This window comes from Dongia sp. (genome assembly GCF_041905885.1).
Lineage (GTDB): Bacteria > Pseudomonadota > Alphaproteobacteria > Dongiales > Dongiaceae > Dongia.
Map to the genome: position 1 here is coordinate 1 of NZ_JAYRKD010000018.1, position 55,275 is coordinate 55,275.

A 55,275-nucleotide genomic window follows, 5' to 3' on the forward strand; every position below is an offset into this window, starting at 1 on the left:
CAAACACTTCAGGCGCATCGCCACTCGCTTCGACAAGCTCGCCAGGAACTTCCTCGCAGCCGTCGCTCTCGCCTCAACCCGCCTCTGGACCCGGTATTTATGAGTCCACTACCTAGATCAGTCTTCCTTCTTCTTGTTGTCCTGGTGGCAGGCGCCGCACATCTTCGCGGTCTTGTCGAACTGGGCGCGCACGGTGGCGAGATCGCCCGACTGGCCGGCCGAGGCCAGCATGGTGGCTTCGGCCTTCAGGTCGTCGGCATGCTTGGTGAACGCGTCCCAGTTTTCCCAGATGTTCGGCAGGGCCGCGGTCTTGCCCTGATCGGAGCCCTTGGGGAACAGCGAGGGGATGAGGCCGGCGACCTCGACGATCTTGTTGGCCGGCGCCACCACGTCCGCGGCGTTGCCGCCGGCGTCGATGATGCCTTTGATCGCCTTCAGGCTCTTGCCCATTTCCTTCATATCGGCCTGGCGCGTCTTGATGACGTCGTCCGCTGCCCAGGCGGCAACCCCGCCCACCGTTAGGGCAGCAACAGCGCACACGGCCTTGGCCCAGGCCGTTTTCTTCAACCTTGTCATTGCGACTCCCTTGCTGACGGGTGATTGGAGGCGCGATTATGCGGTCTCCGTTAACCGGCCGCATTGGTCTTAGGACCCTGTTCACGGCCTTGTGAGAAATGGTTAGGCTGAAACAATAGCGTCACGGAACGGTCACTTTTTCGAACTGGGGCATGACCATAAGGTCGCGCCGGGGAAATCAGGCTCGTTGATTTCATGGCGGTGGAAACAGAACTTAAGTTGCTCCTGCCGCCGGACACGGCTGCCGGAATCCTCCGCCGACCGGCGCTGCGGAGCCTGCTCGCACCCGCCGAGGCGGTCGCGACAGCCGAACCCGCCGCGAACGCGGGCGTCGAGCCGGAGCCCGAACCCAGTCTCGCCGGCCTGCATCGCGCGCGGCTGGAATCCACCTATTACGACACCGCCGATCAATGGCTGTCCGGCCAGCGCATGGCCTTGCGCGTCCGCAAAATCGGCCGCAAAAGGATCCAGACCCTGAAAGCCCCGGCCCCGGGTCCCGGCGGCCTGCAGAATTTCCAGGAGATCGAGGCCGAGATCGACAGCGACCGGCCGCAGCTCTCGGCCGTCACCGACCCGAAGCTCGCCCGCAAGCTCGAGCGCGAGAACATCTGGCGGCGGCTGCGCCCGATCTTCGAGACGCGGTTTCAGCGTTCGGCCTTCCTGACCGAGCGCGGCAGCTCGATGATCGAGGTGGCGGTTGACCTCGGCACCATCACCGCCGGCGGGCGGCGCCTGCCGATCGCGGAAATCGAGCTCGAGCTGAAATCCGGCGACCCCGCCGCGCTCTACGACCTCGCCGAGCAGCTGGCGCTGCAACTGGCCGAGGAGGTGCCGGTCCGGCTCGGCGCCGAGACCAAGGCGGCCCGCGGCTATGCCCTGGCGGATGGCCGCGATCCGGAGCCGCACAAGGCGCAGCCGATCACCCTCTCGCCCGAGCTTTCGACCGAAGAGGCCTTCGTCGCCATCGTCAACAACTGCCTCGACCAGCTCCGCGCCAACGAGGAGGCGGTGCTCTCGACCGAGGATGACGAGGCGATCCACCAGTTCCGCGTGGCGCTGCGCCGCCTTCGCGCAATCGTCAGCGCCTTTCGCGACCTGGTGGACGACGACGTCCAGGCCATGATCTCGATCGACCTCCGGTGGATGCAGCGCCAGTTCGGTCCGGCCCGCGATCTCGACGTGCTGATCGCCGAGACGCTGCAGCCGATCCATAACCGGCTCCGTGCGCAACCGGCGTTCGAGCAGCTGATGGAGACCGCCGAGACCGCGCGGGCCGAGGCGCGGCGGGCGGCGCATCTCGCGATCGAGAACCCGCGCTATGTCGCGATGCTGATCCAGCTCTATCGCCAGCTCCATTCCGGCGACTGGCGCCGCGCCTCGGCGCGGGCGCGGCTGGGCGCCCCGGTCGGCGATTTCGCACGGCCTTTGCTGCAATCGCGGCACAAGCGGCTGATGCGGCTCGGCGGCCGCTACGATCTGCTGCCGGAGCCCGAGCTGCATCGGCTGCGGATCCTGGCGAAGAAGATGCGCTACGCCGCCGAGGCCTTTCACTCGCTGTTCAAGCCCAAGCCGACCAAGAAATACATCGCGTCGCTGACCGCGATCCAGGACAGCCTCGGTTCCTTGAACGATGCCTTCGTCAGCCGCCAGGTCCTGAGTGCACTGGCGCAACGCCTGATGGTCGACCGCGGCATGGCGGCGGCTGACGCCAATCTGCTGCAAGGCCTGGTGCTCGGCTGGCAGACCGCGCGAATCGACCGCGACCTCGCTGGCTTCGAGGGTGTGTGGAAGAGCTTCGCCGATGAAAAACGCTTCTGGAATGACGCGAAGGGCTAGATGCCTCTAGTCCAGATCGCGCGGCCGCATGAAGGCGAGCAGCTTCCCGCTGCCCGTCGGCAGATCGCTCCACCGCGCGACGTCGAAGCCCAGCACTGCTATCGCCGCGGTCGGAAACTTGCCGTGCATATTGGCCAAGGCCTTGGCATCGCCGCTGCCGGCGAGCAGGGCGGCAAGACTGCCGATGCCGGGATTGTGGCCGAGCAGCAGGACCGTCGCCGCCGTTGCCGGCACCTTGTTGATCTCGGTCAGCATCTCCCGGGGCGGCGCCAGATAGAGCGCCCGCGCATACTCGATCACCGCGTCGGCCGGCAGGCTCGGCTTCATCAGATCCAGCGTCTCGCGGGTCCGCTGCGCGGTCGAGCAAAGCACGACATCGGGCCGATAGCCCTGGCCTGCCAGCCAGGCACCCATCTGCGGTGCCGCCTTGCGGCCGCGGCCACTCAATGGCCGGTCGGCATCCTTCTGGTGCGGATCGCCCCAGGCCGACTTGGCATGGCGCATCAGAATCAGCGTCTTCATGGCCGCGAGACTAGCACAGTGACGCGGAGGGGCTACTCCGCGCTCACCATGTTGCGCTCATGTGTCACGCCGGACGGCCGGCGCAGGGCCGGGCGGGCGCGCCGCTTCCGGAGCCAGATCACCCCTCCCGGTGAGCGAAAGCATGGCGACGCCGAGGCCCATGGCGGAGATCAGGATGCGGCCGGGGATACTGAAGATGCGGCCCGAATGCACCGGGAACTGCATCTGGATGAAGAGATCGCCGGCGGTGCCGCGCCAGGGAATCCAGTCGCCGATATAGCGCCCGTCGGCGCTGTCGAAATAGAGGATGTCGGAGCCGAGGCCGGGATCATGCTCGCCGCCGGGACGGTCACCGGATCGAAGAAGACGTGGTTGTAGCCGGTCTCGTAGAGGTCCTGGGTCTCCGGGTTGAAGCGCGGCTCGACCCCCAAGGGCAGGCTGTGGCCGGCCTCGGGATGCAGCGGCACATAGGTGACGTAAGATTGGGGCTCGTCCGCCGCCAGCTTCTCGGCCAGGACCAGCGGGTCGAGGAAGGGGCCGCGGCCCCCGTTGGACCACCGGCGCCTCGACCAGATGCGGGTTGATGAGCTCGGCGAACTCGTGATCCCATGAGATTACCGCGCCGGTCAGGCCGGAGACGAAGAGAAAGGCGGCGATCGTCAGCCCGACCCAGCGATGGAGGATGACGAAGATCCGCCACAGCATGGCCATGGCCTCCTGCGATGCTGATAACCGTCTGATTTCAAGCCCATATTCTCGCTTCCGTTCGGTCGGTAATCGGGTGCGATTTTAGAGCAATTAAGAATCATTCGTAATCTGAAGGAACGATAAGTCCCGAAGGTGACAGTTTTGTTGAGGCCGGGCGGAAATTAACGATGCGGGATGAATTGACCAATTAAATGTCTTAGCTTCGACAGGACCATAGGGCCGGGGCGCGAGACCGGCGGAGGAGCAGCAGTGGCCGATACGGCGATCAAGGAATTGGACGAGCAGAAGCAGCCGGCGAACGATGCGGGTGCCTATCAGGGCGAGCTCAGCCGCTTCGTGAACCGGGAGCTTTCCTGGCTCGCCTTCAACGAGCGGGTCCTGGAAGAAGCGGGGAACAAGAACCACCCGCTGCTGGAACGCCTGCGCTTCCTCTCGATCTCGGCCAACAACCTCGACGAGTTCTTCATGGTGCGCGTCGCCGGCCTGCGCGGCCAGGTGCGCGCCAACGTCTCCGCGGTCAGCGCCGACGGGTTGACCCCGCGCCAGCAGCTGGCGGCGATCAACCAGCGCAGCGGCGAGCTGATGCGCGACCAGCAGACTCATTGGCGCACGCTCCGCCAGGAGCTGCGCGACAACGGACTCTATGTGGTCGATGTCGCCGAAATCTCGGCGGCGGAGAAGGAATGGCTCGACAGCTATTTCCTCGACCAGATCTTCCCGGTGCTGACGCCGATGGCGATCGACCCGGCGCATCCCTTCCCGTTCATCCCGAACCAGGGATTTGCGATGGTGATGCAGCTGAAGAACACCTCCGACGGCAAGATGATGAAGGCGCTGATCCCGGTGCCGAACCAGCTGCCGCGCTTCATCCGCTTTCCCGGCATCGATCCAAAGAATGTCCGCTTCCTCACCCTGGAAGCCCTGGTGGGCCTCTATCTCCACCGCTTGTTCCCCGGTTACGAGCTGGTCGACCACGGCTATTTCCGGCTGATCCGCGACAGCGAGATCGAGGTGATGGAAGAGGCGGAAGACCTGGTCCGCCTGTTCGAGACCGCGCTCAAAGCCAGGCGCCTCGGCTCGGTCATCCGCCTCGAAGTCAATGCCGAGATGCCGGAGGACCTGCTGGCCGAGATCATCGACGAGCTCGATGCCAGCCGCGAGGACGTGTTCCTGCTGGACGGCATCATCGGTCTCCCGGCCACTTCGAAGCTGATCATCGACGAGCGGCCGGACTTGAAGTTCCAGCCGTTCAACCCGCGCTTCCCGGAGCGGATCCGCGACATGAAGGGCGACTGCTTCGCCGCCATCCGCCAGAAGGACATCGTCGTCCATCACCCGTTCGAGAGCTTCGACGTCGTGGTGCAGTTCATCCTCCAGGCGGCGCGCGACCCGAACGTGGTCGCGATCAAGCAGACGCTCTACCGCACCTCGGAAGACTCGCCCATCGTCAAGGCGCTGATCGAGGCGGCGGAGGCCGGCAAGTCGGTCACCGCCCTGGTCGAGCTCAAAGCCCGCTTCGACGAGGCCGCCAACATCCGCTGGGCCCGCGACCTGGAGCGGGTCGGCGTGCAGGTGGTCTATGGCTTCGTGCAGCTGAAGACCCATGCCAAGGTCTCGATGGTGATGCGCCGCGAGGGCGCCAACTTGAGGACCTATGTGCATTACGGCACCGGCAACTACCACCCGATCACCGCCAAGGTCTATACCGACCTGAGCTTCTTCACGGCCGATCCAGGCCTGTGTCACGATGCCGCGCGCATCTTCAACTACATGACCGGCTATGCCCGTCCCGAGGGCACCGAGAAGGTCGCCTTCGCGCCGATGACCCTGCGTCCCACGCTGCTGAAGCTGATCGACGACGAGATCGAGCATGCCAAGGCGGGGCGCCCGGCGAACATCTGGGGCAAGGTCAACTCCCTGGTCGATCCCGGCATCATCGACGCGCTCTACAAGGCGAGTGGCTTCGGCGTGAAGGTGCACCTGGTGGTGCGCGGCATCTGCTGTCTCCGCCCCGGCGTGCCCGGCATGTCGGAGAATATCCGGGTGAAGAGCATCGTCGGGCGCTTCCTGGAGCATTCGCGCATCGTTTGCTTCGGCGCCGGCCATGCGCTGCCCTCGCGCAACGCCAAGGTCTTCATCTCCTCGGCCGACTGGATGCCGCGCAACCTCGACCGCCGACTCGAGCTGCTGGTCCCGATCGAGAACCCGACCGTGCACCAGCAGATCCTCGACCAGATCATGGTCGCGAACCTGAAGGACAATCTGCAAAGCTGGGAGATGGACCAGAGCGGCGAGTATCGCCGGCTGAGCCCGCCGGAAGGCAAGGAGGGCTTCAGTGCCCATACCTACTTCATGACCAATCCAAGCTTGTCAGGGCGCGGCTCCGCGCTTAAGAAGCAGAAGAAAGCACCAAAGCTCGACCTGCTGCAGAAGGCTTAAAGTTTGACTGCATCGCTTCGGAAAGCCGCGGCTGCTGCCCGGGCGGCGCGGCCCGGCCGCGTGGCCGTGATCGACATCGGCTCCAACTCGCTCCGACTCGTCGTCTTCGACAAGCGATCGCGCTGCCCCGTGCCGGTCTTCAACGAGAAGGCCCAGCCCGGGCTCGGCAAGGGCCTGGAGAAAACCGGCCAGCTCAATCCGGACGGCGTCAAGGCGGCCCTGGTCAACATCGCCCGCTTCGTCACCATGGCGGAGGCGATGGGGGTCGAGGAGATCGACATGCTGGCGACCGCGGCCGTGCGCGATGCCGGCGACGGCAAGGCCTTCACCGCCGAGATCGAGAAGAAGACCGGCCGCAAGGTCCGGATCGTCAGCGGCGAGGAAGAGGCGCGTCTTTCTGCGATGGGCGTCATTGCCGGCGTGCCGGAGGCCGATGGGCTGATGGGCGATCTCGGCGGCGGCAGCCTGGAGCTGGTTGCGATCAACAAGGGCAAGATCGGCCATCATGTGACCTTGCCGCTGGGGCCGCTGCGGCTGGTGGAAGCGACCGGCGGCGATCTCGACGCCGCGCAGAAGCTGATCGACAAGCAGCTGGAGAAGCTGGACTGGCTGGACGAGGTCAAGGGCAAGACGCTCTACCCGGTCGGCGGCACCTGGCGCGGCTTCGCCCGCATCCACATGGAGCAGAACGACTACCCGCTGCGGGTCATCCACGAATACCGGATGCAGCGCCGCGAAGCCGAGGACCTGGCCAAGCTCTTGAGCCGCCTCGGCAAGCGTTCGCTGGCCGACATCGCCGGCGTCTCGCGCCGCCGCATGGAGACTCTGCCCCTGGGCGTGCTGGTGCTCGAGCGCCTGCTGAAGCTGACCAAGCCCAGCCTCATTCTCTTCTCGGCCTATGGCCTGCGCGAAGGCTTCCTGTTCAGCCGCCTGGACGAGGAGGCGCAGAGCGCCGATCCGCTGCTGGTCGGCTGCGCCGATCTCGCCGGCGCGGAAGGGCGCTTCGGCCAGGTGATGGACCAGCTCGACGACTGGCTGCTGCCGCTGTTCCGGAGCGAAGGCCATGCCCGCGCGAGATTGCGCGAGGCGGCCTGCATCCTCTCCGACATCGCCTGGCGGGAGCACCCGGATTACCGCGCCGAGCACGCCTTCATGCGGGCGCTGCGCCTGCCGGTCGCCGGCATCACCCATGCGGAGCGCGTGACCCTGGCGCTGATCCTGGCGATCCGCTACGGCGGGTCGGCCGATGCGGCGGAGTTCGATCCGGTCCGGCATCTGCTGACCGAAGACGACATGGCCTTCGCCGCCCGGGTCGGCGCCACGATCCGGCTGGCCTATGCCTTGAGCGGCGGCACCGAGCATATGCTGGGCCTGACCTCGATCGAGAAATCCAGCGCGCGACTGACCCTGCATCTGCCGAAGGGCGGCGAGGCGCTGTTCGGCGAGGCGATCCAGCGCCGCCTCGATGCGGCGGGGCGCGCCTTCGGCCTGGCGACCGCGATCGCCTGATCCCTACTGCGGGTGCTCCGCGCGATAGACGGTCCAGGGCAGGCCGGAGAGTCCCCATTGCGGGAAGGAGGCCTCTTTCCGGTAGATCTTCGGGCAGCCGACGATCGAGGTGTCGAGCGTCTCCGGCATCTCGGCATCGAGTGAGCTCGAGAGCAGCCATTCCGGTTGCTTGGCGCAGATCTCCTGGGTCGGCACATAGGTGAGCGGCAGGTCGAAGCGCGCCGCGAAGAACTCGACGATCGGCCGGTTGCGGACGTCCTGATCCGAGGTGACCAGCACCGGCCCGGCGCCGGCGATCATCTTCATGACCGTGGCGGACTGATCGCGGCCGTCGCGCAGCAGCCGCGACACGTCAGCAAGATTGCCGATCGCGATCGCGAGCAGCAGCGCCGCGCCCAGCAATCGCAGGACCGCGCCACGGGCCCAGGCCGCGGCGAAGAGATCGGCCAGCACCAGCAGGAAGACCACCGCCGAGGCGAGGTAATAGCGCGGGAAATGGATGTTGGGCAGCCGCGCGATGAACATCGCCAGCGGCAGCACCACCAGGAAGATGAAGGTGAGTGCCGCGAAATTCGGCGACCGGCGGCGCGCCAAGAGCAGCCCGAGCGCGCAGACCCCCGCGCCGATCAGCAGCGCAACCCAGTCCGGCGCGGCATCGGGCAGGCCCAGCAGGAGATGCAGCATCCCGCCATAGCCGGCGACGAATCCCGCGGCGGTGAAGGGATCGGTGCCGGCGATGCGGTAGCCCTCGGCATGCAGCACCGCATAGGTGATGAGTGCCGCCACCGGGATCAGCAGCCTAACGGTCCAGGAGAAAGTGGCCTCGGTTGCCACGATCAGTCGGCGAAGGGCGGCGAAGTCCGGCTTGGCGGCGGGCCGGTTCATCCAGACGCTCCAGAGGATCAGGCCGCAGATGCCGCCGAGCGCGATCGGCTGGAACAGGACGGCGGCCAGGTTGACGAAACCCAGCCGGCGCCGGTCGCGGAGCGAGCCCGCCGTGGCGCTTTCGGTCAGCAGGATCGCCAGCAGGGTCATCAGGATGAGGCCGGCATAGCCGCGCGCCTCCGAGCCGTAGTTCACCATCGGATAGCTGACGGCGAAGAGGATCATCGCGCAGAACATGCCGGCAACACCCGTGCGGCACAGCGCCAGGCCGGCGGCGGCGACCGTGGCGACGCCGAGTGCGATCGAGAAGGCACGCTGCAGCAGGACCGGCGCATCGGCGCCGACGACCCAGAGCCAGAGCGTGTTGAGATAGTGGTTGTTGTCGACCGCGAGGCCCCAGAAAACGTCGTGGCGCGCCTTCACCTCGTCGATCAGCTTCAAGCTCCAGAGCTCGTCGAGCCAGAGATCGCCGTCGGCGCCGAGGATCCGCAGGATCAGTGCGGCGAGCAGGATCGCGCCGGCCGCGATCGCGATCCGCGTCGAAATCCGGAAGGGCAGGACGAAGCGAGAGTCGGCGGAACCAGCACTCTCGCTCAAGGGGTCAGACCTCGATGATCTTGACGCGCTTGCCGGCCGCCGTCAGGGCGAGCTTGCCGTGCTTGAGGTTCAAGGCCTCGGCGCCGAACAGCTCGCGGCGCCAGCCGCTCAGGGCCTGCACGTCGGCATTGTCGTCGGCGGCGATCAGCTCGAGGTCGCTGCTGTTGGCGACCAGCTTCTGCGCCACTTCATGCTGGTCGCAGCGGGTCTTCAGGAGCACGCGGAGGAGATCGATCAGCGGCCCCAGTCCCGGCGGCACTTCCGGCCGGGCCTCGAGCTTCGGGCATTCGCTCTCGGGCGTGTCGATGCCGCGCTTCACCGCCTCCAGGATCGCCTCGCCCATGCGGCCTTCGGCGAAGCTCTTGGAAAGCCCGCGGCAGCGCGAGAGCGCATCGGCATCGCGCGGCGGATGGGCGGCGATCTCGACCAGGGTCTCGTCCTTGAGGAGGCGGCTCCTGGGCACGTCGCGGGTCTGCGCCTCGCGCTCGCGCCAGGCGGCGATCTCGCGCAGGACCGCGAGGAAGCGCGGCTTGTCGGAGCGGGTCTTCAGGCGCATCCAGGATTTCATTGGATCGACGGTATAGGTCGAAGGCGATTCCAGGATCGCCATTTCGTCGGCCAGCCATTGCATGCGGCCGGTTGATTCCAGCTTCTTCTTCAGCTTCTCGTAGATCACCTGGAGGTGCGTCACGTCGTCGAGCGCATAGGCGATCTGCCGGTCGGTCAGCGGCCGCTGCGACCAGTCGGTGAAGCGGGAGAGCTTGTCCACGCGGGCATTGGCGAGCTTCCCGCAAAGCGTCTCGTAGCTGGCGGAGTCGCCGAAGCCGGCCGCCATCGCCATCACCTGGCTGTCGGCGATCGGGGCGGGGACTTCGCCCATCAGGTGGTAGAAGATTTCCAAGTCCTGCCGCGCGGCGTGGAAGACCTTCACCACGTTCCGGTTCTTCAGCAGCTCCAGCAGGGGGGCGAGGTCCAGGCCCTCGGCCAGGCTGTCGATGGCGGCGGCCTCATGCGGCGAAGCGACCTGGATCAGACAGAGCTGCGGCCAGAAGGTCTTGTCGCGCAGGAACTCGGTGTCGATGGTGATGTAAGGCTCTTTCACGAGCCGGCTGCAAAGCGCTGCCAGGCTTGCGGAATCGGCGATCAGGACCCCGCCGTGGGGCTTTTGCGATACGTTCATGGCGCAAGCTATAACCCCTTTTGGCGGGGGCTGAAAGCCGCCTGGGCGGATACCCGTCCTGCGGGCCGAAACCCTTGACAAAGCGCGGTTTCCCGTCTCTTTTGCGCCCCGATTCCAGCGATTTTCCCGTTCAGAAGGACTTCAGCCATGCATCCCTACCGCACCCATACCTGCGGCGCGCTCCGCGCCGCCGATTCGGGGTCCGTGGTGCGGGTCTCGGGCTGGGTCCATCGCAAGCGCGACCACGGCAACCTGGTCTTCATCGATCTGCGCGACCATTACGGCCTGATCCAGTGCGTGCTCGACATTTCGAGCCCGCTGTTCAAGGTGGTCGAGCCGACCAAGCTCGAGAGCGTCGTCACCATCACCGGCAAGGTGGTGAAGCGGACGGCCGAGACCATCAACCCCAAGCTCCCGACCGGCGAGATCGAGATCCAGGTCCAGGACTTCCAGCTGCAGTCGGCGGCGGACCAGCTGCCGATCCAGGTCAATAGCGACGAGGATGCCGGCGAGGAATTCCGCCTGCGCTACCGCTTCCTCGATCTCCGCCGCGAGCGGGTGCACAAGAACATCCTGCTGCGCGCCAACGTGATCGCCTCGATCCGCCGCCGCATGGTGGCTGCCGGCTTCACCGAGTTCCAAACCCCGATCCTGACCTCGTCCTCGCCGGAAGGGGCGCGCGACTATCTGGTGCCTTCGCGCAACCATCCGGGCAAGTTCTACGCCCTGCCGCAGGCACCGCAGCAGTTCAAGCAACTCCTCATGGTCGCGGGCTTCGACCGCTATTTCCAGATCGCGCCCTGCTTCCGCGACGAGGACGGCCGCGCGGACCGCTCACCCGGCGAGTTCTACCAGCTCGATTTCGAGATGAGCTACGTGACGCAGGACGACGTCTTCAACACCATCGAGCCGGTGCTGCATGCGGTGTTCGAGGAATTCGCCGGCGACCGCACCGTCTCGCCGCTGCCGTTCCGCCGCATTCCCTTCGTGGAATCCATGCTGCGCTACGGCTCGGACAAGCCGGATCTCCGCAACCCGATCCTGATCTCGGACGTCTCCGAAGTCTTCCGCGGCTCCGGCTTCGGCATCTTCGCGAAGGCGGTCGAGGGCGGCTCGGTGGTGCGCGCGGTTCCCGCGCCGGGTGCGGGCGGAAAGCCGCGCTCCTTCTTCGACAAGTTCAACGACTGGGCCAAGGAGCAGGGGGCCGCGGGCCTCGGCTACGTGATCTTCGAGGCCGGCGGCGGCAAGGGCCCGATCGCCAAGAACCTCGACGAGGCGCGGATCGCCCAGCTCAAACAAGCGACCGGCTGCAAGGACGGCGATGCGGTGTTCTTCGCCTGCGACAAGAAGGCGGTGGCCGAGAAGTTCGCCGGCGCGGTCCGCACCAAGCTCGGCGAGGACCTGGCGCTGATCAACGCCAAGCATTTCGAGTTCTGCTGGATCGTCGACTTCCCGATGTACGAGTATAACGAGGACCTGAAGAAGATCGACTTCAGCCACAATCCCTTCTCGATGCCGCAGGGCGGGCTGAAGGCGCTGAACGAGCAGGACCCGCTCACCATCAACGCCTATCAGTACGACATCGTCTGCAACGGCGTGGAGCTCTCGTCGGGCGCGATCCGGAACCATCTGCCGGAGATCATGTACAAGGCCTTCGAGATCGCCGGCTATCCCGCCAGCGAAGTGGAGAACAAGTTCGGCGGCATGCTGAACGCGTTCAAGTTCGGCGCACCCCCGCATGGCGGCTCGGCGCCGGGCATCGACCGCATCGTCATGCTGTTGGCCGAAGAGAAGAACATCCGTGAAGTGATCGCCTTCCCCTTGAACCAGCGCGCGGAAGACCTGCTGATGCAGGCGCCGGCGGAGGTGCCGTCCGCTCGGCTCAAGGAGCTCCACCTGAAGCTCGATTTGCCTTTGGTTAAAAAGTAAGACAGACTCCGGCTTCCTCGAGCGGCCGACAAGAGCCGCCGGGCACTGGGATCGGCTTTCTGGCGGATCAACGGCGACAGACAGGATCGATGTCGAATCCTTTCGACGACGGCTTCACAATGCCCGCCGAGTGGGCGAACCACGCGCGCTGCTGGATGGCCTGGCCGGCCCGGGACGAAGCCTGGGGCGACCATATCGAGGCTGCGCGCGAGGCGGCGGCGGAGATCGCCAACACCGTCGCGCAGTTCGAGCCGGTCAGCATGGTGGTGAAGCCGAAGAACGTGGCCGAGGTCTCGCTGCTGACCAAGACCGGCGTCAGCCAGGTCTCGGTGCCGCATGACGATTGCTGGATCCGCGACATGGGTCCGGTCTTCGTCACCAGCGCCGAGAAGCAGGTCGCCGGCATCGACTGGAACTTCAACGGCTGGGGCCATCGCTATCCGGAATACGACCGCGACAACGCGGTTGCCGAGCAGATCCTCGAGAGCCTGACGATGCGCCGCTATGACGGCGACCTGGTGCTGGAAGGCGGCGCGCTGCATGTCGATGGCGCGGGCACCCTGCTGGTGACCGAGGCGGTGCTGCTGAATCCCAACCGCAACCCGGACAAGACCCGCGAGCAGATCGAGGAGTCACTGATCCGTCATCTCGGCGTGAAGCAGGTGATCTGGCTTGGCGAGGGACTGCAGGACGATTTCGGCGGCGGGCATGTGCAGAATCTCGCGCGCTTCGTGAAGCCGGGCACGGTGCTGGCGCTCACTTGCAGCGACAGCGCCGACCCCAATCATCGGGTCCTTGCCGACAATCTGGCGCGATTGAAGGCCGCGAAGGACGCGGCGGGCCGCGACCTCGAGATCATCGAGATCGAGCAGCCGCGGCCGCAATTCGACGCCGAAGGCCGGCGGCTGGCGCTCTCCTATGTGAACTTCTACCTGCCGAACGACGCCGTCATCCTGCCCGCCTATGAGGACGGGGCGGCGGACAAGAAGGCCTATGACACCATCGCCAAGCTCTTCCCCAAGCGCGAGGTGGTTCAAGTCCCGGTGATCGAGCTGGCCTATGGCGGCGGCGGGATTCATTCGATCTGCCTGCCGCAGCCGGCCGGGAACGCAGCCTCGGCCTAGGGGAAACCTTTAGGGAAAACTCTGCGTGGCGCTGCCTTCGGCGAGCGTGTCGCCGTTGGCGTCCAGGGCCTCGACCAGGAATTCGTATTCATGCGAGCCCGAGGGCGGACAGGGGCCGTTATAGCCGTCGGTCAGCGCGCCCGCCGGAATGACGCCGGAGGCATCGGCGGCGACCGTGCCGCCGCCATGCCGCCAGCTCCGCTTGTCGTTGTCGCGGAGCCGCACCTTGAACTGCGTGGTGCCGGCCGGCGCATTGCCGATCTTCAGCTCCGGCGATTTCCGGGAGCACTTGTCAGCCGAGCCGAACTTGAAGGAGACGGTCAGATCGTCCGCAGCGGCGCCCGCCGCGGGCAGGAGAAGGGCGGCCAGCAGGATGGCCCCGGAACGCGATATCGATAGCATGTTCGCTCCCTCGGTCGTCGTCCCCGCCAGCACGCTAGGACCGGGTGCCGCAAAGCACAAGCGTGGGCGGCTTTCCCTTCGAAGTGTGATGGGCGTATCATTCGGGCGGTCTTGCAACCAGCCGGGGGGCTCGTTCATGCAGGAACACGACGAGATGCAGGGGGTGTTGCTGAACCTCCTGGCCCAGGTCCAACGCAACCTTTCGCCCGAGCAGATGGACGAGGTCGATCGCCTCGTCACCGCCGGCAGCCACGCCCAGGCCGTGGAGACGGTCTGCCGCTTCTCCCATGACGGACGGCATCCCTTGCCCATGCATACCCGGGCGATGGTGTTCAAGCTGGCCGACCGGCTCGGGATGGATCCGGCGCGGCTCGGGTTGATGGATTAGTTGGCGCCGGCGACGATGCCGGCTTGCACTTCGGCGATCGCCTGATCGACCAGGCCGATCGCTTTCACACGATGGCCGGCCTTGTCGGGCTGGGCGGTCTCCAGCTCGGCCTTGGAATTACGCAGGGCCTTCAGCGCCGCCTGCATATGCGGCTGTGCAGCCAGCGCGAAACCGGCGGCGAATGATGCCGCCATCCCGACGCCGGCACCGATAAGCATGAGACGCGTGGACTTGGTCATGGCGGGCTCCCCGTTGCTCTGAGCGACGCACGTATCTTAGCGGGCTTCTTCAGCCGATGGATGTCAAGGAGCCGTGAAATTTGTAACGGACTGTGTCAGGCCGCCCGCTGCGCGCTGCCCGCGGGCGCTTCGCCGGCGGTGGTGGTGCGGTAGAGCAGGCGCCGATGGCCGTCATAATCGTTGACCGCGAGATGCATCAGGCAGCGGTTGTCCCACATGGTGAGGGTCTTCGGCGACCAGCGGAAGCGGCAGCAGAACTCTGCCCGCACATTATGCTGATGCAGATAGTCGAGGATGGGTTTGGATTCCGCTTGCGTCATGCCTTCGAAGCGCTGGGTGTAGACCGGGTTGACGAAGAGCGCCTTGCGGCCGGTGACGGGATGCACGCGCACCACCGGGTGCAGCACCTCGCGGTCGGCGCTGGGATCGTTGCGCACCATCTGGATCGACTTCGAGACCGGCACGTCGGGGTTGGGGCCGATCGTGCCATGCGGCCAGCCGGTATGGACCGCGCGCAAGGGATCGAGCAGCGCCTTCATTCCGTCGGAGAGCGCCGCATAGGCGAGATATTGGCTGGCCCAGATCGTGTCGCCGCCGACCGGCGGGATCTCGACCGAATAGAGCAGGGTCGCCGCGGGCGGCTCGGCCAGGAAGGAGAAGTCGCTGTGCCAGGTGCCGCCGAAGGTGGAGATCTTCTGCTCCGACGCTTCCTTCAGCACGGCGATGACGTCGGGATGCGAGGCGACGCCCTGCACATAGGGCACGCGCAGCACGCTGCCGAACTTCCGCGTGACGGCGAGCTGGTCGTCGAGCGACAGGTCCTGGTCGCGGATGAACAGCACCGAATGCCGGGTGAAAGCCTGCTGGATTTCGGAGATCTCGCCGGCGCCGGCGGTCCGGAGGTCGACGCCGCGGATCTCGGCGCCGAGGTCGGGGGTGACGGGGGTGATGTTCATGGGTTTGCTCGCATTGGATCTTTCTGATGCGTCCATTCTGGCAAACACCACGGCTGCATCAACCCCCTCCCTAGCCCTCCCCCGATCTCGGGGGAGGGAGTCTTTGCCGCAAAAGAAGAGCCCCCCTCTTTGCAGAGGGAGGCAGTTTCAGGGACGCGAGGGAGAGGCTTTGATCAGGCGGCGCGGGTGGTGCCGCTCCAGCGGCCGATTTCGCGGTCGATGCGGGCGGCGAGTTGCGGCGTGACCGGGGTGAGCGGCAGACGGACTTCCGGGCTGTCGATCAGACCCTGGCGGTAGAGCCAGTATTTGACCGGCGCCGGACTCGGCTCGGTGAACAGCAGCCGCGGCAGGTCGGAGAGGTCGTGCCAGAGCTTGAGTGCCGTCCGGGTGTCGCCGTCGTCGCGATGCGCGGCGTGGATCGCTGCGAAGCGCTCGGTCTCGACATGAGCGGACGCCAGGATGCCGCCGTCGGCGCCCTGGGCGAGTGCCACGTGGAATTGCGCATCCTCGCCGCACATGACCGCGAACCCCGCGGGCTTGCGGCGGATCAGGTCAAGACTCTGCGCCGGATCGGTGCAGCAATCCTTGATGCCGATGATGGTCGGGATCTCGGCTAGGCGCAGCAAGGTGTCGTTGGCGAGATTGACGCCGGTGCGATAGGGGATGTTGTAGATCATCACCGGCCGTTCCGCCGCCTCGGCCAACGCGGCGAAATGCTGGTAGAGACCCTCCTGCGAGGGCCGCACATAGGACGGGCAGGAGATCAGATAGCCCGCGACCGGCCAGTGTCCGATGCGGCGTAACTGCAGCTCCAGCTTGCGGGTGTCGCTGCCGGAGAGGCCGAGATAGATCGGCAACAGGTCGCCCAACTCGTCGGCGGCGATGGCGGCAAGGCGCTCCATCTCGCGCTCGTCCAAGAGCGGGCCCTCGCCGGTGGTGGCGGCCACCACCAGCCCGTCGACCGGACGGGCGGAGACGTGGCGCAGCAGGCGTTTCAGCGATACTTCATCGAGCGCGCCGTCCTTCATCGGCGTGACCAGCGGCAACCAGACGCCGCGGATTTCCGAGCGGGTGGAATCCGAAACCACCCGCTGGCTACTGGGTGGGATCTCGATTGCTGTGTTCTGGTCTCGCATGGCGCTCTCCTCGGTTTGGGTCTGGTCGAACCGCCGGGAGAGTGGGGCAAACAAAAACCCCGCTCGATCCGGCGGGGTTCTCACTGGTCCTGCTATGTCTGCGTTTTTAGCGCAGGCAGCATCCAGCGGCCCCCGGGGAGGGTCGCTTTTGCCACATAACGCAGGTGTGCCGCAGATCGCTCATGGCCCCAGTATCGGGGCGCTGCGACATTCTGTCAAGGAAGCTGCCCGAAATTTCGGGGGAATTGCGGCGAGGCCGGGATCACCTCACGGAAACTTTGCTCGGCGCGGGCGGTTCTTTCCGCTTTGATCGGATCTTCATCGGGTCCGCTTTGATCGGATCTTCATCGGGGAGGCCATGATGCGTGGGACGATCCTTGCGGCCTTGGCGGCTTTGCTCGTTGCCCAACCTGCAGCAGCCGAGAGCATCAATGCCGGCGGCCGCGATTCCAGCGCGACCCGGCCCTTCGCGGTCAATGCGGTCGCCGAGTTCGACACGCCCTGGGCGATCTCCTTCCTGCCCGATGGGCGGATGCTGGTCACCGAGAAGCCGGGCCGGATCTTCCTGGTGACTCAAAGCGGCGAGAAGACCCCGATCAGCGGCCTGCCCGAGGTCGTAGCCGCCGGCCAGATCGGCCTGCTCGACATCGCGGCGGCGCCGGATTTCGCGGCGAGCCGGCGGATCTACTTCACCTATACCGAGGAGGCCGAGGGTGACACCCGCCTGGTGCTGGCGCGCGCGACCTTGGCTGGCGCGCAGCTCTCCGACGTGGATGCGATCTGGCGCCAGACGCCGGTCGGCGGGCGCGGCCATCCGGGCGGCATCATCGCCTTCGACCCCGCGGGCCGCCATCTCTTCCTCACCGTCGGCGAGCGCCAGCTGGGGAAGCCCGCGCAGGACCCGCAGCAGGCGCGCGGCAAGCTGCTGCGTCTCAATCTCGACGGCTCGACGCCGGCGGACAATCCGAATGCCGCGCAGGGCGGCGTGCCGGCCCAGACCTGGACGCTCGGACACCGCAATCCTTATGGCCTCGCTTTCGCGCCCGATGGGAAGCTGTGGCTGCATGAGATGGGCCCGCGCGGCGGCGATGAGTTCAACTTGATCGAGGCCGGCAAGAACTACGGCTGGCCGATCGTCTCCAACGGCGACAACTACGACGGCTCGAAGATCCCGCGCCACGCGACCCGGCCGGAATTCGCGGCGCCCTTGCTGTACTGGAATCCGATCATCGCGCCGGCCGGGCTCGTCTTCTACGAAGGCGAGATGTTCCCGGATTGGCGCGGCTCCGCCCTGATCGGCGGTCTCGGCGTCGGCGCCCTGCTGCGCATCGCCTTCGCGGATGGCCAGCCGGACGAGGCGGAGCGCTGGGACATGGGTGCCAGGATCCGCGATGTCGCCATCGGCCCCGATGGCGCGCTCTGGATCATTGAAGACGACAATCCCGGCCGGTTGCTGCGGCTGACGCCAACGAAGTGACCAATACTACTCCGGATTGTGCGCGCGGAAGCCGCGAGATAGGATCGATCCGGGCTGTTGCGGGAATCATCCCGCGTCGCCCGTTGGGATCCGGTGATGGAAAGCTTCGTCATTACTTGCGGCAGCTTGTGGCTGGCGATAGCGGTTCTCACCGGCTGGATCGCCAGCCGCAAGGGGATGAGCGGTCCGCTCTATTTCCTGTTCGGCATCATGGCCGGGGGCATGCTGTTTGCCTTGGTCGGGGTGGTGGGCGGTGTGGCGGGTGGCGCCTTTGCCCTGCTGTTCACCCTGTTCCAGCCGAACGCCGCCTGAATCAGCCGCCATCCTCCTGACAAATCCTGTCACGCTGCTGCTGTAGGCTCGCCGTCTTTGCAGTCAGGGGAAGTCTAATGACCGAACGCATGCTCTATGTCGGGCCGCTCAGCTTGTTCTCGCGCAAGGTGGAGATCGCGCTCCGCGAGAAGGGCCTGCTCTATGCGCGCGAACTGGTGCCGTTCACGCAGGCGAAGGGCTACAGCCCGAAGCATCCGGCGGTCGCCGCGGCCAACCCGCTGAAGAAGGTGCCGGTGCTGGTCGAGGGCGACCTCACGCTGTTCGATTCCACGGTGATCCTGGAATATCTCGAGGACGCCTATCCGGAGCCGCCGCTCTATCCCAAGGGTGCGAAGGCGCGGGCGAAATGCCGACTGGTGGAGCTCGAAGCCGACGAGATCCTGTTCGCGCCGGTGCGCAACCTGCTCTATCGCACCGAGCCGCCGCTCGCCGACGGCGCCCGCCAGGCGGCGCGGGAAGAGGCGGGGATCCAGGCCGATGCCGAAATCGACCGGCAATTCGCCGGACTGGATCAAAGGCTGGCGGCGCGCGACTATTTCTGCGGTGCGTTCAGCGCCGCCGACATCGGCATGTTCATGACCGTGCTGTTCACCCAGCGCCTCAAGGGCCCGCGCGTTTCCGGCCATCCGCGGCTCGCGTCCTGGTATGGGCTGATGCTGAACCGGCCGTCCTGCGCCAAGGCCGCGGAGGAGATCGCCGCGGCGGATCGGGAATTGTCGCCGGACCTGAGGTAACGCCCCGGCTACTCCGCAGCCGTCATCGCTTCTTCATCGGCGAGCTTGGCGATAGTGCCATGACCGATGCCGTCCTCGATGAAGCCGCCCGACTGGCGGTGCCAGAGGCGGGCATAGGCGCCGTTCTTCTGCAGCAGCTCGGCATGGGTGCCGGCTTCGACGATGCGGCCCTGGTCCAAAACGATCAGGCGGTCCATCCGCGCGATGGTGGAGAGGCGGTGGGCGATGGCGATCACCGTGCGGCCTTCCATCAGTCCCGCGAGCTGTTCCTGGATCGCGGCCTCGACCTCGCTGTCGAGGGCGGAGGTCGCTTCGTCCAGCACCAAGATCGGCGCGTTCTTCAGGATCACCCGGGCGATGGCGATCCGCTGGCGCTGGCCGCCGGAGAGTTTCACGCCGCGCTCGCCGACATGGGCTTCGAAAGCCTTGCGGCCCTGCCAGTCTTCCAGCTTCTCGATGAAGTCCAGCGCATGCGACTGCCGCGCGGCCTCGATCACCTCGGCCTCGGTCGCCGAGGGGCGGCCGTAGCGGATGTTGTCCAGGATCGAGCGGTGCAGCAGCGAGGTGTCCTGCGTCACCACCGCGATCTTGGCGCGGAGACTTTCTTGCGTGACGCCCGCGATGTCCTGGCCGTCGATCCGGATGCGGCCTTCCTCGACGTTGTAGAAACGGAGCAGCAGGTTCACCAGCGTGGACTTGCCGGCGCCGGACGGCCCGACCAGGCCGACCCGCTCGCCCGGCTTGATAACGAGATCGATGCCCTTCAGCAGGCCGCGCTTGGTGCCGTAGCCGAAGCGCACCTGCTCGAAGCGGACCTCGCCCTGGCTGACCTTGAGCGCGCTGGCGCTGTCGGGATCGGCCATCTGGCGCGGCACGGCGATCGATTTCATGCCGTCCTGCACCACGCCGACATTCTCGAAGATCGCCGTCACGTTCTGCGCCACCCAGCCGGCGATGTTGGAGATCTGCCAGGTCAAGGGCAAGGCCATGGCGACCGCGCCGACGTCGATCGCGCCCTGGACCCAGAGCCGGATCGCGATCGTGCCGGTGCCGACCACCATGAGCGCGTTCAAGGTCACGAGCGTCAGCGAGAAGCGGGTGATCATCCGCTGCTGGCGGTGGAAGGCTTCGGTATGCTCGTCGACCGCGGCCTGAACGAAGGCATCTTCGTCGCGTGGCCGGGCAAACAGCTTCACGGTCAGGATGTTGGTGTAGCTGTCGACGATCCGTCCGGTCAGCGCCGAGCGCACCTCCGACATCTCGCGCGAGCGTTCGCGCAGCCGCGGCACGAAATAGCGCAGCATGCAGGCATAGGCGACGAACCAGCAGGCCATCGGGATGGCGAGCCGGAGATCGTTCGATGCGGTCAGGAAGATGGCGCTGCCGCCATAGACGAAGATGTACCAGACCGCGTTGGTGCCGGCGACGACCGACTCCCGCAAGGCCGGACCGGTCTGCATCACCCGGTTGGCGATGCGGCCGGCGAAATCGTTCTGGAAGAAGGTCCAGCTCTGCCGCACCACATGCCAATGGCTCTGCCAGCGGATCACGTTGGTGAGGCCGGGGGCGATCGCCTGGTTGGTGAGGAGATTCTGCAGCAGCAGCACGGCCGGTCGCGCGATCAGCAGCACGCAGGCCATCAGGATCAGTTGGTGCCAGTGGTCGCGCAGCATCTCCTCCGGCGACATGGTGGAGATGAGTTTCACCAGCCGGCCGATGAAGACCGGGATCGTGGTGTCCAATGCCGCGACCATGAAGCCGACGATGAACAGCGCCACCACCAGCCCCTTCGCCTGCTTGGCGAAATGCCAATAGAAGGCGCCGAGCCCGTCGGGCGGCACCGCGTCGGGCGGCAGCTTGGTCGGCTGTAACAGGCTTTCGAAGAAACGGAATACGGCCATTGGCCTGATTTCAATAAGGGTTGCGGGCAGGCGAAGTTTCATGGCGCTGCAACCGGTCGGTTGCAGCGGTGGAAATCGTTCTACGGCGCGAGGGCCAGAGACTACGCGCTTTCCCGAGTCGCCAGGGTTGCGGAAGACGCGGGGTGGGGGTGCAGCCAGCGGGACGGTTGGTGATGGTTTTCGGCCGAGAGGGTTGATCGCGCAGAGTTAATCCGCGACCGGGTCCAACACCGCGGTTGCCGCAATGGGCGCGCTGTCCTTCTTTTCCGAGCGCATGTGCTTGGCCAGGTAGTCGATGAAGGCACGCAGCGACGGCAGCATCCCGCGTTGGCTCAGATAGACTGCCTGGACCGTGGCGGAAGGCTTGCTCCATTCCGGCAAGAGCGGTGTGAAGCAGCCGGTCTTGATCTCCTCGCGGCAATAGAGCTCGGGCAGGAAGGAAAGGCCGATGTGATTGAGCACGGCGTCGCGCAGCACCGCGAAATGATCGGCGGCGAGGCGTGGCGTCAGAACCAAGTCATGCGTCTCGCCGCGCTGGTTCTCCAGCCGCCAGCGCACCAGGCCGTCGGTATTGGCCATACCGACGATCGGCAGCGTCTCGAGGTCGCTGGGCTGCTTCGGCTTGGCATGGCGCTTCAGGAAACGCGGGGTTGCAACCAGGCTGGCATCGGCGACGCCGAAGCGGCGGGTGACCAGATGCGGGTCCTCGTCACCGGGCCTGCGCACCCGAAGCGCCAGGTCGAAGCCGTCCTCGGCGAGATCGACGCGCCGGCTGGTGACGATCAGGTTCAGGCGGATCTTCGGATATTTGGCGAGGAAGCCCGGGATGATCGGGGAGAGGTCGCGGTCGGCGATGCCGAGCGGGGCCGCGACCTTGAGGAGGCCGCTGGGTTCGCTCTTCAGGCTCTCCGCGGCGTCCTCGGCGGCGTCGGCGGAAACCAGCAGGTCGCGGCAATGCTGGTAGTACATCCGCCCGGCCTCGGTCAGGGTGACGCTGCGGGTGGTGCGGTTCAGCAGCCGCATGCCGAGCCGGGCCTCGAGCTGGGCGATGTGGCGGGAGAGCCGGGATTTCGGGATCCTGAGCGCGCCCGCGGCCGCGGAAAACCCGCCATGCTCCACCACCTTGGCGAAGAAATAGAGCTCGTTGAGGTCGCGCATCTGGCCGAGTTCCCGGGCGATTGTCCCATGGATGGAACAATGCGTTCCGATCCCACCGGCTAATTCTAAGCCCCTCCCGAGGCTATCTCCAAGTCACGGCGGATGGCCGCCTCTGGACCCTGAAGGGGGAGAAGAACCATGAAGATTCTGCATCTGGATTCGAGCGTGCTCGACGAGAACTCGGCGTCGCGGGCGCTGACCGCGAAGGTTGCCGCGGCCTGGAAGAGCGCAAATCCCCAGGCCGTGGTCCGGCACCGCGATCTCGGCGCGCAGGCGCCGCAGCATCTTTCGCCGAGCTATTTCGCGATCGGCGCTACGCCGGAGGACCAGCGCTCGGCGCAGCAGGTCTCGGAGCTGAAGCTCTCGGATGCGCTGATCGAGGAGTTCCTGGCGGCGGATGGGCTGATCATCGGCGCGCCACTCTACAACTTCACCATTCCTTCCGGGCTCAAGGCCTGGTTCGACCGCGTCCTGGTCGCCGGCAAGACCTTCAAATATTCGGCGGAAGGCCCGGTGGGCCTGGCCGGCGAAAAGAAGGTGGTGATCGTCGCGACCTCCGGCGGCAAGTATGAGGGCACCCCGGTCGATGCAGCGCATGTCGGTCATCTCACGACCGTGCTCGGCTTCGTCGGGATCAAGGACGTCACCGTGGTGCGCGCGGCGGGCCTCAACATGGGGCCGGAAAGCCGCGCGGCGGCGGTGGCTGCGGCAGAAGCGCAGATCGCGGCGCTGTTCGCCGGCGAACCGGCGACGGTCGCGGCCTAATCTTCTCTCAGGTCATGCGCGCCCCCGGACTTGATCCGGGGGTGACCCACGCATCTCTCTCCGAGTGTCACGCGGAATGAGATTGCCGGGTCCACGGAAGCGAATGTCCGCATTCGCGGACCGGGCCCGGCAATGACGAATCAAGGCTCAACCCGCCGCGAACACCCTTGCGCCCGAGAACGTCAGCGACACCTCGGTGCCCGGCGTCAGCAGCAGTTGGCGCGCAGTGTCGTGGGGCAGGTCCGCCTCGATTTGGGTCTTGGTGTCTCTGCGCTGCAATTCCACCCGGATGCCGGGGCCGGCGGTGAAGACGTGGCGGATGATCGCCGGCAAGCCCGGCTCGTCCGGCGCGCGCAAGGTGATGTCGTGCGGGCGGACGTAAGCGAGACCGGGGAGATCGCGGGCCGAGGGGAATTCCGGCGCGGCGACGACCAGCGGCCCGACGCGAGCATGGCCTTCCTGGATGCGGCAGTCGAAGCGATTCACGTTGCCCATGAACTCGTAGACGAAAGCGGTCTCCGGGCGGTGATAGACGTCGTCCGGCGTGCCGACCTGCTCGATCTTGCCCTCGCTCATCACGGCGACGCGGTCGGCGAGCTCGAGCGCTTCCTCCTGGTCGTGGGTGACGAAGACGCTGGTGAGATTCATCTCGTCATGCAGGCGGCGCAGCCAGCGGCGCAGCTCCTTGCGCACCTTCGCGTCCAGGGCGCCGAATGGCTCGTCCAGCAGCAGCACCGAAGGCTCGATGGCGAGCGCGCGCGCCAGGGCGACGCGCTGGCGCTGACCGCCGGAGAGCTGGCTCGGGAAACGCTGGCCCATATGCTCGAGCTGCACCAGGTGAAGCAACTCGTCGACACGTCGCTTGATCTCGGTCGGGTTCGGGCGCGTCTCGGCCGGGCGCACCTTCAGGCCGAAGGCGACATTCTCCGAGACCGTCATGTGGCGGAACAGGGCGTAATGCTGGAACACGAAGCCGACCTTGCGCTCGCGCAAGGCGACGCCGCTCACATCCGCTGCGTCAAAGCGGATCTCGCCGCCGTCCTGGTTGTCGAGCCCGGCCATGATGCGGAGCAGGGTGGTCTTGCCGGAACCCGAAGGCCCGAGCAAGGCCATGAACTCGCCGCGCTCGATCGTGAGGCTTACGCCCTTGAGGGCCTGGAAATTGTTGAAGGTCTTGGTGATGTTGCGGGCTTCGAGACTCATCTGTCTCTTCTCCTAATGGCCGCGCGAGAGGCGCTGACCCATGCGCCATTCAAGGATGCTCTTGCCGACCAGGGTCACCAGGGCAAGCAGGGCCAGCAGGCTGGCGACGGCGAAGGCACCGACGAAGTCGTATTCGTTGTAAAGAATCTCGACATGCAGCGGCATGGTGTTGGTCTGGCCGCGGATATGCCCGGAGACCACCGAGACCGCGCCGAACTCGCCCATGGCGCGCGCATTGCACAGCAGCACGCCGTAGAGCAGGCCCCAGGCGACGTTGGGCAGGGTCACGCGGAAGAAAGTCTGGAAGCCGTTGGCGCCGAGCGAGGTCGCCGCTTCCTCCTCCTCGGTGCCTTGCTCCTGCATCAGCGGGATCAACTCGCGGGCGACGAAGGGGAAGGTGACGAAGATCGTCGCCAGCACCAGCCCGGCCACGGTGAAGATCACCTTGATCCCCATCGCCGCCAGGGTCGGCCCGAACCAGCCATGGGCGCCATAGAGCAGCACGTAGATCAGGCCCGAGATCACCGGCGAGACTGAGAAGGGGAGGTCGATAAAAGTAATCAGCAGGCTCTTGCCGCGGAACTCGAACTTGGCGATCGCCCAGGCGGCGCAGAGGCCGAAGACCAGGTTCAGGGGCACGGCGATGCCGGCGACGATCAGGGTCAGGCGGATCGCCGACCAGGCGTCCCGGTTGGCGACAGCCGAGAGGTATTTGCCGATGCCATCGCGCAAGGCTTCGACGAAGACCGCCACCAAAGGCAACACCAGCATCAACGCCATGAAGGCCAGCGCGGCGCCGATCAGCAGGATCTTCGCCCAAACGGGATCGGCGGTGCCGGTGTTGACCGGCCGCGGCGCCCCCACCTTGCTCGGGCTGACGCGGCTCGCGGGCTGGATCTCGGTCGCCATGGCGACGCTGGCTTCGGCGTTCATCCGCGATCCTCATGGCGCCGCGCCCATCGCTGCAGCAGGTTGATCACCAGCAGCATGATGAAGGAGGCGATCAGCATCACCACGGCGATCGCGGCGGCGCCGGCATAGTCGTATTGCTCGAGCTTGGTCACGATCAGCAGCGGCGCGATCTCGGACTTCATCGGCATGTTGCCGGCGATGAAGATGACCGAGCCGTATTCGCCGACCGCGCGGGCAAAGGCGAGTGCGAGCCCGGTGAGCAACGCCGGGAAGATCGAGGGCAGGATCACCATGCGGAAATTCTGCCAGCGGGTGGCACCAAGGCTGGCCGCCGCGTCCTCGACCTCGCGGTCGAGGTCGAGCAGCACCGGCTGCACCGTGCGCACGACGAAGGGCAGGCCAATGAAGATCAGCGCGATGACGATGCCGACCGGCGTGAAGGCGACCTTGATGCCGAGCGGCGCCAGTAGGCTGCCGGTCCAGCCGTTGGGCGCATAGAGCGAGGTCAAGGCGATGCCGGCGACGGCGGTCGGCAGCGCGAAGGGCAAATCGACCAGCGCATCGACCACGCGCTTCAGCGGGAACTCATAGCGCGCCAGCACCCAGGCAACGATCAGGCCGAAGGCGCAGTTCACCAGCGCGGCGATCGCCGAGGCGCCGAACGAGAGTTTCAGCGAGGCAATGACGCGGGGCGCCGTAACCGCCTTCCAGAATCCGTCCAGGCCGAGTTCGGTCGGGCGCAGCAGCAAGGCCGCCAAGGGCAGCAGGACGATGATGCTCAAATAGACCAAGCTGTAGCCGAGCGTGAGGTTGAAGCCCGGCAGCACGCTGGGTCGCTTCCAGGCAAAGGTGCGGGCAGCAATTGCCGTCATCCGGCTTCGGCCTCCAGCCGTCAAATCACATTAACTCTAGTAAATGAGTAGTATTAGCGAAACCGGTGAGAGATAATCATATGCCGGCGCCCTCGACAAGTTCCGTGGTGCCTTTGACCATGACGTCGGCCAGGCTGGTGTTGTCGAGGATTCTTGCAGTTGAATCACGGACTTGCAGCATGACCCGGCGGATTTCGCAGGTCTGCTCGTTCTCGCAGTCGTCACAGCGGCGGTAGGCGGTGCGGCTGGCGCAGGGGAGTTGGGCCAAGGGTCCATCGATGATCCGGATCACCTGGCCGAAGTAGATCTTGTCCGGGGTCTTGGCCAGGGCATAGCCGCCCTTCTTGCCGCGGTAGGAATGGACCAAGCCATGGCGCTTCAAGTCCAGGAGGATCAACTCGAGGAACTTCTTCGGGACCGATTGCTGGTCGGCGATTTCCGAGATGAAGACGGGATTTTCCGGCTGCGCCTGGGCCAGATAAAGCAGGGCGCGCATGGCATACTTGGCTTTTTGGGAGAGCATCTCAATATTCTCTAGTAATTCTATAGAGTATAAATGTAACGACTCCGAATCGTCAAGGTCAGGAGCGCCTTGCGGCCGCCAAAATCGGCTGTTACGAGGCCATGTTCACGTGAAGAGACAGCCGATTCTCGATGTTCTCCCTTAAATCCGTCGCCACGGTCGGCGGCCTGACCCTGGCGAGCCGCGCCTTGGGCTTCCTGCGCGAGGTGCTGATCGCCCGCCTGCTGGGGACGAGCCCGGTTGCCGAAGCCTTCTTCGTGGCGATGCGGCTGCCGAACCTGTTCCGCCAGCTCTTCGCCGAGGGCGCCTTCAACTCGGCCTTCGTGCCGATGTTCGCCCGGCAGCTCGAGGAGGGCGGCGCGGTGGCGGCCAAGCGCTTTGCCGAACATGTGCTCAGCGTGCTGCTGATGGTGCTGCTGCTGGTGACCATGGTCGCCGAACTCACCATGCCCTGGCTGATCCATGTCTTCGCGCCGGGCTTCGACGGGTATCCGGAGAAGTTCCAGCTGGCGGTGCTGTTCACGCAGATCACCTTTCCCTATCTCGTCTTCATGTCGCTGGGCGCCCTTCAGGGTGGAATCCTGAACGCCTTCGGCAAGTTCGCCAACGCGGCGGCGGCGCCGATCCTGCTCAACGTGGTGATGATCGTCGTGCTGTTCGGTGTGGTGCCCTATACCGGACATGCGGGCGAGGTCTTGAGCATCGCCGTCACGGTCGCCGGCGTGTTCCAGTTCCTTTGGCTGGCGATCTCCTGCCGGCGGGCGGGGATGAACCTCTATCTCCCCATTCCGCGCTTCGGCCCCGACGTGAAGCGGATGCTGGTGCTGATGGTGCCGGGGCTGATCGGCGGCGGGGTCAACCAGATCAACCTCACCGTCGCCACCATCCTCGCGACCCTGCAGCCCCAGGCGGTCGGCTATCTCTATTATTCGGACCGGCTCTATCAGTTGCCGCTGGCCCTGATCGGCTCGGCGATCGGCGTGGTGCTGCTGCCGTCCTTGACCCGCGCGATCCGGGGCCCGAACCCGGAAGAGGGGATGCGGATCCACAACCGGGCGATCGAGATGGGCTTCTTCCTCTCGCTCGCCGCCACCGTGGCGCTGGCCGTCGCGGCCAAGCCGATGATCGCCGTGCTCTACCAGCGCGGCGCCTTCACGCCGGACGACACGATCAAGGTCGCGGCGGCGCTGACCGCGATCTCATTGGGTCTTCCGGCTTATATTCTCAACAAGGCGCTGACCCCCGGCTTCCTCGCCCGGGAAGACACGATGACGCCCTTCCGTTACGCGATGGTCGGAGTCGCGGCGGATATCGTCATCAGCCTGATCCTCTTCCACTTCATCGGCTATGTCGGGATCGCGCTCGGCACTGCGGGTGCCGCCTGGATCAACTGCGCGCTGCTCTACTTCACCTTGCGGCGGCGCGGCTTCCTGGTGATCGATGCGAGACTGAAGCGCACCTTGCCCCGGCTGTTCCTGTCGGCGGCCGGCCTGGGGCTCGCGCTTTATTTCGGGATCAAGCCGTTAGAGCCTTATCTTGCCGATGGCGAAGTGGTGCGGGCGCTGGCGCTGGCGGTGCTGGTCGCGGCCGGTCTCGGTCTCTATCTCATCCTGGTGATCGCGACCGGCGCGATGCCGCTTGGCGATCTCAAACGCTTCCTGAAACGGCGCTAGGGACACTCCACCTTCGTCCTACTGGCCAAGCCTGCGGGAAAGTGACAAGGTCTTCGGCGTCTTGTCATTCGCGTCACAGGGAGAGTCCCAATGGCCAAGAAGTCGAAGACCAAGACCAAGGCAAAATCGAAGACCAAGAAGAGGGCCGTGAAGGCGAAGGTCAAGAAGACCGCGCGCCGGAAAGCCGCGCGTCGGAAGGTTACGGCGCGACGCAAGACCGGGTCGAAACGCAAGCTCGCGAAGAAGGCGGCGAAGCGGAAGGCCGCCCCGAAGCGGAAAGCAGCGAAGAAGGCCGCCCCCAAGCGCAAGGTCGCGAAGAAGCCCGCACCGAAACCCGCTGCGCCGAAGCCGGTCGCACCGCGCCTGCCCGAAGCGCCGCAGACTTACAGCGCTCCGCCGCAAGAACCCGCGGCGGAGACGCCGGCCGCCACGGGCATGTCGACTTCGAGCGAGCCGACCTAGGCGCGGCTCAGACCACCCGGTCCAGCAGCGGCTTGCCGGCGAAGAAGGCGTCGAGGTTGTCCAGCGCCTTGAAGCCCATGGCGTTGCGGGTGTCGACCGTGGCGCTGCCGAGATGCGGCAGCAGGAACACGTTCTGAAGCTCGCGATAGGCCGGGTTGAGGTTGGGCTCGTTCTCGAAGACGTCGAGGCCGGCGGAGAACAGCTTGCCCGACTTCAGTGCGGCGATGAGCGCCGCATCGTCAACCAGCGTGCCGCGCGCGGTGTTGATCACGATCGCGTTGTCCGGAAGCTTGGCGATGCGGGCGGCGTTCAGCCAGTGGAAGGTTTCGGGGCTGGCCGGCGCGTTGATCGAGAAGAAGTCGGAGACGCCCAGCAGGTCTTCCGGATTGGCGTGGAAGGTCGCGCCCTGCTCGAGGTCGGCCGGCAGGCGATTGCGGTTGGAATAGTGGACCTCCATGTCGAAGGCCCGGGCGCGCTTCGCCACCGCCTGGCCGATCCGGCCCATCCCGAAGATGCCGAGCCGCTTGCCGGTCATGTGGACGCCCAGCATGTAGGTGGTGGACCAGGACTTCCACGCGGCCTCCCGCACCGCGCGTTCGCCCTCATAGGCGCGGCGGGCGGCGCCCAGCATCAAGAGCAGGGTGATGTCGGCGGTGGCGTCGGTCAGCACGTCCGGCGTGTTGGAGACCGGGGTGCCGCGCTTCTTGCAGGCCTCGAGGTCGATATGCTCATAGCCGACCGAGAAGGTGGCGATCATCCGGACCGAGGCCGGCAACCGTTCGATCAGGGCGGCGTTGACCTTGTCGGCCGGGGTGACCAGCAGGGCGTCCTTGCCCTGCGCCTTCTCGATCACCTCGTCGGCCGACATGATGTGGTCATCGGCATTGGTGACGGCGTCATAGGTGGCGTTGACCCGGTCGGTCACCGCGGGCGGCAGGCGGCGCGTCACGAGCAATTTCGGTTTGGCCATGGTTTCCCCTCATCGGAACGCCGCTCCGGGGGGCCGGCCGGCAGGCTCTTACAATGCAGGTCGCAATCTTGCGGTTTCGGTTCTTGCAGGGCTGCCTGGAAACGGCTTGAATTGCACCGCAAACGACAATGGTTCCCCATGGATAGCGCAGGATTGCTCCGCAAGGCTACGGCGCTCGGCGCCGCGGTCTTCCTCCTTTCGGCTGATTTCGCGGTTGCCCAGGATTCTTCGCCGGATTCTGGGGGGGCAAATCTGGTCGCGCACAAGGCGACCTACGTCCTTTCGATCGCCCCGGACAGCAACAGCGGCCAGGTCACCAGCGCCGACGGCGTCATGACCTTCGAGCTCAAGAATGCCTGTGACGGCTGGGCCACCGACTTGAAGTTCAAGTTCGTCATGGCGAATGAGGGCGGCGAGAACCGCGACATGGAGATCAGCCAGGTCGCCTGGGAATCGAAAGACGGACTGGCCTACCGCTACAACATCAAGAAGGGCGCCGGGGGCGAGACGCTGGAGCAGCTGCGCGGCGAAGCTCGGCTGGACAAGATCGGCGGCAGGGGCGCGGCCACCTCGGACCTGCCGAGCCGCGCCGAGGCCGACCTGCCCGAAGGCACGATGTTCCCGGTCGCGCACACCAAGCTGGTCCTGGAAAAAGCGGCGGCCGGGGAGAATGTCGTCAGCGCGGAGTATTTCGACGGCAACGCCTCGGTCGATACCATGATGGCGAGCGCTCTCATCGGCGCCGGGGAGAAGGACTGGCCGGGCCTGCAGAAGAAGTTCCCGGAGCTCGAAGGGCATGTCTCCTATCCGATCGGGCTCGCCTTCTACAGCGTGCAGACCAGCGAGTCCGAGCCGGACAGCGAGCAGGTGCAGCGCCTCTACGACAATGGCGTCATCAGCAACTTCAGCATCGAGCTCGGCACGCTGAAACTGCGCGCGGCGCTCAGCTCGCTGGAGCTGCTGCCGGATCCCGGCTGCTAGGGCTGCAGCCCGAACGCGCGGGCTGAGCTTCGCGATCACCTCAGAGAAAGAACCAACGGCGCAAAGCCGATTCGACGCGTTCCGTAAGGATGATTGCAGCGCCGACCGCAACGATCGCCACAGCGCCGGCGATGAGGAAACCCTCATCCTGATTGGGTGCAAAGCCAAGCAGTGGAATGATCCAGACGAGCGGAAACCCGATTGCGGCCATGGTGCAGAGCAAGATCGTCAGGAACAGCACCTTGAGCAGTGGCTGAGCTGCTTGCCGGTTCCGTCGGCGCATTGTCCCAATCGAGGCATCTGCGCCTGATTCGATTCGCCTCTCCTTGTCGGACATCACGAACGCAGGCTCCGCCCCTTCACGATCGCCTTGCCGCCGAGCTTGCGGCGGACTTCGTCCATGGCGCGCTCGACCTTGCGGCGCTGCTCGGCATTGGGGTCGGCGAGGTCGGGCGGGTCGGCGTCCTGCGGAGAATGGAAGTCATCGGTGCCGACGCCGATCAGCCGGAAATAGGTGCCGGTCGCCTCACGCTTCAGCAAGGTCCTGGCCATGCGATAGAGCGTCTCCGCGAGCTGGGTCGGGGCGGGGAGCCGCGCCTGGCGCGAGATCAGCTTGAAGCCGGCAGTCTTCAGCTTCAGATGCACGACATGGCCGGAGAGTTCTGCGGCTTTCAAGCGGCGCGAGACGGTCTCGCAGAGCGGCCAGAGCTCCTTGGAGAGTTCCTCGAGATCGGCGATGTCGGCATCGAAAGTGGTCTCGGCGGAAATGCTTTTGGCCTCGCCCTCGGGGTCGACGCTGCGGTTGTCCGCACCGCGGGCGAGATGGAAGAGATGCGCCCCCATCCTGCCGTAGCGCCGGGCGAGATCGGTTTCGTCCATGGTCTGAAGCTGGCCGATGGTGACGATCCCGTCCTGCTCCAGGCGCTCGCGCATCACCTTGCCGACGCCCCAGATCATCGAGACCGGCTTTTCGGCCAGGAAGCGCAGGGTCTCCGCTCTGCCGATCACCGAGAGGCCGCGCGGCTTGTCGAGGTCGGAGGCGATCTTGGCCAGGAACTTGTTATGGCTGAGGCCGATCGAGACGGTGATGCCGATCTCGCGCTCGATCTTCAGGGCGAGGCGGTTGAGCGCCCGGGCCGGGCTCATGTGGTGGAGCTTCTCCGTCCCGGTCAGGTCGAGGAAGGCTTCGTCGATCGAGAGCGGCTCGACCAGCGGGGTCAGCTCCAGCATCAGGTTGCGGATCTGCTCGCCCACGTCCCGGTATTTGGCCATGTTGGGCGGGACGACGACCGCCTCGGGGCAGAGCTTGCGGGCCTTGAACATCGGCATGGCCGAACGCACGCCGGACATCCGGGCGATATAGCAGCAGGTCGAGACCACGCCGCGATGCCCGCCGCCGACGATCAGCGGCTTGTCCCGCAGGCTGGGATCGTCGCGCTTCTCGATCGCGGCATAGAAGGCGTCGCAGTCGATATGGGCGATGGCAAGGCTGTCGAGCTCGGGATGGCGGGCGATCCGGGTCGAGCGGCAGGCCGGGCAACGGCTGCGAGTCGCCCCAGCGGTCCTCCCTGTGGGCGAGCCTGTCGCCGGCTTGGCCGAGGCGGCTGGTATATCGTTCCCGCAGTCACGGCAGAAGCCACCAGTTTCGCCGGGCGAAACGGGAATTTCCGCTGATTCCGCATGGTTTGGGCCGTTCATCTTGGTAAATTCGGCCTTTGAAAAGCAAGAAATCATTCACTATCATCGTAGTATAGGTTTTGTTCGGCGGCACAAAAAGATAGGCTTGTGCCGCGGTGTATGGCGCGTCCGCACTGGCAACCGCAGGGTCTTAACCCTGGGGCGATCCGGAGGGGAAGCGGGGGCAGCGTCCGCGGAAGGCGCTCGTTGGAGGGGTCATGAGTGACAAGCAGCCACTTTCTCCCGAGGAGAAGCGCAAACGCGCGGCCGAGAAGACGATTCTGATCGTGGAAGACAACGAGCTGAACATGAAGCTCTTCCACGACCTGATCCAGGCGCATGGCTATAACATCCTGCAGACCAAGGACGGGATGGAGGCGCTGAAGCTGGCGCGCCAGCACAAGCCGGATCTGATCCTGATGGACATCCAGCTGCCCGAGGTCTCGGGCCTGGAAGTCACCAAGTGGATCAAGGAAGACGACAATCTGAAATCGATCCCGATCATCGCGGTGACCGCCTTCGCGATGAAGGGCGACGAGGAAAAGATCCGCGAAGGCGGCTGCGAAGCCTACATCGCCAAACCGATTTCCGTCGTCCAGTTCCTGGAAACCGTCGATCGCTTCCTGCAGTAAGCGGCCATGTCGGCACGCATTCTGGTCGTCGATGACATTGCCGCCAACGTGCGGCTGCTCGAGGCCAAGCTGGCAGCCGAATATTTCGAGGTCGTGACCGCCTCCAGCGGCCCCGAGGCGCTGGAAATCATCAACCGCAACGCCCCCGACATCGTCCTCCTGGACGTCATGATGCCGGAGATGGACGGGTTCGAGGTCTGTGCCCGGATCCGCGCTAACGCCAAGACCCGGTTTCTGCCCGTGGTCATGGTGACGGCGCTCAGCGATCCCAGCGACCGCGTGCGCGGCCTCGAGGCCGGGGCCGACGACTTCCTGACCAAGCCGGTCAACGACCTGGCGCTGTTCGCCCGCGTGCGCAGCCTCGTGCGTCTCAAGATGATGATGGACGAATGGCGGATGCGCGAGCAGACCTCCGGCCAGTTCGACATCCTGACCGCGGAAGCCGAGCCCGGGCCGGAAGACGACCGCAACGCCGAAATCCTGCTGGTCGAAAGCTTCCAGCCGGCGGCGCAGCGCATCGTCAGCGTGCTTTCCGGCGACGGCAACAAGGTCGAGGTCGCCGACACCCTGGCCAAGGGCATGGAAGGCGCCGCCAAGGCGCGGCACGACCTCATCATCACCAACATCCAGGTGGCGGGCGAGGACGGGCTGCGGCTCTGTTCGCATCTCCGCTCGCAAGAGGACACGCGGCAGGTGCCGATCCTGCTGATCGTCGAAGACTACGACATGCCGCGGCTGATCAAGGGTCTCGACATCGGCGCCAGCGACTACCTGATGAAGCCGATCGATCCCAACGAACTGCTGGCGCGGGTGCGAATCCAGATCCGCCGCCGGCGCTACCAGGACCGCCTGCGCGCCAACTACGAGCGAAGCCTCTCCCTGGCGCTGACCGACAGCCTCACCGGCCTCTACAACCGGCGCTACGCGATGCGGCACTTGGACGGGTTGATGCGCCGGGTCGCCGCCACCGGCAAGACCATGGGCGTGCTGGTCTGCGATCTCGACCGCTTCAAGTCGGTCAACGACACCTACGGCCATGCGGCCGGCGACGAGGTGCTGAAGCAATTCGCCCAGCGCGCCACCGCCTGCATGCGCAACATCGACATGCTGGCCCGCATGGGCGGCGAGGAATTCGTGGCCTTCCTGCCCGACACCGACGGCCAGACCGCCCTGCGCGTGGCCGAACGCCTGGTGAAGAAGGTGGGCGACACCCCGATGCTGTTCGACGGCGCGCCGAATGACGGCCTGACGGTGACGGTCTCGGTCGGCGTCGCCTCCACCAGCGTGGAGATCCCCGGCGAAGAGCTGATCAAGATGGCTGATGCCGCGCTCTATCGCGCCAAGGAAGGCGGCCGCAACCAGGCCGTCGCCGACCCGGCGAGCCTGCTCTAAGCCGATATCCGCATCGTCCTTTCGGAGGACAAGGCCGGGAAACTTTCCCGGGCGTGGGCCTGTCGGCCTAGCCCCGGGATGGCGGAGTTTGTAGAGTCCATCCGGTCTCAGCGGAACCGGCGGGCGATGGTGAAGGGCGTTGCAGGCTTGGTCTTGGCTCTGGCATTCGGCGTGGGCAGCGCCGTCGCCGAGCCGATGACCGTGAAGCAGATCAGCCAGATCCTGTTCAAGGCTGCGCCGGGCGCGGCGCCGGATTTGAGCCATGCCGATCTCGGCGGGCTGGATCTGAGCGAGCTCGACTTCAAGGGCGCGAAGCTCGCCGGTGCCGATCTCTACGGCGCTAACCTGTCGCGCGCCAACCTTGCCGGCGCGGATCTTTCACGCGCCAGCCTCGACCACACCATCATCACCACCACGAATTTCGCCGGCGCCAATATGGAGAAGGCGACGCTCTACGGCACCGCCGCCTATTCGACCTTGGATTCCATGACCCGGTCGGAGGCGCCAAGCTTTGCCGGGGCCAATCTTTCCGGCGCGCTGATAATGTCGCCGCTGGCGCGGACGGACTTCCGCGGTGCCAATATGAGCCACCTGAAGACCCAGCAGGGGCGCGCGCGGCTGGAATGGATCCTGTGGAGCGACTTCTCCGGCAGCGACTTCACCGGCGCCGATCTCTCTTACGCCGAACTGCCGCAGGCGAAGCTTCGCTTTGCGAAGATGGTGAAGGTGAACCTGACCGGCGCGCTGCTGGCCGGCGCGGACCTCAGTAGCGCAGATCTCAGCGGCGCCAACCTGACCGGCGCCGAACTGACCGGCGCGGATCTCGACGGTGCAATCCTCAAAGGCGTGATCGGGCTCGACCAGGCGAAGGGGCTGGATGCGGCTAAGAACCGGGAGAAGGCGATCTATTGACGCCGGCGCCGTCCTGGCGCTGCTGCTCGCCGCCGCATCGCCGGCGGTTGCGGAGCCGCTCACCCTGAAGCAGGTGAGTCAAGCGCTGGTCAAGGCGACGCCGGGCAATCCGCCGGATTTCTCCGATGCCGAGTTGATCGGGCTCGACTTGAGCGATCTCGACTTCAAGGGCGCGAAGCTGGTCGGCGCCGATCTGCTCGGCGCCAACCTGTCGCGCGCCAATCTTTCCGGCGCCGACTTGAGCGGCGCGAAGCTGGATCGCGTCACCATCACCCGAACCAACTTCGCCGGCGCCAATCTCTCCGATGCCAGCCTGTTCGACGTCGCGGCCTATTCGACCACCGAGTTTCCGCGCCCAGAGGAAGCGCCGAATTTCGAAGGCGCCGATCTCTCCGGCACCGACATCCAGGCGCGGCTCCCGGGCGTGAACATGCGCGGCGCCGACCTGTCCGACGCGCATATGGGCTTGAAGCGCGGGCAGTTGAAGTCGCCGATCTGGCACGATTTCTCGGGCTGCGACCTGACCGGCGCCAAGCTCCGCAACACCGATCTCCATGGCGTCCATCTGCAATTCACCAAGCTGGTCGGCGCTGACCTGACCGGGGCCAATCTGCACGTCGCCGATCTCTCGCATGCGGATCTCAGCGGCGCGGACCTGACCGGCGCGGACTTGAGCGGCGCCGATCTCGACGGTGCGATTCTGCGCGACGTCAAAGGCTTGAACGAGACCAAGGGACTGGAAGATGCGAAGAACCGGGACAAGGCGGTATATTAGCGCCGGCGTCGCCTTCGGGCTGGCGCTGTTGGCCGGACCGGCGGCAGATGCTGCGCCGGAAATGGTCGACACCGCCTTGGTGCTGGCGGTCGATGTCTCGCAATCGGTCAACGACGAGCGCTTCGCTCTGCAGATGGACGGGATCGCCAAGGCCTTTGAGGACCCCGAGGTGCAGCGTTCGATCCTCTCCGGGCCGCATCGCGCCATCTTCGTGACCATGGTCGAATGGTCGGACAAGGCGGCCGTCGCCGTACCCTGGACCTTGATCGCCAGTGCCGAGGACGCGGTCGCCTTCGCCGCCACCTTGCGCAAGACGCCGCGCAAGGGCGCCGAGTTCACCTGCATGTCCCGCGCGCTGCAGCTGATCGGCGACAAGATCCTGCCCTTCCTGCCGATGCCGGCCAACCGTACGGTGATCGACGTCTCCTCGGACGGCCATGACAACTGCAACCTCAACCCGCCGGTGGATGTCCTGCGCGACGCCCTGGTCGCGGACGGTGTCACCATCAACGGCCTGCCGATCCTGGAAGGCGACGAGGCCGCGACGCTCGAGGCCTGGTACAAGGCGCATGTGATCGGCGGCGCCTCCTCTTTCACGGTACCGGCGCATGGCTACAAGGATTTCGAGCGCGCCATGCGCCGGAAGTTCGTGACCGAGATCAGCCAGCTGCCGTGAGGATGCGGTGCTGCCACAATTTGCCACCGACCGACCCAATTCCGGCCGCTTTGTATTGCGATGCTCGCCCCTCATTCGGAGGAGGGGTGGATGATGGTAGCAAGGATTGCTGCAGTTCTGGCTATCGCGACCCTGACGGGGTGCGGGCCTGGTGGACCGGTCAAGCGTTTGCAGGCGCCCACCGTGCCGGTCGGTGTGGAAAGCTTCTCCGATTGCACAGACTGTCCGACGATGATCGTCATTCCCGCGCGGCAAGGCGTGGCTGTCGGCGGGACGTCGGAGGAACGCGAGGCGCTCAAGGACTTTCCCTATCCATCCCCGCGAGTCGCGGTCAATGTCCATAGGTTCGCGCTCGGGCAGACCGAAATCACCATCGGCCAGTTCAAGACCTTCATGTCAGTGACAGGATACAAGCCCAAGCCAAACTGCGGACGCTTGGTGCATCGCTTGATGGATGGATTTGAGATGGATGCCGACCTCGAGCATCCCGGATTTCCAGTGGACGGAAACTACCCCGCCGGCTGCATGCGCCTGGAAGATGCCGAAGCTTATACTGCTTGGTTGTCAGTGCGTACGGGGCAGCACTACCGACTACCGACAGAGGCGGAGTGGGAATATGTCGCCCGCGGCGGCACGTCGAGCCACTCGTATCTCGGCGGAAACGATCTCGATCCGCCGTCCATTTGCCGTTTCGAGAATGTGGGCGACGCGAACATCAATCTCTTCCAAGGAAGGAATTTCGCCTGCACCGACCGGTTCGACGAAGCCACATCTCCAGTGGGATATTTTGAGCCTAATACGTTCGGCGTATACGATATGCTTGGCAACGTGATGGAATGGATTGCCGGCTGCTCGCGAAAGGACGTGATATCGCAAATCGGAGAGTCGGTGCCTCGTGAAGCCTGTGCGTACTGGATAACCAAGGGTGGTTCTTACCTGCACGGCCAGGAAAGCGGTTTGGCCGCCTTCAAGTTCTATTGGCCGGAGCAAGTTTCAATACGCAACGACGTTGGCTTCAGAGTGGCCCGGGAATTGGAGTAAGGGCCAGTGCGCAAATGATCGGATCACCTTCGCGGATTGCAGGGATCCTAGTATTGGGCGTTCTGGCCGGATGCGGTCCTGGCGGGCCGGTGACGCGGCCGGAGTCGCCCAGAGTGCCGCAGGGCGTGGAGAGCTTCTCCGATTGCACCGACTGCCCGACCATGATCGTCATTCCCGCGCAGCAAGGCGCGCCGGTCGGCGCAACGCCGGAAGAGCGCGTGGCGCTCGATGGATCATCCGTTCCGCTGCCGCGTTCTGCCGTCGATATTCAAAGGTTCGCGCTCGGGCAGACTGAAATCACGATCGACCAGTTCAAAGCGTTCGCGGCCGCGACGGGATACAAGACCAAGCCGAAATGCGGGCATGTGGTGCGTGGCTGGTTGCTGGTGGGCCCCCAATTTGACGCAGATTTCGAGCATCCGGGCTTTCCAGTATCGGGAGACTATCCGGTCGGGTGCATGCGACTGGAAGATGCTGAAGCCTATGTGGCGTGGTTGTCCCGCCAGACCGGGCAGCGCTACCGGCTGCCGACGGAGGTTGAGTGGGAGTATGTCGCCCGTGGGGGCACTCCGAACCACTCATACTTGGGCACCAATGAGCCAGATCCTTCCACTATCTGTCTCTTCGAGAACGTGAAGAACGGCGATTACCGTGGATACAGAGGAAAGCACTTCAGCTGCGACGATGGTTTTGGCGAAGCCACATCGCCGGTGGCGTATTTCAAACCCAATCAGTTCGGTGTGTATGACATTCTCGGCAACGTCAGCGAATTGATTTCCGACTGCGTGCGCGAGCACGGAACGATGGCAGCCGGCGATCCGCCTCCCTCGGAGTCTTGTGCCTATGCCTTGAGCAAAGGCGGTTCGTTTGTGATCGGCCAGGAGGGCGGCATCGCAGCCTTGCGGATCGCCAAGTCTCGCAAACACGCCCCGTCCAATAGCCTGGGCTTCAGAGTAGCCCGGGATTTGGACTAGGCGCTGGTCCCTTCTACCTTCGCCAACACCGCCGCCGCTTTCAGGAACGCCTCCTGCGGCATGTCGGTGGTGGCCCAGAGCGGCTGCATGCCGTGCTGCGGCAGATCGGAGACGCGCGCCCGCAGATAATCGCGGGCGACGACATAGCGCCGCGCGATCCCCGACGCGTTGGCTTCGCGGAACGGCTCGATCATGAAGGCATGGCCGGCGCTGACCCGCGCGATCTCGTTCAGGGCCTGGTCGCGGATGCGTTCCATCTGCTCCAGGGCGAGCACGGTGATCACCAGGTCGAAGCTCTTCGGCGCGAAGGGGAGGGCCGTGGCGTCGCCGGTCTGGAAGGTCACGCGCTTGAAGGCGGCGGGATCATGCAGCTGCACCGGGGCGAAGGCCTGGAGGTAGGGCGGCAGCAGGTCGTTCTGCTGCTGCACGCGCCGGGCGGCGGCGGGGCCTTCCTGCGTCAGGTCGATGCCGGTGAACGCGATCTCCGGGAAGCGGCCGGCCAGCAGCAGCAGGTTGATGCCGTTGCCGCAGCCGACCTCCAGCACGCGCCGGGGCTGCAGCAGCTCGATGGTGCGGACCAGCAGCAGCTGGCGCACCCTGGTGCCGCCGCGGTTGCTGGCGAGGCTGCGCTGGCTGCCCCATTGCCAGAGGCTGTGCTTCTCGGGTGCGGCGTCGAGGCTGTAGCTGCGGTGGTCGATCGAGAGCCACTCGTTGCCGTATTCGCGGGCGACGGCGGCCTTCAGGCGCTGGGAGTGGCGGTGCCAGCCGAACAGGCGGCGCTTCAGGTATTGACGCCAGATCTTGCGGTTGCGCCGGGCGAAACGGAGCTTCCAGAGCTCGTCGTCGACCTTGACGAAGGGCTGGAACAGACGCTCGATCTCTGACCGGGTGATGCCGAGTGGAAGCGCTTCGAGCGGAGACAGCGGAATCACGTGCGGACTCTGCTCCAGGAACTGAAAAGGGGCGACGCGACCCCTTTGAAAAGGTGGGCGCTCGCCCCTTTGAAACCGACTGCCGGCGAAAGCCGGCGCGGTGTTACTTGATCTTCGCTTCCTTGAAGGCGACGTGCTTCTTCACGACCGGGTCGTACTTGCGGAACTCCAGCTTCTCGGTCACCGAGCGCGGGTTCTTCTTGGTCACATAGTAGTAGCCGGTGTCAGCGGTGCTCACCAGCTTCACCAGGATGGTCGCTTGCTTCGCCATGATGCGTTCTCAAATATGAAGGCCCGTTGGAAGGGACCTGGGTTCAAAAGTTGGCGGCAAAATAGCGATAAAGCTCGCCCTGTCAAGGCCGGGCCGCCCTAGCCCCGCGTCCGGTGGCGTGAGAGGGTCATTATATCGTTCCGATAATTCAATAGCTTAGGTGGTTCCGCGCCGGTTGGGGAACGGGCCTGCCAGCGCCGCAAGGCTTCTTTCAGCACATATTCCGTCACATCGACGATGTTGAGGGCCGAAAGCGCCGAGACCGGCCTCCAGGCCAGATCCTCCAACTCGCCGTTGCTGTTGACCGATCCGACCGCCTGGGCGCCGTCGGCCAGGAAGAATCGGGTGTTGTAGCGGCGATGCGAGGTGACCGGGGTGATCGCCCGGCAGATGAAGTCGATGCTGGCGAAATCGGGGGCGATGCCGGCGGCCCGATAGGCCTGCCAGACCGGGATGCCGGCGGCGTCCTCAGCCATGCCGGTCTCGCCGACCAGCAAGCCGGTCTCTTCCAGCGTCTCGCGCAGGGCGGCGCGCGGGAAGGCGAGGGCGGGGCGCCGGCTGCCGCCGCTCAGCAGCGAGGCCGCGACGGCGGGGTGCAAAGCTTCGGCGAAGCCGCTGCTGTCGTGGTCCTCGGCATCGACTCTGCCGCCGGGCACGACGTAGATGTCGGGCAGGAAGCCGGCATTGCGATGGCGGCGTCCCAGCAGGATCTCGGGCTCGCCCCTGGCGCCGGCGCGAATCAGCACCAGGCCCGCCGCGTCCACCGGTTTCACGACCTTGGTCATGACCGCGAGCTTAGGGGAGAATCGTGTAGTCGTCTTTGGGGGAGGAATCGCTCGCCGACTGCACCGGCGGGGAAGCGAGATGGATCGCGTCCGCGAACAAGGTCGGGCGGTTCAGGAGCCGCACCGCGGTCTCGAGGTCGATCGGATCGGTCTCGTGCCGGGCCGGGCAGGTCTTGCGGAGCGCGTCCATGCCGGCGGTGTCGTCCGGGCGCACGGTGTTGCGCTTCATGGTCGGAACCTGCTTTAGCTCCCCGGCAGCCAGTTCGTTGATCAGCACGCCGGCATCCCTCTCGCCGGAGGTGCAGACCGTCGGCAGCACGCCCAGATGATGCAGGCTGTAGCCCGAGGGCGCGTGATAGCGCGCCCAGGTCAGCGCGATCTCGCCCTTGTTCGGCAGGCTCATCACGTTCTGCACCGTGCCCTTGCCGTAGGAGTTCGAGCCGATCAGCACGGCGCGCTCGTTGTCCTGGAGGGCGGCGGCGACGATCTCGGCGGCGGAGGCGGAATTGCCGTCGATCAGCACCGCGACCGGCTTGCCCTGCGCGATGTCGCCCTCGGTCGCCTCGAAGAACTGGTGGCTGTCCGGGTTCCGGCCGATCGTGGAGACGATCTTGCCGTGGTCGAGGAACAGGTTCGAGGTCGAGATCGCCTGGCTGAGGAGCCCGCCGGGATTGCCGCGGAGATCGAGGATATAGCCCTTGATGTTGTCTTCGCCGATCTCCGCCTTGGCGTCGCGGATCTCGCGCCGCAGGGTCTCGGTGGTGCCGGAATTGAAGCTGTAGACGCGGAAATAGGCGATGTCGCCTTCGCGCTGATAGGCCACCGTCTCCGGCACGACCAGCGCGCGGATCAGCGAGACCTGGAAGGGATTGTCCTGGCCCTTGCGCTGCAAGGTCAGCGTGACGCGGCTTTCCACCGGGCCGCGCAGCTTGTTGACGACCTCGCGCTGCGGCAGGCCGCCGATCGGCGTGCCGTCGATCTCCAGGATGATGTCGTCGCGGTGGATGCCGAGCCGGTCGGCCGGCGTGTAATGCATCACCGAGACAACGCGCACCTGGCCGTCCTCGACCGATATGGTGACGCCGATGCCGCCGAAGCCGTCGCGCTGGGCGCGCAGATCCGCGGCGTTGGCGGCCGAGGCGTAGTGCGAGAACTGGTCCAGCTTGCCGACGATGCCGTCGAACATCACTTCGTAGATCTTCTCCGGTGCGGCGCCGGCGATCTTGTCGGAGGATCCGCGCGCCTGGTCCAGCACGTCGGCGGTGACGTCGCCCCAATGCCGGGCATCCAAGCCGTCGCTGACGGCGATGCTCTCGACCGTGTGGTTGTTGACCACGAGTTCGAGCGTGTCGCCGCTGCGGCGTGCGACCACGGCGGGATCGATCGAGGAGAGTTGCTGCATGCCGGCCAAGGCCAGCGCGCCCATGTCGGGCTCGGTGACGTAGATGTCCTCAATGTCCTCGTAGCCGGTCACGAACATGTCGTGGTCGAGTTGGCGGGAGGATTCTTCGGGAGTGAGCGTGCCGTCGGTCGAGCAGGCGCCGAGAGTCAACGCCGCGCCCACAAAGGTCAGCAGGCAGAAGCGGGCTGCGGGCAACCGCCCGGCACCGGATACGCGCAACACTGGCACTTTAGGCATCCGCAATCCTGTCGGCCGGCTCTCGGGCAGGGACCATGTCCCATCCGCGCCAGATCCGGCCCGTCGGCGTTAACTTTAGCAGAATTATTTCCCCCCGCCAGTGCATTCTGGCCACAGTCGGCGGTAAATGCCCGCCCAGGCGCAGATAAATCAAACGCAGGGAGCCGTTTACGGATCGTTAAGGTTAGCCTTGCAGGAGAGAGAGCGAGGCGAACTGTTGCCCGTCGGCCACAGAAGATTAACGGCGCTTTCTCGATTTGCGCGGATGGGCGGCCCGGCCGACCTGCTTTGTCCCGCTGGGGTTCAAACACGCTCGCCGCCGGACCAGCTGTCGGTCCTTAGGGGCCGACCAGATGAAGGGCGCGGTCATAGAGTTGTCGATCCGCGAGCAGCGCAGTGGCGATTGCTACGTCGCGGTCGCCGCCCGCCGTGGTCGTCGATTGTCCGCAGGCGCTCCGGAGGGCTCGGAGAGCAGGGGTGTCGGCCTTGGCGATGCGTCGCTTGGCAATGATCGGAAACTCCCGTTCCGACAGGTCGCCACGCTGGAGGTCCTTGGACCAGGTGTCGCTGATCCGTGCAGTACAGAGCGAAGGGATCACGGCCGTATCGGTCAGCTGCGCCCCATCTGGTGTCAGCGTTTGAGCCCAGGTCAGCGCAAGCTCGCTGCCATCGGGCAGACGCACGACGTTCTGTATGGAGCCGCGTCCAAGCGATGTCCCTCCGATGATGACGGCACGATCCTCGGCCTGAAGGGCCATCGCGAAGATCTCGGCGCCGGCCGCCGTGCTTCCGTCGACCAGCACGGCGATCGGTTTGCCTTGCGCGATGTCCCCCTCGGTCGCCTCGAAGAACTGGTGGCTGTCCGGGTTGCGGCCGATGGTCGAGACGATCTTGCCGTGGTCGAGGAACAGGTTCGAGGTCGAAATCGCCTGGCTCAAGAGGCCACCCGGATTGCCACGGAGGTCGATCACATAGGCTTTGGGGGCGTTTCCGCTGTTCTCTAAGTCGCGCAAGGTCTTCCGCAATGCCGATGTCGTTTCGCTGGAAAAAGTGCAGACCTGAACGAGACCGACGGAGCCGACCTGATCGCTGCGGATCGGTACGAGTCCCGGACCTCGACGGCGGACGAGCGATTCAAGCAGCGGCTGAGCAACGCCCGGCCGCGATACTTTGATGTCCACCTTGGAGTCGAGCTGACCGTAAAGCAGATGGCTCGCCTGCCGAGGAGTCATGTCCGAGACGTCTTGACCGTCGATGGTGAGCACTGCATCGCCATAACGCGGGCTGCGCAAGAGCGGCGATATGCATTCCGAGTTGGACGTGACCGCCAGTTTGCCGTCGATTTGCCCCAGCCCGATATTCGCCTTCCCGCGACCTCCCGTCGATTGTTCCCGCAGGAATCTTGCGTCGTCCGCCGACGCGTATCCGGACTCCGTGTCCAAGCGCGAAATGACCCCCCCGAACACCTGCTCCTGCAACTGGCCCGCCGTCATCTTCTGCAACTTCGGGGAATGAGCCGCGGCGGCTTCAAGGAGTGTTCCCATCGCCGCGCCCCAAGTTGTCGGCGAGGCCGATTCAGCTATCGGGACTTGTTCGATCACACCACCATTCTGTAGCAGCTCGAATCTCCCGGACTCGAAGCGGACACCCAGGGAACTGTCCAGATCGGCAAGCTTCTGAATGCCGGCTGCAGCGATCTCCGGAAAGTCCGGATTGGCGATGTAGAGTTCGTCGATGGACTCTAGAGCGGTCTCATACACGCCTGCGGAAGTTAGTGCTTGTCCTGCGTCCGTTGGTCCTGGTTGGGCGCAGCCACTCAGCGCAAGAAGCACGAGTAAGGCTGCTTTCCAGCGACAGCGAATCTTCTCCATTTCCGCTCCCAATAGTGCCCTCGAACGCGTGTGAAGGCTTCATGAACGACGCCTGCGTCTAGCGGCCTTGCGCGAATGGATCGGCGGACCGGCCGGGCGGCCGGGCCTCCCGCGCGCGGCCTTCGACGGCTTGCCGTGCTGCGGCGGCACCTGATCCTGTCCGCCGCCTTCGATCAGTTCGAAGGTGATGCCGCCGGTCAGCTGCTGGGCGGCGACCAGGCGGACCTGCACCCGATCTCCCAAACGATAGACCTGGCCCCAGCGCCGGCCGACCAAAGCGTGCCGGGCTTCGTCATGCTCATAAAAGTCGTTCGGCAAGCTGGAGACCGGGATGATGCCGTCGGCGCCGGTCTCGTCGAGCGCGACGAACAGCCCGGCCCGGATGACGCCGGAGATCCGGCCGGAGAAGATCTCGCCGATGCGCTTGGAGAGGAAGGCGGCGGTGTAGCGGTCGACCGCTTCGCGTTCCGCCGCCGCCGCGCGGCGCTCGGTGGCGCTGATATGGTCGCCCAGTTCCTTGAACCCCTTCACCTCGCGATCCAAGCCGTCATCGCCGAAAGCGTAAGCGGCGATCAGCGCGCGGTGCACCAGCAGGTCCGAGTAGCGCCGGATCGGCGAGGTGAAATGCGCATAACGCTGCAGCGCCAAGCCGAAATGCCCGAGGTTCTCCGGCGAGTAGACCGCCTGCGACTGCGAGCGCAGCACCAGGCTGTTGATCATGTCGGCGTAGGGCGTGCGCTTCGCCTTCTCCAGCAACTGGGTGAAGTGCTTCGGCCGGATCACCTGCCCGCGCGGCAGGCGAAGCTCCAGGCCTTCCAGGAACTCGCACAAGGCTTCGACGCGGCTGGGATCGGGCTGGTCGTGCACGCGGTACATGCAGGGCCAGCGGCGCTTCTCCAGCGCTTCGGCCGCTGCGACGTTGGCGGCGATCATGAACTCCTCGATCAGGCGATGGGAATCCAGGCGCTCGCGGGCTTCGATCTTCTGGACCTCGCCGTGATTGTCGATCAGCACCTTTCGCTCCGGGAGATCGAGCTCCAGGGTACCGCGCGCCATCCGCGCCTTCAGCAAAGCGCGGAAGGCGCCATAGAGCGGCTGGATCACCGGTTCGAGCAACAGCGCCGTCACGGCGTCGGTCTTGCCGTCCATCGCCGCCTGCGCGCGTTCATAGGTGAGGCGGGCGGCGGAACGCATCAAGCCGCGCAGAAAGGTATGGCGTTTCCTGTGGCCCTCGGCATCAATCACGATCTCGACCGCCATCACCGGCCGATCCTCGTCGGGGCGGAGCGAGCACCAGCCGTTGCTGAGCTCCTCGGGCAGCATCGGCACCACCCGGTCGGGGAAATAGACCGAGTTGCCGCGCTCGCGCGCCGATTTGTCCAGCGCATCGGCCTCACGCACGTAATGCGCGACGTCAGCGATGGCGACCAGCAGCTTCCATCCGCCAGGATTCTTCGGATCGGTGTCCGGTGTCGCATGAACAGCGTCGTCGAAGTCGCGGGCATCCTCACCGTCGATGGTAACCAGCGGGATGTTCCTGAGGTCGGTGCGGTTGCCCAGCGTCGCCGGCCCGGCTTCCTGAGCCTGGGTCAGGGCCGCGGGCGGGAATTCATTCGGAATGCCGTGCGCGGCGATCGAGATCAGGCTGACCGAACGTGCCTCGCCGGTGCGACCGAGCCGCTCGACTACGCGGGCCCGCGACGTCCCCATTGGTCGGCCCGGTTCCACTTCGGCGACGACGATCTCTCCCGACTTCACCCCATGCAGGCCGCGGGCATCGATCGCAAACTCGGTGCGCAGCCGCTTGTCCGCCGGGGTGATGCGCAAGGTGCCATCGGAGGCGCGGGTGACGACGCCGACCACGCGGGCGGCGCGGCTCTCCAGCTTGCGGATGGGCCTCGCTTCATACTCGTCGGCATCGGTGCGGTTCAGGCGCACCAGCACGCGGTCGCCGGGACCCAACGGCTTATGGCCGTGCTCTTTCTGACGCTCGCCCTTCTGCTCGATCACCAGGATCTTCGGCTCGGCGTCGTCGGGGCGGAGATCGACCGGGCGTGCCCAGAGATCGCCGTCCGCATCCGGGCCGATGATCTGCACCACGGTGACTTCGGGCAGCTGGCCGGCGGCGCCCATGCGGCGGTTGCGGCCGCGATCGACATTGCCCTCGCGCTCCAGTTCCTTCAGCAGCGCTTTCAGGGGAATCCGGTCGGAGCCTCTGAGTTGGAAGGCGCGGGCGATCTCGCGCTTGCCGACCGGTGTCGGGCTCTCGCGGATGAAGGCGAGCACCTGCTCCTTGGTCGGGAAGGGCACGGCCTTCTTGCCGGGCTTCTTCTCCGGCTCGGCCTGCTCGGGCTTGCCGCGGCGCGGCTTCCGATCAGGCCGACTTGAGCTCGATTTCGACAAAAGCGTACTCGAAGTCGTTGGCGTTGATGACGTTGTGCTCGACGCCGACTGGGCGGTTGTAGGAGCCGCCGGCCTTCATCTCTGCCGTAATCGTTTCCCCTTTGGATCCGGGAGGGCCGTTTTCAATCGCGAGCTTGCCGTCCAGCAGCGGCACCACGATGTAGTCATGGCCATGGCGATGCCAGCCGGTCTCGGCGCCGGGCGCGAAACGCCACTCGGTGACGATCACCCGGTCGTTCTCGATCTGCCTGGTCCCGATGGCCTTGGGCCGCGTGCTCATTTCCTGCTCCCGATACCTAGCCGGTGGGTTGCGGCACCATAGCACGCGCGTTTCAGCCGTATTAACACAATTCGCGCGCCCCGACGCACTGGCCATCTTTCGCACCCTTGTGATACCCATCGACAAACCGTGGGAGTCACCGATGGTACGCTTGTTAAGTTTGGCCCGATGCTTGCGGTCTGCGTGCCGGCTGCTGCTGGTGACCGGCCTGGTGCTGCACAGTGCGGCGACGGCCTCGGCTCAGACTTCGGCCGACACAGAAGCAGAGTTATGGGGCGTCATCAAGGACAGCAAAGATACGCGATTCTTCACATACTACCTGCTGCTCTTTCCTGACGGGGCGCATGCCGGACTGGCGGAAGAGAGGCGGTCCGCTCTGGAACGGGAAGATGCGGTGGCGGCGGCGAAAGCGGCCCATAGCAATATCGTGGAGCTCAGGGCCCGCCACATCCTGGTCCGGGACGAGGCAGAGGCGGAGGAGATCATCGAGGAGCTCAAGGGCGGCGCGGATTTCGCAAAGCTGGCCAGGAGTCGCTCAATCGATACCACGAGTGGCGAGGCGGGCGGCGACCTCGGCTGGTTCAGCCGCAACACGATGGTGCAGGAGTTTGCCGATGCCGCCTTCGCGATGAAGCCGGGCGAGTTCAGCAAGGTCCCCGTAAAGACCCAGTTCGGCTATCACGTCATCCTGGTCGAGGAAGCCCGCTACCTGCAGGAATAGCGGTCGGCCGGACCACCGTCGGGTGGGTTAGAGCCCGAAGGAGATGTTAAAGCCGCCGAAGATGACGCGGTCGCCGTCCTGGCCTTCGAACTCCTTGGTGCGATAGGTGGCCGAGGCGTCCATCCGGAAGTTGTCGGTCCAGAACAGCGCTACGCCGGCCGAGAGATCGCCGACCAGCGGCTCCTTGTCCACGCTGCGGCTGTCGTCGCGGAAGGTGTTGCCGTCGAGGAAGATGTTGCGCCCGACCGCACGGCCCTGCGCCGCGACGTAGATGTAATAGCCGAACGGGCTGGTCATCGCTTCGGAATTGAAATAGCTGGTCCCCGAGGTCGATGGCCGCATCCGCTGCTGGCCGTAATCGGCCTTGAGGCCCTGGCCGAAGCGCAGCGAGATGCCGGTCTCGCCATAGGTCATGACGTTGCCGACGGTCGCGCCGAGCTCCGGGATCGCCTCGATCTCCTGGCCCCAGAACAGCGGCTGGTTGAAGCGCCACTTGCGCTCGTAGGAGATCATGATGCCGGGCTCGGAATGGATCTGATGGTCCCAGCCCTGTGCCTCATCGACGCCGATGAACTGGTGCCAGTCGTTCTGCGCGTTCCGGCCCATCGAGTGCTCGCCGATGATGCCGCCGACGATCTCGAGGTGATCGAGCTCACGATGATCGGTGTCCTGGATCATGCCGATGCCGGCATAGAGCCAGCCGCCATAGGGCCGGTCGTCTTCCGGCGGATTGGCGAGATGGGTTGCCTCCGGCGTGAAGATCTGCTGTCCGAGCAGAATCTCGTAGTGCCGCTGGCGCCATTGGCCGCCGCTGTTGAACGGCGCGAAGACCCCGCCGGCGAGCCACTCGAACGGCTCATAGAAGCCGGTGTCGGCACCGATGCTGGGCGAGAGCCAAGTGAACTGGGCGCCCTGGGTGTAGTAGCGATCGTCGTCGAGCAGGATCGAGTCGTTTTCCTCGATGATCGTGAGCCGGCCCCAGTCGGTGCCTTCCGCCGGATCCTTGCCCTCCTGGGCCGCCGCGGGCGCGGCCAGAGCCAAGCAGACCAGCCCGAACCCCAGCGCTGCGCGTCGGGCCGGCCTCAGCTGGACCTTGGAAGACACCGATTTCATTGAAATCCCACCGTAAAGAAGCTGTCCTCCCGGGAGTAAGTCCCGGAAATTGCACTGGTTCCCTGCCTGGCCGGACTATCCGCCGCGGCCGGGATTGCTCCAAATCAAATCCCGCGGAGCGCCCGGGTGGCAGAATCCGATCGCCACGGAGAGGAGGGTGCCATGCTCACCTACGAGGACTGTATCGCCTTGTGCGGGTTGAACCGCCGCGAAGTCGAAGCCATCGCCGAGCACGAGCATATTCCGCCGATCGTCGCGACCGAGCTCGGCAACTATCTCTGTCGCAACACATCCGGCGCGCTCTGCGTCCAGCGCTACATCCTTGACGATATCGCCGCGGCGGAGAAGCGGGGCGACCAGCATCACGTCACGGTGCTGCAGGCGGTGCTGCGGCATTTCATCGCCACGCATCCCAGCCGGGACGCCGCGGCGGCGCCGGATACCTATCTGCGGCAGCAGTGAACGGATGCGTGACTGACGATGCGTGCGGATGAAATCATGACGGCGCCGGTGGTGACGATCACCCCGGATACACCGGCCAGCCGGATCGCCAAGCTGTTGCTGGAGAACCGCGTCAGCGCGGTGCCGGTGGTCGACGGATCGGGAACGCCGATCGGGATCGTCAGCGAAGGCGACCTGCTGCGTCGTGACGAGTCCGGCCGCGCCGCGCGCCGCGCCTGGTGGCTCGAGATGCTGGCCGAGGGTGAGCCGCTCAGCAAGGAATACATGGCGCAGCTGCGGACCAAGGATCAGCTGGCGAAGGAAATCATGTCGGCGCCGGTGGTGACCGTGACCGAGAACACCGACGTTGCCGAACTCGCGCATCTCTTCTCCTCCTATCGCATCAAGCGGGTGCCGGTGCTGCGCGACGGGCGGATCGTCGGCATCGTCAGCCGTGTCGATCTGCTGCGCTCGTTCGACCGCGAGGCGACGGAAGGCGAAGGCGAATCGCGCCCGAGCATCCTGCATCCGTTCGACGCGCTGCTCTCCCTGGAGGAGCGGCTGAAGCGCGCGCGTCGGCCCGATGCGGCGGCAGCGCCTGCGGCGGGGCGACCGGCCACGGGCGATGGATTCGACGTCGGCCTGTTCCGCGCCCTGGCCACGGATTCGAAGCACGAGGAGCAGCTGCGCCAGGCGGAGGCGCGCCGCGCCGACGCCGCCGCGCGCCGCCATACGGTCGAGCAGTTGATCGACCATCACATCGGCGACGAGACCTGGCGCAACATGCTGCACAAGGCACGCGAGGCGGCGCAGCATGGGCAGAAGGAGTTCATGCTGCTCCGCTTCCCGCACGACCTCTGCAGCGACGGCGGCCGCGCCATCAACGTGCCGGAGCCGGATTGGCCGAAGACCCTGCGCGGCGAAGCCGCCGAAGTCTTCCTGCGCTGGGAGCGCGAGCTGAAGGCGCGGGGCTTCCGCCTGGCCGCGCGCGTGCTGGATTTCCCCGGCGGCTTCCCCGGCGATATCGGCCTGTTCCTGATCTGGGGCGAGTGAGAAGAAGGCGCTGACGCCGCCCGAGGCTATTCCGCCGCGCTCTTCTTCGTGGTCGCTTTCTTGGCAACCGCCTTCTTGGTGGCCGGGGCCTTCTTCGCGGCGGCCTTCTTCTCCGCGACCTTCGGCGCCTTGGCGGTTTCTTCGCTCAGGCCCGCCGGTGCAGCAGCCTCTTTCTTCTTCGCCGTCTTCTTGGCGCCGCGCTTCGGCTTGCCGCCGCCGTCCATCGCTATCTTCTCGGCGCGGGCGGCGATCAACGACAGCGCCTGGTCCAGCGTCAGCGAAGAGGGTTCGATGGAGCCCGGGATCGTGGCGTTCACCTTGCCCATCTTCACATAGGGCCCGTAGCGACCTTCATGCTGGGTGACGGTCTCGCCCGAGGCCGGGTCCTTGCCGATCTCCTTGCCCGGAGCGGCCTGGCCACGGCCACGGCCCTTGCTCTCCTGGGAGAGGATCTCCATCGCGCGGTTCATGCCGATGGTCAGCACGTCGTCGTCCTTGGGGATCGACTTGTACTTGCCGTCATGCTGCAGATAGGGACCGAAGCGGCCGATGCCGGCCAGGATCGGCTTCTGCGTCTCCGGATGGTTGCCGACGGTGCGCGGCAGTGAAAGCAGCCGGCGCGCCTGGTCGATGGTCACGTCGTTGGGCTCGATGCCTTTCGGGATCGACTGGCGCTTCGGCTTCTCACCTTCCGCCCCTTCGCCCAGCTGCACGTAATGGCCGTACGGACCTTTGCGGAGCGTGATCGGCGTGCCGTCCTCGGCCTTGCCGAGCTCGACCGGGCCGGCCGCCGCCGCATCCATGGTCTCGGCGGTCTGCACCGCGAGCGGCACGGTGTAGCGGCAATCCGGGTAATTGCTGCAGCCGATGAAGGCGCCGTTCTTGGCGAGCTTGATGCCGAGCTCGCCCTTGCTGCAGGCCGGGCAAAGCCGCGGGTCCTTGCCGTCGCCGCGGTTGGGGAAGAAATGCGGCGCCAGGAGATCGTTGAGGACGTCGATCACGATCGAGCGCTTGCCGATGCCCTTGTCCAGGAACTGGACCGCGTCGGACATCGAGGGCAGGCCGTCCTTCTGCTCTTCCTCGTCCTGCTGGTGCAGGCGGGAGAAGTCTTCCCAGAACTCGCGCAGCACCTGCTTCCACTGGGCGCGGCCGCCGGAGATATCGTCGAGCTTCTCTTCGAGTGCCGCGGTGAAGTTGTACTGCACATAGCGGTCGAAGAAGCTGGTGAGGAACGCGGTGACCAGGCGGCCGCGATCCTCGGGGATCAGGCGGCGCTTCTCGAGCCTGACATACTGGCGGTCCTCGAGGGTCTGCAGGATCGAGGTATAGGTCGAAGGCCGGCCGATGCCGAGCTCTTCCAGCCGCTTGATGATCGAGGCCTCGGAATAGCGCGGCGGCGGCTGGGTGAAGTGCTGCTCGGGCTTCACCTCTTGTGACTGCGGCTGGTCGCCGACCTTCATCGAGGGCAGGCGGCGGCTGTTCTCGTCGTCGCCCTCGACCGGATCGTCACGGTCCTCGGAATAGAGGGTCAGGAAGCCGTCGAACTTCACCACCGAACCGGTGGCGCGCAACGTCGCCTGCTTGTTTGCGGTAAGGATATCGACCGCGACCTGGTCCAGCTCGGCGCTCTCCATCTGCGAGGCGAGGGTGCGCTTCCACACCAGGTCATAGAGCTTGAACTCGTCGTCGCGCAGGAAGCGCTTCACCTGGTCCGGCCGGCGGAACAGATCGGTCGGTCGGATCGCCTCGTGGGCTTCCTGGGCGTTCTTGGCGACGGTCTTGTAGATGCGCGGGGCATCCGGCAGGTATTCCTTGCCGTATTGCTCGGCGATGAGCTTCCGGCCGGCGTCGATCGCGTCCTGGGAGAGGGTGACGCCGTCGGTACGCATATAGGTGATCAGGCCGACCGTCTCCCCGCCGAGATCGACACCTTCATAGAGGCGCTGGGCGATCTTCATGGTCTGCGCCGCGCCGAAGCCAAGCTTGCGCGAGGCTTCCTGCTGCAGGGTCGAGGTCATGAAGGGCGGGTAGGGGTTCCGCTTGACCGTCTTGCGCTCGACATTCGAGACCGTGAACGGCGCGCCGGCCTCCAGCTTGGCGGCTGCGGCCTTGGCCGAGGCCTCGTCGGCGAGGTCGAACTTGTCGAGCTTCTTGCCGTCGAGATGGGTGAGGCGGGCGGTGAAGACAGTGCCATCCGGCGCCTTGAACACGACTTCGATGGTCCAGAACTCGCGCGGCCGGAAGGCCTCGATCTCGGATTCCCGCTCGCAGATGATGCGCAGCGCCACCGACTGCACCCGGCCGGCCGAGCGGCTGCCCGGAAGCTTGCGCCAGAGGATCGGCGAAAGGGTGAAGCCCACCAGGTAGTCCAGCGCCCGGCGCGCCAGATAGGCGTCCACCAGCTCCTGGTCGATCTTGCGCGGGTTGGCGATGGCCTCGGCCACGGCACGCTTGGTGATCTCGTTGAAGGCGACCCGCTCGATCGGCAGGGTCTTGAACTGCTTCTTGCCGCGGATCTCTTCCTGGATATGCCAGGAGATCGCCTCGCCCTCGCGATCCGGGTCGGTTGCCAGGATCAGCTTGTCGGCGCCTTTGGCGGCCTCGGCAATCTCCTTGATCCTTGCGGCGCCGCGGCCTTCGACTTCCCAGGTGATGGCGAAGTCTTCCTCCGGCCGCACCGACCCGTCCTTCGGCGGCAGGTCGCGCACATGCCCGAAGGAGGCCAGCACCTTATAATCGCCGCCAAGATACTTGTTGATGGTCTTGGCCTTGGCCGGGGATTCGACGACGACGACTTTCATGGATTGCTTCGTTCAGCCCTTAAGATCGCGGCGTTAATCTCTGCTCTCGACCCGGTTTTCGGGCGCTCAAGCGGCCTGCATCAGCAGGGAGACCCGGTTCCCCGGGTACCGTTCCAGCCGGCCTGCCAAGTCCAATTCCAACAGCACCATGCCCAGAACGGGGGGCGAGCAATGACATTGCCGGACCAGTTCGTCAACCATCACCGGGCTGGGGCCAAGGAGTGAAAGCACTTCATTTCGGACCCGATCCGTCTCGCTTAGTGTATTAATTTCAGTAGCTTGTTCGCTAAAATTCAAGTTCTCGTGAAACCTTAAGTTCGGCCCTGCAAGCCCGTCCAGGGACTCCAGAACCTGCTCGAAATCCTCGACCAGGCGGGCACCGTCGCGGATGAGACGATTGGCCCCACGGCAGCGGGGATCGAGCGGAGAGCCGGGGACCGCCATGACTTCACGGCCCTGATCTAGGGCGTAACGGGCGGTGATCAAGGAGCCGGACCGCAGCGCCGCCTCGACCACGACGACCGCCCGGGAGAGACCGGAGATGATCCGGTTGCGCCGCGGAAAGTGCCGGGCGGCGGGTTCGGTCCCCAGCGCCGCCTCGGCGACGATCAGGCCCTCGGCCCCCAGCCGTTCGAACAAGGCACCATTCTCCGGGGGATAGAGGACGTCGATCCCGCCGGCGACGACGGCAATCGTGCCGCCGGTCTCGGACCGGGCGTTGAGCGCACCGAGATGGGCGGCGGTGTCGATCCCCCGTGCCATGCCGCTGATCACGACGGCACCAGCGCCGGCCAGACCGGCGGCCAGGTTGGAAGCGATGTGGCGCCCGTTCGCCGAGGCGTTGCGGGCGCCGACCAGGGCGATCTTGTTCGGCTGGAGGAGGTCGGCGCGGCCCTTCACGGCGATGACCGGCGGCGCATCCTCGAGGGCGGCGAGCGCCTCGGGGTAATCCGGCTCGACCCGGGCAATCAGGCGGGCGCCGCGTTTCGCAAGAGCTTCGATCTCCCGCTCGGCCTCTGCCTTCGCACAGATCCGCACCGGCCGCGCGCCGCCGCCGCGCCGCGCGAGATCGGGCAGGGCCTCGAGCGCTTTCGCAGCCGTGCCAGTGAAGGCGATCAAATCCCGGACCGTCACCGGCCCGATGCCGCTGCTGCGCGCGAGGCGCAACCAATCCAGCCGCTCTTTGTCCTCGATCCTCATGAGGGCGGAACATAACCGCAACTGGAGCGACAATCAATCGGCCTGACGGCAATGTCCAGTTGTATTAGGTGAAGTGAATGGTTGTGGCTGGCGAAGAATCGGCTATGAACGCGGCGGCATGACCAGTGTTTACGACTTCACCGTCCGCGATCTCCACGAGCGAGAAGTGCCCTTGAGCCGCTATCGCGGCGAGGTGCTGCTGATCGTCAACACCGCCAGCCATTGCGGCTTCACCCCGCAATATACCGGGCTTAACCAGCTCCATAAGGATCTCAGCCCGCGCGGCTTCTCCGTGCTGGCCTTTCCCTGCAACCAGTTCGGCGAGCAGGAGCCGGGCAGCGCCGAAGTGATCGAGCGCTTCTGCCAGCAGATCTATGACATCCGCTTCCCGATCTTCGCCAAGATCGCGGTCAAGGGCCCGGAAGCGCATCCGCTCTACCGCTGGCTGACCGGGCAAGCCCGCGGCTTTCTCGGCACCAGCTCGATCAAGTGGAATTTCACCAAGTTCCTGATCGACCGCTCGGGCCGGCCCGTCGCACGCCTCGGCTCGATCACCAAGCCGCACAAGATCCGGCCGCGGATCGAGAAGCTGCTGGGCTAGGCCAGCGGCGGGCCGCCGTTGTGGCCCATCGGCGCGGCCTCGACCGGCTTCTTCTTGCCGATCTTCGGCTCTTCGCCTTTCAGGAGGCGGCGGATGTTCTCGTGATGGCGGATCCAGACCAGGATCGCGACGCCGATCCCGAACCCGATGAGCGCCGGGGTCCCGAGGAAGATCGCATAGAACGGGGCCAATGCCACGGCCAGCAGTGCCGAAAGCGACGAGTAGCGCAAGACGAACGCGACCGCCAGCCAGGTCAGACAGGCGAGCACGCCGATCGGCCAGGCCAGCGCCAGCCAAGTGCCGAGTGCGGTGGCGACGCCCTTGCCGCCCTTGAACTTCAGCCAGACCGGAAAGATGTGGCCGACGAAGGCGGCGGCGCCGGCGATCACCGGCAGCAGGGGATCGAGGAAGAGCCAGCGCGCCAGGAACACGGCGACCGCGCCCTTGGCGCCATCGAGCAGCAGGGTCGCCAGCGCCAGCTTCTTGTTGCCGGTCCTGAGCACGTTGGTCGCGCCGATGTTGCCGGAACCGATGCTGCGGATGTCGCCGAGCCCCGCCATCCTTGTCAGGATCAGGCCGAACGGGATCGAGCCCAGCAGATAGCCGCCGACGATCGCGGCGATCAGATCGGTCGGGTCCATCAGTTCGTGCCCAGGGCGGCAAACACCTGCCGGCCATCGACGAAGGTGCGGCGC

General features: G+C 65.6%; 54 protein-coding genes and 1 pseudogene (1 of these 55 only partly in view). 25 read left to right on the forward strand and 30 right to left on the reverse strand.

What is annotated here, in order from left to right; genetic code table 11:
- Positions 1-103 (forward strand): annotated as a pseudogene (locus ACH2CY_RS17600) (IS5/IS1182 family transposase); the annotation flags it as partial.
- A 14-nt stretch (positions 104-117) separates the two neighbouring features.
- On the opposite strand, the gene ACH2CY_RS17605 reads toward ACH2CY_RS17600, so the two are convergent.
- Complete coding sequence (locus tag ACH2CY_RS17605) at positions 118-576, reverse strand: c-type cytochrome (RefSeq protein WP_395020621.1); 459 nt, start codon at positions 574-576, stop codon at positions 118-120.
- 219 nt (positions 577-795) lie between these two features.
- Here ACH2CY_RS17605 and ACH2CY_RS17610 point away from each other — a divergent pair, with 219 nt between their 5' ends.
- Positions 796-2,412, forward strand: a complete 1,617-nt coding sequence (locus tag ACH2CY_RS17610; protein WP_395020622.1) for a CHAD domain-containing protein — start codon at positions 796-798, stop codon at positions 2,410-2,412.
- A 6-nt stretch (positions 2,413-2,418) separates the two neighbouring features.
- Here ACH2CY_RS17610 and ACH2CY_RS17615 read toward each other — a convergent pair whose 3' ends face one another.
- Positions 2,419-2,934, reverse strand: a complete 516-nt coding sequence (locus tag ACH2CY_RS17615; RefSeq protein WP_395020623.1) for a SixA phosphatase family protein — start codon at positions 2,932-2,934, stop codon at positions 2,419-2,421.
- A gap of 57 nt (positions 2,935-2,991) precedes the next feature.
- Positions 2,992-3,645, reverse strand: coding sequence for a PepSY domain-containing protein (locus tag ACH2CY_RS17620; RefSeq protein WP_395020624.1), 654 nt, complete (start codon positions 3,643-3,645; stop codon positions 2,992-2,994).
- A 270-nt stretch (positions 3,646-3,915) separates the two neighbouring features.
- Here ACH2CY_RS17620 and ACH2CY_RS17625 point away from each other — a divergent pair, with 270 nt between their 5' ends.
- Together ACH2CY_RS17625 and ACH2CY_RS17630 are read left to right on the forward strand one after the other, a co-directional pair.
- Complete coding sequence (locus ACH2CY_RS17625) at positions 3,916-6,081, forward strand: RNA degradosome polyphosphate kinase (protein WP_395020732.1); 2,166 nt, start codon at positions 3,916-3,918, stop codon at positions 6,079-6,081.
- Between the two features lie 3 nt (positions 6,082-6,084).
- On the forward strand, positions 6,085-7,590 hold the full coding sequence (locus ACH2CY_RS17630; protein ID WP_395020625.1) for a Ppx/GppA family phosphatase: 1,506 nt from the start codon (positions 6,085-6,087) through the stop codon (positions 7,588-7,590).
- A gap of 3 nt (positions 7,591-7,593) precedes the next feature.
- On the opposite strand, the gene ACH2CY_RS17635 is transcribed toward ACH2CY_RS17630, so the two are convergent.
- On the reverse strand, positions 7,594-9,072 hold the full coding sequence (locus ACH2CY_RS17635; protein WP_395020626.1) for a hypothetical protein: 1,479 nt from the start codon (positions 9,070-9,072) through the stop codon (positions 7,594-7,596).
- 4 nt (positions 9,073-9,076) lie between these two features.
- On the reverse strand, positions 9,077-10,252 hold the full coding sequence (gene rnd, locus ACH2CY_RS17640; RefSeq protein ID WP_395020627.1) for a ribonuclease D: 1,176 nt from the start codon (positions 10,250-10,252) through the stop codon (positions 9,077-9,079).
- Between the two features lie 147 nt (positions 10,253-10,399).
- Between rnd and aspS the strand changes: the two genes are divergently transcribed.
- On the forward strand, positions 10,400-12,181 hold the full coding sequence (aspS, locus tag ACH2CY_RS17645; protein ID WP_395020628.1) for an aspartate--tRNA ligase: 1,782 nt from the start codon (positions 10,400-10,402) through the stop codon (positions 12,179-12,181).
- Positions 12,182-12,270: 89 nt separating this feature from the next.
- Positions 12,271-13,305: an agmatine/peptidylarginine deiminase gene (locus ACH2CY_RS17650; protein WP_395020629.1), complete on the forward strand. Its 1,035-nt coding sequence runs from the start codon at positions 12,271-12,273 to the stop codon at positions 13,303-13,305.
- Between the two features lie 9 nt (positions 13,306-13,314).
- Here ACH2CY_RS17650 and ACH2CY_RS17655 read toward each other — a convergent pair whose 3' ends face one another.
- On the reverse strand, positions 13,315-13,707 hold the full coding sequence (locus tag ACH2CY_RS17655; protein ID WP_395020630.1) for a hypothetical protein: 393 nt from the start codon (positions 13,705-13,707) through the stop codon (positions 13,315-13,317).
- A gap of 136 nt (positions 13,708-13,843) precedes the next feature.
- Between ACH2CY_RS17655 and ACH2CY_RS17660 the strand changes: the two genes are divergently transcribed.
- The gene (locus tag ACH2CY_RS17660) at positions 13,844-14,095 is read left to right on the forward strand and encodes a hypothetical protein (RefSeq protein WP_395020631.1); all 252 of its coding nucleotides are present in this window, start codon (positions 13,844-13,846) and stop codon (positions 14,093-14,095) included.
- Here the strand turns inward: ACH2CY_RS17660 and ACH2CY_RS17665 are convergent.
- From ACH2CY_RS17665 to dapA, 3 genes are all read right to left on the reverse strand, one after another.
- Positions 14,092-14,334, reverse strand: a complete 243-nt coding sequence (locus ACH2CY_RS17665; RefSeq protein ID WP_395020632.1) for a hypothetical protein — start codon at positions 14,332-14,334, stop codon at positions 14,092-14,094. The two genes, ACH2CY_RS17660 and ACH2CY_RS17665, sit on opposite strands and share 4 nt — an antisense overlap.
- A gap of 95 nt (positions 14,335-14,429) precedes the next feature.
- Positions 14,430-15,290, reverse strand: coding sequence for a TauD/TfdA dioxygenase family protein (locus ACH2CY_RS17670; RefSeq protein ID WP_395020633.1), 861 nt, complete (start codon positions 15,288-15,290; stop codon positions 14,430-14,432).
- A gap of 173 nt (positions 15,291-15,463) precedes the next feature.
- Positions 15,464-16,426 carry a 4-hydroxy-tetrahydrodipicolinate synthase gene (gene dapA / locus ACH2CY_RS17675; protein WP_395020634.1) on the reverse strand — a complete coding sequence of 321 codons (963 nt, stop codon included), beginning with the start codon at positions 16,424-16,426 and terminating at the stop codon, positions 15,464-15,466.
- Between the two features lie 361 nt (positions 16,427-16,787).
- Between dapA and ACH2CY_RS17680 the strand changes: the two genes are divergently transcribed.
- The 3 genes from ACH2CY_RS17680 to ACH2CY_RS17690 all read left to right on the forward strand — a co-directional run bounded on the left by ACH2CY_RS17680 (position 16,788) and on the right by ACH2CY_RS17690 (position 18,970).
- Complete coding sequence (locus ACH2CY_RS17680) at positions 16,788-17,903, forward strand: PQQ-dependent sugar dehydrogenase (RefSeq protein ID WP_395020635.1); 1,116 nt, start codon at positions 16,788-16,790, stop codon at positions 17,901-17,903.
- Positions 17,904-17,999: 96 nt separating this feature from the next.
- Complete coding sequence (locus ACH2CY_RS17685; protein WP_395020636.1) at positions 18,000-18,215, forward strand: hypothetical protein; 216 nt, start codon at positions 18,000-18,002, stop codon at positions 18,213-18,215.
- Between the two features lie 77 nt (positions 18,216-18,292).
- Positions 18,293-18,970 (forward strand): glutathione S-transferase family protein, encoded by a 678-nt coding sequence (locus tag ACH2CY_RS17690; protein ID WP_395020637.1) that lies wholly within the window; start codon positions 18,293-18,295, stop codon positions 18,968-18,970.
- Positions 18,971-18,978: 8 nt separating this feature from the next.
- Here ACH2CY_RS17690 and ACH2CY_RS17695 read toward each other — a convergent pair whose 3' ends face one another.
- Complete coding sequence (locus tag ACH2CY_RS17695; RefSeq protein WP_395020638.1) at positions 18,979-20,871, reverse strand: ABC transporter ATP-binding protein; 1,893 nt, start codon at positions 20,869-20,871, stop codon at positions 18,979-18,981.
- Positions 20,872-21,078: 207 nt separating this feature from the next.
- Positions 21,079-22,029, reverse strand: a complete 951-nt coding sequence (locus ACH2CY_RS17700) for a LysR substrate-binding domain-containing protein (RefSeq protein ID WP_395020639.1) — start codon at positions 22,027-22,029, stop codon at positions 21,079-21,081.
- 138 nt (positions 22,030-22,167) lie between these two features.
- Between ACH2CY_RS17700 and ACH2CY_RS17705 the strand changes: the two genes are divergently transcribed.
- A complete protein-coding gene (locus tag ACH2CY_RS17705; RefSeq protein WP_395020640.1) occupies positions 22,168-22,794 on the forward strand; it encodes an FMN-dependent NADH-azoreductase in 627 nt (208 codons plus the stop codon).
- 147 nt (positions 22,795-22,941) lie between these two features.
- Here the strand turns inward: ACH2CY_RS17705 and ACH2CY_RS17710 are convergent, their stop codons facing one another.
- The 4 genes from ACH2CY_RS17710 to ACH2CY_RS17725 all read right to left on the reverse strand — a co-directional run bounded on the left by ACH2CY_RS17710 (position 22,942) and on the right by ACH2CY_RS17725 (position 26,304).
- On the reverse strand, positions 22,942-23,997 hold the full coding sequence (locus tag ACH2CY_RS17710) for a sulfate/molybdate ABC transporter ATP-binding protein (protein WP_395020641.1): 1,056 nt from the start codon (positions 23,995-23,997) through the stop codon (positions 22,942-22,944).
- Between the two features lie 12 nt (positions 23,998-24,009).
- A complete protein-coding gene (gene cysW, locus ACH2CY_RS17715; RefSeq protein WP_395020642.1) occupies positions 24,010-24,930 on the reverse strand; it encodes a sulfate ABC transporter permease subunit CysW in 921 nt (306 codons plus the stop codon).
- Entirely contained in the window at positions 24,927-25,781 is an 855-nt protein-coding gene (gene cysT / locus ACH2CY_RS17720) for a sulfate ABC transporter permease subunit CysT (RefSeq protein ID WP_395020643.1), read from the reverse strand. Before cysT ends, cysW begins: the two co-directional genes overlap by 4 nt.
- Positions 25,782-25,857: 76 nt before the next feature.
- Entirely contained in the window at positions 25,858-26,304 is a 447-nt protein-coding gene (locus ACH2CY_RS17725; RefSeq protein ID WP_395020644.1) for an RrF2 family transcriptional regulator, read from the reverse strand.
- A gap of 131 nt (positions 26,305-26,435) precedes the next feature.
- Between ACH2CY_RS17725 and murJ the strand changes: the two genes are divergently transcribed.
- Positions 26,436-27,977 carry a murein biosynthesis integral membrane protein MurJ gene (gene murJ, locus ACH2CY_RS17730; protein WP_395020645.1) on the forward strand — a complete coding sequence of 514 codons (1,542 nt, stop codon included), beginning with the start codon at positions 26,436-26,438 and terminating at the stop codon, positions 27,975-27,977.
- A 90-nt stretch (positions 27,978-28,067) separates the two neighbouring features.
- Positions 28,068-28,439: a hypothetical protein gene (locus ACH2CY_RS17735; protein ID WP_395020646.1), complete on the forward strand. Its 372-nt coding sequence runs from the start codon at positions 28,068-28,070 to the stop codon at positions 28,437-28,439.
- Positions 28,440-28,446: 7 nt separating this feature from the next.
- Here ACH2CY_RS17735 and ACH2CY_RS17740 read toward each other — a convergent pair whose 3' ends face one another.
- Positions 28,447-29,409 carry a 2-hydroxyacid dehydrogenase gene (locus ACH2CY_RS17740; protein ID WP_395020647.1) on the reverse strand — a complete coding sequence of 321 codons (963 nt, stop codon included), beginning with the start codon at positions 29,407-29,409 and terminating at the stop codon, positions 28,447-28,449.
- Between the two features lie 153 nt (positions 29,410-29,562).
- Between ACH2CY_RS17740 and ACH2CY_RS17745 the strand changes: the two genes are divergently transcribed.
- The gene (locus ACH2CY_RS17745; RefSeq protein ID WP_395020648.1) at positions 29,563-30,390 is read left to right on the forward strand and encodes an EipB family protein; all 828 of its coding nucleotides are present in this window, start codon (positions 29,563-29,565) and stop codon (positions 30,388-30,390) included.
- Between the two features lie 40 nt (positions 30,391-30,430).
- On the opposite strand, the gene ACH2CY_RS17750 is transcribed toward ACH2CY_RS17745, so the two are convergent.
- Together ACH2CY_RS17750 and ACH2CY_RS17755 are read right to left on the reverse strand one after the other, a co-directional pair.
- Positions 30,431-30,727, reverse strand: a complete 297-nt coding sequence (locus ACH2CY_RS17750) for a hypothetical protein (protein WP_395020649.1) — start codon at positions 30,725-30,727, stop codon at positions 30,431-30,433.
- Positions 30,727-32,088: a DNA polymerase IV gene (locus ACH2CY_RS17755; protein WP_395020650.1), complete on the reverse strand. Its 1,362-nt coding sequence runs from the start codon at positions 32,086-32,088 to the stop codon at positions 30,727-30,729. The genes ACH2CY_RS17750 and ACH2CY_RS17755 overlap by 1 nt, the downstream gene beginning before the upstream one ends.
- A 197-nt stretch (positions 32,089-32,285) precedes the next feature.
- Between ACH2CY_RS17755 and ACH2CY_RS17760 the strand changes: the two genes are divergently transcribed.
- The 7 genes from ACH2CY_RS17760 to ACH2CY_RS17790 all read left to right on the forward strand — a co-directional run bounded on the left by ACH2CY_RS17760 (position 32,286) and on the right by ACH2CY_RS17790 (position 38,469).
- Positions 32,286-32,699 carry a response regulator gene (locus tag ACH2CY_RS17760; protein WP_395020651.1) on the forward strand — a complete coding sequence of 138 codons (414 nt, stop codon included), beginning with the start codon at positions 32,286-32,288 and terminating at the stop codon, positions 32,697-32,699.
- A 6-nt stretch (positions 32,700-32,705) separates the two neighbouring features.
- Positions 32,706-34,091 (forward strand): PleD family two-component system response regulator, encoded by a 1,386-nt coding sequence (locus ACH2CY_RS17765; protein WP_395020652.1) that lies wholly within the window; start codon positions 32,706-32,708, stop codon positions 34,089-34,091.
- A gap of 153 nt (positions 34,092-34,244) precedes the next feature.
- Positions 34,245-35,003 (forward strand): pentapeptide repeat-containing protein, encoded by a 759-nt coding sequence (locus ACH2CY_RS17770; protein ID WP_395020653.1) that lies wholly within the window; start codon positions 34,245-34,247, stop codon positions 35,001-35,003.
- Positions 34,969-35,778 (forward strand): pentapeptide repeat-containing protein, encoded by an 810-nt coding sequence (locus ACH2CY_RS17775; RefSeq protein WP_395020654.1) that lies wholly within the window; start codon positions 34,969-34,971, stop codon positions 35,776-35,778. The genes ACH2CY_RS17770 and ACH2CY_RS17775 overlap by 35 nt, the downstream gene beginning before the upstream one ends.
- Entirely contained in the window at positions 35,747-36,454 is a 708-nt protein-coding gene (locus ACH2CY_RS17780) for a DUF1194 domain-containing protein (protein ID WP_395020655.1), read from the forward strand. Before ACH2CY_RS17775 ends, ACH2CY_RS17780 begins: the two co-directional genes overlap by 32 nt.
- Positions 36,455-36,544: 90 nt before the next feature.
- A complete protein-coding gene (locus tag ACH2CY_RS17785; protein ID WP_395020656.1) occupies positions 36,545-37,495 on the forward strand; it encodes a formylglycine-generating enzyme family protein in 951 nt (316 codons plus the stop codon).
- Positions 37,496-37,608: 113 nt separating this feature from the next.
- On the forward strand, positions 37,609-38,469 hold the full coding sequence (locus ACH2CY_RS17790) for a formylglycine-generating enzyme family protein (protein ID WP_395020657.1): 861 nt from the start codon (positions 37,609-37,611) through the stop codon (positions 38,467-38,469).
- On the opposite strand, the gene ACH2CY_RS17795 is transcribed toward ACH2CY_RS17790, so the two are convergent.
- The 7 genes from ACH2CY_RS17795 to ACH2CY_RS17825 form a co-directional block, all read right to left on the reverse strand.
- On the reverse strand, positions 38,466-39,401 hold the full coding sequence (locus ACH2CY_RS17795) for a class I SAM-dependent methyltransferase (protein WP_395020658.1): 936 nt from the start codon (positions 39,399-39,401) through the stop codon (positions 38,466-38,468). The genes ACH2CY_RS17790 and ACH2CY_RS17795 overlap by 4 nt on opposite strands.
- A 103-nt stretch (positions 39,402-39,504) precedes the next feature.
- On the reverse strand, positions 39,505-39,672 hold the full coding sequence (gene rpmG, locus ACH2CY_RS17800; RefSeq protein WP_395020659.1) for a 50S ribosomal protein L33: 168 nt from the start codon (positions 39,670-39,672) through the stop codon (positions 39,505-39,507).
- Between the two features lie 98 nt (positions 39,673-39,770).
- Positions 39,771-40,457, reverse strand: a complete 687-nt coding sequence (locus tag ACH2CY_RS17805; RefSeq protein ID WP_395020660.1) for a hypothetical protein — start codon at positions 40,455-40,457, stop codon at positions 39,771-39,773.
- 10 nt (positions 40,458-40,467) lie between these two features.
- Positions 40,468-42,096, reverse strand: coding sequence for a S41 family peptidase (locus ACH2CY_RS17810; RefSeq protein WP_395020661.1), 1,629 nt, complete (start codon positions 42,094-42,096; stop codon positions 40,468-40,470).
- A 338-nt stretch (positions 42,097-42,434) separates the two neighbouring features.
- Positions 42,435-43,967: a S41 family peptidase gene (locus tag ACH2CY_RS17815; RefSeq protein ID WP_395020662.1), complete on the reverse strand. Its 1,533-nt coding sequence runs from the start codon at positions 43,965-43,967 to the stop codon at positions 42,435-42,437.
- Between the two features lie 39 nt (positions 43,968-44,006).
- Positions 44,007-46,370 (reverse strand): ribonuclease R, encoded by a 2,364-nt coding sequence (gene rnr, locus ACH2CY_RS17820; protein ID WP_395020663.1) that lies wholly within the window; start codon positions 46,368-46,370, stop codon positions 44,007-44,009.
- The gene (locus ACH2CY_RS17825) at positions 46,342-46,650 is read right to left on the reverse strand and encodes a cupin domain-containing protein (RefSeq protein WP_395020664.1); all 309 of its coding nucleotides are present in this window, start codon (positions 46,648-46,650) and stop codon (positions 46,342-46,344) included. The genes rnr and ACH2CY_RS17825 overlap by 29 nt, the downstream gene beginning before the upstream one ends.
- Before the next feature lie 199 nt (positions 46,651-46,849).
- On the opposite strand from ACH2CY_RS17825, the gene ACH2CY_RS17830 reads away from it, so the two are divergent.
- The gene (locus ACH2CY_RS17830; protein WP_395020665.1) at positions 46,850-47,371 is read left to right on the forward strand and encodes a peptidylprolyl isomerase; all 522 of its coding nucleotides are present in this window, start codon (positions 46,850-46,852) and stop codon (positions 47,369-47,371) included.
- Positions 47,372-47,398: 27 nt separating this feature from the next.
- Here the strand turns inward: ACH2CY_RS17830 and ACH2CY_RS17835 are convergent, their stop codons facing one another.
- Entirely contained in the window at positions 47,399-48,484 is a 1,086-nt protein-coding gene (locus ACH2CY_RS17835; RefSeq protein WP_395020666.1) for a lipid A deacylase LpxR family protein, read from the reverse strand.
- Positions 48,485-48,646: 162 nt separating this feature from the next.
- Between ACH2CY_RS17835 and ACH2CY_RS17840 the strand changes: the two genes are divergently transcribed.
- Both ACH2CY_RS17840 and ACH2CY_RS17845 read left to right on the forward strand, forming a co-directional pair.
- Positions 48,647-48,946 (forward strand): hypothetical protein, encoded by a 300-nt coding sequence (locus tag ACH2CY_RS17840; RefSeq protein WP_395020667.1) that lies wholly within the window; start codon positions 48,647-48,649, stop codon positions 48,944-48,946.
- Between the two features lie 18 nt (positions 48,947-48,964).
- On the forward strand, positions 48,965-49,978 hold the full coding sequence (locus ACH2CY_RS17845; protein ID WP_395020668.1) for a CBS domain-containing protein: 1,014 nt from the start codon (positions 48,965-48,967) through the stop codon (positions 49,976-49,978).
- A gap of 26 nt (positions 49,979-50,004) precedes the next feature.
- Here ACH2CY_RS17845 and topA read toward each other — a convergent pair whose 3' ends face one another.
- Positions 50,005-52,779, reverse strand: coding sequence for a type I DNA topoisomerase (topA, locus tag ACH2CY_RS17850; RefSeq protein ID WP_395020669.1), 2,775 nt, complete (start codon positions 52,777-52,779; stop codon positions 50,005-50,007).
- Positions 52,780-52,845: 66 nt separating this feature from the next.
- Positions 52,846-54,012 carry a DNA-processing protein DprA gene (dprA, locus tag ACH2CY_RS17855; protein ID WP_395020670.1) on the reverse strand — a complete coding sequence of 389 codons (1,167 nt, stop codon included), beginning with the start codon at positions 54,010-54,012 and terminating at the stop codon, positions 52,846-52,848.
- A gap of 85 nt (positions 54,013-54,097) precedes the next feature.
- On the opposite strand from dprA, the gene ACH2CY_RS17860 reads away from it, so the two are divergent.
- Positions 54,098-54,580, forward strand: a complete 483-nt coding sequence (locus tag ACH2CY_RS17860; RefSeq protein ID WP_395020671.1) for a glutathione peroxidase — start codon at positions 54,098-54,100, stop codon at positions 54,578-54,580.
- Here ACH2CY_RS17860 and plsY read toward each other — a convergent pair.
- Both plsY and ACH2CY_RS17870 read right to left on the reverse strand, forming a co-directional pair.
- Positions 54,577-55,221 carry a glycerol-3-phosphate 1-O-acyltransferase PlsY gene (gene plsY, locus ACH2CY_RS17865; RefSeq protein ID WP_395020672.1) on the reverse strand — a complete coding sequence of 215 codons (645 nt, stop codon included), beginning with the start codon at positions 55,219-55,221 and terminating at the stop codon, positions 54,577-54,579. The genes ACH2CY_RS17860 and plsY overlap by 4 nt on opposite strands.
- A protein-coding gene (locus ACH2CY_RS17870) for a dihydroorotase family protein (protein WP_395020733.1) crosses the window boundary here: on the reverse strand, positions 55,221-55,275 show its 3' portion. It continues 1,292 nt past the right edge of the window; 55 of the gene's 1,347 nt are visible here — the last part of the coding sequence; its start codon lies beyond the right edge, outside the window; its stop codon occupies positions 55,221-55,223. Before ACH2CY_RS17870 ends, plsY begins: the two co-directional genes overlap by 1 nt.

Coding starts and splice junctions, on each gene's coding strand:
- ACH2CY_RS17605 (WP_395020621.1), bottom strand. CDS start 576: ATGACAAGGTTGAAGAAAACGGCCTGGGCCAAGGCCGTGTGCGCTGTT.
- ACH2CY_RS17615 (WP_395020623.1), bottom strand. CDS start 2,934: ATGAAGACGCTGATTCTGATGCGCCATGCCAAGTCGGCCTGGGGCGAT.
- ACH2CY_RS17620 (WP_395020624.1), bottom strand. CDS start 3,645: ATGGCCATGCTGTGGCGGATCTTCGTCATCCTCCATCGCTGGGTCGGG.
- rnd (WP_395020627.1), bottom strand. CDS start 10,252: ATGAACGTATCGCAAAAGCCCCACGGCGGGGTCCTGATCGCCGATTCC.
- aspS (WP_395020628.1), top strand. CDS start 10,400: ATGCATCCCTACCGCACCCATACCTGCGGCGCGCTCCGCGCCGCCGAT.
- ACH2CY_RS17650 (WP_395020629.1), top strand. CDS start 12,271: ATGTCGAATCCTTTCGACGACGGCTTCACAATGCCCGCCGAGTGGGCG.
- ACH2CY_RS17655 (WP_395020630.1), bottom strand. CDS start 13,707: ATGCTATCGATATCGCGTTCCGGGGCCATCCTGCTGGCCGCCCTTCTC.
- ACH2CY_RS17660 (WP_395020631.1), top strand. CDS start 13,844: ATGCAGGAACACGACGAGATGCAGGGGGTGTTGCTGAACCTCCTGGCC.
- ACH2CY_RS17665 (WP_395020632.1), bottom strand. CDS start 14,334: ATGACCAAGTCCACGCGTCTCATGCTTATCGGTGCCGGCGTCGGGATG.
- ACH2CY_RS17670 (WP_395020633.1), bottom strand. CDS start 15,290: ATGAACATCACCCCCGTCACCCCCGACCTCGGCGCCGAGATCCGCGGC.
- dapA (WP_395020634.1), bottom strand. CDS start 16,426: ATGCGAGACCAGAACACAGCAATCGAGATCCCACCCAGTAGCCAGCGG.
- ACH2CY_RS17680 (WP_395020635.1), top strand. CDS start 16,788: ATGCGTGGGACGATCCTTGCGGCCTTGGCGGCTTTGCTCGTTGCCCAA.
- ACH2CY_RS17685 (WP_395020636.1), top strand. CDS start 18,000: ATGGAAAGCTTCGTCATTACTTGCGGCAGCTTGTGGCTGGCGATAGCG.
- ACH2CY_RS17690 (WP_395020637.1), top strand. CDS start 18,293: ATGACCGAACGCATGCTCTATGTCGGGCCGCTCAGCTTGTTCTCGCGC.
- ACH2CY_RS17695 (WP_395020638.1), bottom strand. CDS start 20,871: ATGGCCGTATTCCGTTTCTTCGAAAGCCTGTTACAGCCGACCAAGCTG.
- ACH2CY_RS17700 (WP_395020639.1), bottom strand. CDS start 22,029: ATGCGCGACCTCAACGAGCTCTATTTCTTCGCCAAGGTGGTGGAGCAT.
- ACH2CY_RS17705 (WP_395020640.1), top strand. CDS start 22,168: ATGAAGATTCTGCATCTGGATTCGAGCGTGCTCGACGAGAACTCGGCG.
- ACH2CY_RS17710 (WP_395020641.1), bottom strand. CDS start 23,997: ATGAGTCTCGAAGCCCGCAACATCACCAAGACCTTCAACAATTTCCAG.
- cysW (WP_395020642.1), bottom strand. CDS start 24,930: ATGAACGCCGAAGCCAGCGTCGCCATGGCGACCGAGATCCAGCCCGCG.
- cysT (WP_395020643.1), bottom strand. CDS start 25,781: ATGACGGCAATTGCTGCCCGCACCTTTGCCTGGAAGCGACCCAGCGTG.
- ACH2CY_RS17725 (WP_395020644.1), bottom strand. CDS start 26,304: ATGCTCTCCCAAAAAGCCAAGTATGCCATGCGCGCCCTGCTTTATCTG.
- murJ (WP_395020645.1), top strand. CDS start 26,436: ATGTTCTCCCTTAAATCCGTCGCCACGGTCGGCGGCCTGACCCTGGCG.
- ACH2CY_RS17735 (WP_395020646.1), top strand. CDS start 28,068: ATGGCCAAGAAGTCGAAGACCAAGACCAAGGCAAAATCGAAGACCAAG.
- ACH2CY_RS17740 (WP_395020647.1), bottom strand. CDS start 29,409: ATGGCCAAACCGAAATTGCTCGTGACGCGCCGCCTGCCGCCCGCGGTG.
- ACH2CY_RS17750 (WP_395020649.1), bottom strand. CDS start 30,727: ATGTCCGACAAGGAGAGGCGAATCGAATCAGGCGCAGATGCCTCGATT.
- ACH2CY_RS17755 (WP_395020650.1), bottom strand. CDS start 32,088: ATGAACGGCCCAAACCATGCGGAATCAGCGGAAATTCCCGTTTCGCCC.
- ACH2CY_RS17760 (WP_395020651.1), top strand. CDS start 32,286: ATGAGTGACAAGCAGCCACTTTCTCCCGAGGAGAAGCGCAAACGCGCG.
- ACH2CY_RS17765 (WP_395020652.1), top strand. CDS start 32,706: ATGTCGGCACGCATTCTGGTCGTCGATGACATTGCCGCCAACGTGCGG.
- ACH2CY_RS17775 (WP_395020654.1), top strand. CDS start 34,969: ATGCGGCTAAGAACCGGGAGAAGGCGATCTATTGACGCCGGCGCCGTC.
- ACH2CY_RS17780 (WP_395020655.1), top strand. CDS start 35,747: ATGCGAAGAACCGGGACAAGGCGGTATATTAGCGCCGGCGTCGCCTTC.
- ACH2CY_RS17785 (WP_395020656.1), top strand. CDS start 36,545: ATGATGGTAGCAAGGATTGCTGCAGTTCTGGCTATCGCGACCCTGACG.
- rpmG (WP_395020659.1), bottom strand. CDS start 39,672: ATGGCGAAGCAAGCGACCATCCTGGTGAAGCTGGTGAGCACCGCTGAC.
- ACH2CY_RS17805 (WP_395020660.1), bottom strand. CDS start 40,457: ATGACCAAGGTCGTGAAACCGGTGGACGCGGCGGGCCTGGTGCTGATT.
- ACH2CY_RS17810 (WP_395020661.1), bottom strand. CDS start 42,096: ATGCCTAAAGTGCCAGTGTTGCGCGTATCCGGTGCCGGGCGGTTGCCC.
- ACH2CY_RS17815 (WP_395020662.1), bottom strand. CDS start 43,967: ATGGAGAAGATTCGCTGTCGCTGGAAAGCAGCCTTACTCGTGCTTCTT.
- ACH2CY_RS17825 (WP_395020664.1), bottom strand. CDS start 46,650: ATGAGCACGCGGCCCAAGGCCATCGGGACCAGGCAGATCGAGAACGAC.
- ACH2CY_RS17835 (WP_395020666.1), bottom strand. CDS start 48,484: ATGAAATCGGTGTCTTCCAAGGTCCAGCTGAGGCCGGCCCGACGCGCA.
- ACH2CY_RS17840 (WP_395020667.1), top strand. CDS start 48,647: ATGCTCACCTACGAGGACTGTATCGCCTTGTGCGGGTTGAACCGCCGC.
- ACH2CY_RS17845 (WP_395020668.1), top strand. CDS start 48,965: ATGCGTGCGGATGAAATCATGACGGCGCCGGTGGTGACGATCACCCCG.
- topA (WP_395020669.1), bottom strand. CDS start 52,779: ATGAAAGTCGTCGTCGTCGAATCCCCGGCCAAGGCCAAGACCATCAAC.
- ACH2CY_RS17860 (WP_395020671.1), top strand. CDS start 54,098: ATGACCAGTGTTTACGACTTCACCGTCCGCGATCTCCACGAGCGAGAA.
- plsY (WP_395020672.1), bottom strand. CDS start 55,221: ATGGACCCGACCGATCTGATCGCCGCGATCGTCGGCGGCTATCTGCTG.